Annotated in this window: 51 protein-coding genes and 1 pseudogene (1 of these 52 running past the window's edge); 34 read left to right on the forward strand and 18 right to left on the reverse strand. The window is 73.1% G+C overall.

The annotated features are described in order from the left end of the window. Nucleotides 1–86 precede the first annotated feature (86 nt). Both Voc01_RS35020 and Voc01_RS35025 read right to left on the reverse strand, forming a co-directional pair. Nucleotides 87–1,793 carry a cellulose binding domain-containing protein gene (locus Voc01_RS35020; RefSeq protein ID WP_203931946.1) on the reverse strand — a complete coding sequence of 569 codons (1,707 nt, stop codon included), beginning with the start codon at nt 1,791–1,793 and terminating at the stop codon, nt 87–89. A gap of 35 nt (nt 1,794–1,828) precedes the next feature. Continuing rightward, nucleotides 1,829–2,146 carry a hypothetical protein gene (locus Voc01_RS35025; protein WP_203931947.1) on the reverse strand — a complete coding sequence of 106 codons (318 nt, stop codon included), beginning with the start codon at nt 2,144–2,146 and terminating at the stop codon, nt 1,829–1,831. 393 nt (nt 2,147–2,539) lie between these two features. Here Voc01_RS35025 and Voc01_RS35030 point away from each other — a divergent pair, with 393 nt between their 5' ends. After that, nucleotides 2,540–3,526 carry a LacI family DNA-binding transcriptional regulator gene (locus Voc01_RS35030; RefSeq protein ID WP_239160693.1) on the forward strand — a complete coding sequence of 329 codons (987 nt, stop codon included), beginning with the start codon at nt 2,540–2,542 and terminating at the stop codon, nt 3,524–3,526. A gap of 26 nt (nt 3,527–3,552) precedes the next feature. On the opposite strand, the gene Voc01_RS35035 is transcribed toward Voc01_RS35030, so the two are convergent. From Voc01_RS35035 to Voc01_RS35045, 3 genes are read right to left on the reverse strand one after another with little or no spacing between them, the layout of a single operon-like run. Further along, nucleotides 3,553–4,236, reverse strand: a complete 684-nt coding sequence (locus tag Voc01_RS35035) for a potassium channel family protein (protein WP_239160694.1) — start codon at nt 4,234–4,236, stop codon at nt 3,553–3,555. Continuing rightward, the gene (locus Voc01_RS35040; protein ID WP_203931949.1) at nt 4,229–5,596 is read right to left on the reverse strand and encodes a TrkH family potassium uptake protein; all 1,368 of its coding nucleotides are present in this window, start codon (nt 5,594–5,596) and stop codon (nt 4,229–4,231) included. Before Voc01_RS35040 ends, Voc01_RS35035 begins: the two co-directional genes overlap by 8 nt. 43 nt (nt 5,597–5,639) lie before the next feature. Then, a complete protein-coding gene (locus Voc01_RS35045; protein ID WP_203931950.1) occupies nt 5,640–6,620 on the reverse strand; it encodes a zinc-binding dehydrogenase in 981 nt (326 codons plus the stop codon). A gap of 101 nt (nt 6,621–6,721) precedes the next feature. Between Voc01_RS35045 and Voc01_RS35050 the strand changes: the two genes are divergently transcribed. Continuing rightward, entirely contained in the window at nt 6,722–7,330 is a 609-nt protein-coding gene (locus Voc01_RS35050) for a TetR/AcrR family transcriptional regulator (RefSeq protein WP_203931951.1), read from the forward strand. Nucleotides 7,331–7,563: 233 nt separating this feature from the next. After that, the gene (locus tag Voc01_RS35055; protein ID WP_203931952.1) at nt 7,564–8,550 is read left to right on the forward strand and encodes a pectate lyase family protein; all 987 of its coding nucleotides are present in this window, start codon (nt 7,564–7,566) and stop codon (nt 8,548–8,550) included. Between the two features lie 243 nt (nt 8,551–8,793). On the opposite strand, the pseudogene Voc01_RS54790 reads toward Voc01_RS35055, so the two are convergent. Further along, nucleotides 8,794–9,582: pseudogene (locus Voc01_RS54790) on the reverse strand (methyltransferase); the annotation flags it as partial. A 79-nt stretch (nt 9,583–9,661) separates the two neighbouring features. Between Voc01_RS54790 and Voc01_RS35070 the strand changes: the two are divergent. The 8 genes from Voc01_RS35070 (at nt 9,662) to Voc01_RS35105 (ending at nt 15,599) form a co-directional block, all read left to right on the forward strand. Continuing rightward, complete coding sequence (locus Voc01_RS35070) at nt 9,662–10,372, forward strand: class I SAM-dependent methyltransferase (RefSeq protein WP_203931953.1); 711 nt, start codon at nt 9,662–9,664, stop codon at nt 10,370–10,372. A 39-nt stretch (nt 10,373–10,411) separates the two neighbouring features. Next, the gene (locus Voc01_RS35075) at nt 10,412–11,080 is read left to right on the forward strand and encodes an aldo/keto reductase (RefSeq protein ID WP_275423783.1); all 669 of its coding nucleotides are present in this window, start codon (nt 10,412–10,414) and stop codon (nt 11,078–11,080) included. Between the two features lie 104 nt (nt 11,081–11,184). Further along, complete coding sequence (locus Voc01_RS35080; protein WP_203931955.1) at nt 11,185–12,186, forward strand: tripartite tricarboxylate transporter substrate-binding protein; 1,002 nt, start codon at nt 11,185–11,187, stop codon at nt 12,184–12,186. Between the two features lies 1 nt (nt 12,187). Next, the gene (locus Voc01_RS35085; RefSeq protein ID WP_203931956.1) at nt 12,188–12,649 is read left to right on the forward strand and encodes a tripartite tricarboxylate transporter TctB family protein; all 462 of its coding nucleotides are present in this window, start codon (nt 12,188–12,190) and stop codon (nt 12,647–12,649) included. Between the two features lie 3 nt (nt 12,650–12,652). Next, the gene (locus tag Voc01_RS35090) at nt 12,653–14,221 is read left to right on the forward strand and encodes a tripartite tricarboxylate transporter permease (RefSeq protein ID WP_203931957.1); all 1,569 of its coding nucleotides are present in this window, start codon (nt 12,653–12,655) and stop codon (nt 14,219–14,221) included. 92 nt (nt 14,222–14,313) lie between these two features. After that, a complete protein-coding gene (locus tag Voc01_RS35095; RefSeq protein WP_275423784.1) occupies nt 14,314–14,598 on the forward strand; it encodes a DUF4193 family protein in 285 nt (94 codons plus the stop codon). Between the two features lie 28 nt (nt 14,599–14,626). After that, nucleotides 14,627–14,851: a hypothetical protein gene (locus Voc01_RS35100; protein WP_203931959.1), complete on the forward strand. Its 225-nt coding sequence runs from the start codon at nt 14,627–14,629 to the stop codon at nt 14,849–14,851. A gap of 13 nt (nt 14,852–14,864) precedes the next feature. Further along, entirely contained in the window at nt 14,865–15,599 is a 735-nt protein-coding gene (locus Voc01_RS35105; RefSeq protein WP_239160698.1) for a spermidine synthase family protein, read from the forward strand. Nucleotides 15,600–15,653: 54 nt separating this feature from the next. Here the strand turns inward: Voc01_RS35105 and Voc01_RS54225 are convergent, their stop codons facing one another. Continuing rightward, nucleotides 15,654–17,279 carry a M28 family peptidase gene (locus tag Voc01_RS54225; RefSeq protein WP_203931960.1) on the reverse strand — a complete coding sequence of 542 codons (1,626 nt, stop codon included), beginning with the start codon at nt 17,277–17,279 and terminating at the stop codon, nt 15,654–15,656. 510 nt (nt 17,280–17,789) lie between these two features. Between Voc01_RS54225 and Voc01_RS35115 the strand changes: the two genes are divergently transcribed. Genes Voc01_RS35115 through Voc01_RS53425 form a run of 8 tightly spaced genes read left to right on the forward strand, consistent with a single transcriptional unit; the run spans nt 17,790 to nt 28,587 of the window. Next, nucleotides 17,790–20,021 carry an Agd3-related carbohydrate-binding protein gene (locus Voc01_RS35115; protein ID WP_203931961.1) on the forward strand — a complete coding sequence of 744 codons (2,232 nt, stop codon included), beginning with the start codon at nt 17,790–17,792 and terminating at the stop codon, nt 20,019–20,021. After that, nucleotides 20,018–21,601: a GT4 family glycosyltransferase PelF gene (pelF, locus tag Voc01_RS35120; protein ID WP_203931962.1), complete on the forward strand. Its 1,584-nt coding sequence runs from the start codon at nt 20,018–20,020 to the stop codon at nt 21,599–21,601. Before Voc01_RS35115 ends, pelF begins: the two co-directional genes overlap by 4 nt. Continuing rightward, a complete protein-coding gene (locus Voc01_RS35125) occupies nt 21,598–23,052 on the forward strand; it encodes a hypothetical protein (protein WP_203931963.1) in 1,455 nt (484 codons plus the stop codon). The genes pelF and Voc01_RS35125 overlap by 4 nt, the downstream gene beginning before the upstream one ends. Nucleotides 23,053–23,063: 11 nt before the next feature. Continuing rightward, nucleotides 23,064–23,792 (forward strand): sugar phosphate nucleotidyltransferase, encoded by a 729-nt coding sequence (locus Voc01_RS35130; RefSeq protein ID WP_203931964.1) that lies wholly within the window; start codon nt 23,064–23,066, stop codon nt 23,790–23,792. After that, on the forward strand, nt 23,789–24,694 hold the full coding sequence (locus Voc01_RS35135; protein WP_203931965.1) for an NAD-dependent epimerase/dehydratase family protein: 906 nt from the start codon (nt 23,789–23,791) through the stop codon (nt 24,692–24,694). Before Voc01_RS35130 ends, Voc01_RS35135 begins: the two co-directional genes overlap by 4 nt. After that, on the forward strand, nt 24,691–25,593 hold the full coding sequence (locus tag Voc01_RS35140) for a glycoside hydrolase family 191 protein (RefSeq protein ID WP_203931966.1): 903 nt from the start codon (nt 24,691–24,693) through the stop codon (nt 25,591–25,593). The genes Voc01_RS35135 and Voc01_RS35140 overlap by 4 nt, the downstream gene beginning before the upstream one ends. A 19-nt stretch (nt 25,594–25,612) precedes the next feature. After that, on the forward strand, nt 25,613–26,917 hold the full coding sequence (locus Voc01_RS35145; RefSeq protein ID WP_203931967.1) for a nucleotide sugar dehydrogenase: 1,305 nt from the start codon (nt 25,613–25,615) through the stop codon (nt 26,915–26,917). Continuing rightward, complete coding sequence (locus tag Voc01_RS53425) at nt 26,914–28,587, forward strand: NAD-dependent epimerase/dehydratase family protein (RefSeq protein WP_239160699.1); 1,674 nt, start codon at nt 26,914–26,916, stop codon at nt 28,585–28,587. Before Voc01_RS35145 ends, Voc01_RS53425 begins: the two co-directional genes overlap by 4 nt. Here the strand turns inward: Voc01_RS53425 and Voc01_RS35160 are convergent. Both Voc01_RS35160 and Voc01_RS35165 read right to left on the reverse strand, forming a co-directional pair. Further along, nucleotides 28,559–29,362 carry a hypothetical protein gene (locus tag Voc01_RS35160; RefSeq protein ID WP_203931968.1) on the reverse strand — a complete coding sequence of 268 codons (804 nt, stop codon included), beginning with the start codon at nt 29,360–29,362 and terminating at the stop codon, nt 28,559–28,561. The two genes, Voc01_RS53425 and Voc01_RS35160, sit on opposite strands and share 29 nt — an antisense overlap. Nucleotides 29,363–29,400: 38 nt before the next feature. Continuing rightward, nucleotides 29,401–30,594: an MFS transporter gene (locus Voc01_RS35165; RefSeq protein ID WP_203931969.1), complete on the reverse strand. Its 1,194-nt coding sequence runs from the start codon at nt 30,592–30,594 to the stop codon at nt 29,401–29,403. 172 nt (nt 30,595–30,766) lie between these two features. Here Voc01_RS35165 and Voc01_RS35170 point away from each other — a divergent pair, with 172 nt between their 5' ends. The 8 genes from Voc01_RS35170 (at nt 30,767) to Voc01_RS35205 (ending at nt 40,334) form a co-directional block, all read left to right on the forward strand. Then, complete coding sequence (locus Voc01_RS35170) at nt 30,767–32,089, forward strand: alpha/beta fold hydrolase (RefSeq protein ID WP_203931970.1); 1,323 nt, start codon at nt 30,767–30,769, stop codon at nt 32,087–32,089. Between the two features lie 32 nt (nt 32,090–32,121). After that, complete coding sequence (locus tag Voc01_RS35175; protein WP_203931971.1) at nt 32,122–35,817, forward strand: SCO7613 C-terminal domain-containing membrane protein; 3,696 nt, start codon at nt 32,122–32,124, stop codon at nt 35,815–35,817. 77 nt (nt 35,818–35,894) lie between these two features. Beyond that, nucleotides 35,895–36,413 (forward strand): ribbon-helix-helix protein, CopG family, encoded by a 519-nt coding sequence (locus Voc01_RS35180; protein ID WP_203931972.1) that lies wholly within the window; start codon nt 35,895–35,897, stop codon nt 36,411–36,413. 109 nt (nt 36,414–36,522) lie between these two features. Further along, nucleotides 36,523–37,326: a DUF4097 family beta strand repeat-containing protein gene (locus Voc01_RS35185; RefSeq protein ID WP_239160700.1), complete on the forward strand. Its 804-nt coding sequence runs from the start codon at nt 36,523–36,525 to the stop codon at nt 37,324–37,326. Continuing rightward, the gene (locus tag Voc01_RS35190) at nt 37,323–38,075 is read left to right on the forward strand and encodes an ABC transporter ATP-binding protein (RefSeq protein ID WP_203931974.1); all 753 of its coding nucleotides are present in this window, start codon (nt 37,323–37,325) and stop codon (nt 38,073–38,075) included. Before Voc01_RS35185 ends, Voc01_RS35190 begins: the two co-directional genes overlap by 4 nt. Next, nucleotides 38,072–38,824 carry an ABC transporter permease gene (locus tag Voc01_RS35195; protein WP_203931975.1) on the forward strand — a complete coding sequence of 251 codons (753 nt, stop codon included), beginning with the start codon at nt 38,072–38,074 and terminating at the stop codon, nt 38,822–38,824. Before Voc01_RS35190 ends, Voc01_RS35195 begins: the two co-directional genes overlap by 4 nt. A gap of 17 nt (nt 38,825–38,841) precedes the next feature. Next, entirely contained in the window at nt 38,842–39,540 is a 699-nt protein-coding gene (locus Voc01_RS35200; RefSeq protein WP_203931976.1) for a haloacid dehalogenase type II, read from the forward strand. A 611-nt stretch (nt 39,541–40,151) separates the two neighbouring features. Continuing rightward, nucleotides 40,152–40,334, forward strand: a complete 183-nt coding sequence (locus Voc01_RS35205; protein WP_203931977.1) for a hypothetical protein — start codon at nt 40,152–40,154, stop codon at nt 40,332–40,334. Here Voc01_RS35205 and Voc01_RS35210 read toward each other — a convergent pair. Next, nucleotides 40,283–40,972, reverse strand: coding sequence for a TetR/AcrR family transcriptional regulator (locus Voc01_RS35210; protein WP_203931978.1), 690 nt, complete (start codon nt 40,970–40,972; stop codon nt 40,283–40,285). The genes Voc01_RS35205 and Voc01_RS35210 overlap by 52 nt on opposite strands. Nucleotides 40,973–41,039: 67 nt before the next feature. On the opposite strand from Voc01_RS35210, the gene Voc01_RS35215 reads away from it, so the two are divergent. Continuing rightward, nucleotides 41,040–42,887: an AMP-dependent synthetase/ligase gene (locus Voc01_RS35215; RefSeq protein WP_203931979.1), complete on the forward strand. Its 1,848-nt coding sequence runs from the start codon at nt 41,040–41,042 to the stop codon at nt 42,885–42,887. On the opposite strand, the gene Voc01_RS35220 is transcribed toward Voc01_RS35215, so the two are convergent. The 3 genes from Voc01_RS35220 to Voc01_RS35230 form a co-directional block, all read right to left on the reverse strand. Next, the gene (locus Voc01_RS35220; protein ID WP_203931980.1) at nt 42,875–43,633 is read right to left on the reverse strand and encodes an alpha/beta hydrolase; all 759 of its coding nucleotides are present in this window, start codon (nt 43,631–43,633) and stop codon (nt 42,875–42,877) included. The genes Voc01_RS35215 and Voc01_RS35220 overlap by 13 nt on opposite strands. Before the next feature lie 81 nt (nt 43,634–43,714). After that, nucleotides 43,715–47,149, reverse strand: coding sequence for an AMP-binding protein (locus Voc01_RS35225; protein ID WP_203931981.1), 3,435 nt, complete (start codon nt 47,147–47,149; stop codon nt 43,715–43,717). Nucleotides 47,150–47,159: 10 nt separating this feature from the next. After that, a complete protein-coding gene (locus tag Voc01_RS35230) occupies nt 47,160–48,593 on the reverse strand; it encodes an MFS transporter (protein ID WP_203931982.1) in 1,434 nt (477 codons plus the stop codon). Between Voc01_RS35230 and Voc01_RS35235 the strand changes: the two genes are divergently transcribed. After that, nucleotides 48,592–49,215 carry a hypothetical protein gene (locus Voc01_RS35235; protein WP_203931983.1) on the forward strand — a complete coding sequence of 208 codons (624 nt, stop codon included), beginning with the start codon at nt 48,592–48,594 and terminating at the stop codon, nt 49,213–49,215. The genes Voc01_RS35230 and Voc01_RS35235 overlap by 2 nt on opposite strands. Here Voc01_RS35235 and Voc01_RS35240 read toward each other — a convergent pair. Genes Voc01_RS35240 through Voc01_RS35250 form a run of 3 tightly spaced genes read right to left on the reverse strand, consistent with a single transcriptional unit; the run spans nt 49,210 to nt 52,789 of the window. Next, nucleotides 49,210–50,109, reverse strand: coding sequence for a S66 peptidase family protein (locus tag Voc01_RS35240; protein WP_203931984.1), 900 nt, complete (start codon nt 50,107–50,109; stop codon nt 49,210–49,212). The two genes, Voc01_RS35235 and Voc01_RS35240, sit on opposite strands and share 6 nt — an antisense overlap. 17 nt (nt 50,110–50,126) lie before the next feature. After that, nucleotides 50,127–50,894 carry a hypothetical protein gene (locus Voc01_RS35245; RefSeq protein ID WP_203931985.1) on the reverse strand — a complete coding sequence of 256 codons (768 nt, stop codon included), beginning with the start codon at nt 50,892–50,894 and terminating at the stop codon, nt 50,127–50,129. Continuing rightward, entirely contained in the window at nt 50,891–52,789 is a 1,899-nt protein-coding gene (locus Voc01_RS35250; protein ID WP_239160701.1) for a hypothetical protein, read from the reverse strand. Before Voc01_RS35250 ends, Voc01_RS35245 begins: the two co-directional genes overlap by 4 nt. Nucleotides 52,790–52,996: 207 nt before the next feature. On the opposite strand from Voc01_RS35250, the gene Voc01_RS35255 reads away from it, so the two are divergent. From Voc01_RS35255 to Voc01_RS35265, 3 genes are read left to right on the forward strand one after another with little or no spacing between them, the layout of a single operon-like run. Beyond that, a complete protein-coding gene (locus tag Voc01_RS35255; RefSeq protein ID WP_203931986.1) occupies nt 52,997–53,233 on the forward strand; it encodes a hypothetical protein in 237 nt (78 codons plus the stop codon). A 45-nt stretch (nt 53,234–53,278) separates the two neighbouring features. Beyond that, entirely contained in the window at nt 53,279–54,337 is a 1,059-nt protein-coding gene (locus tag Voc01_RS35260) for a LacI family DNA-binding transcriptional regulator (RefSeq protein ID WP_203931987.1), read from the forward strand. Between the two features lie 46 nt (nt 54,338–54,383). Beyond that, nucleotides 54,384–54,959, forward strand: a complete 576-nt coding sequence (locus Voc01_RS35265) for a dienelactone hydrolase family protein (RefSeq protein WP_203931988.1) — start codon at nt 54,384–54,386, stop codon at nt 54,957–54,959. Nucleotides 54,960–54,966: 7 nt separating this feature from the next. On the opposite strand, the gene Voc01_RS35270 is transcribed toward Voc01_RS35265, so the two are convergent. After that, on the reverse strand, nt 54,967–55,434 hold the full coding sequence (locus Voc01_RS35270) for a hypothetical protein (RefSeq protein ID WP_203931989.1): 468 nt from the start codon (nt 55,432–55,434) through the stop codon (nt 54,967–54,969). Nucleotides 55,435–55,436: 2 nt separating this feature from the next. Next, entirely contained in the window at nt 55,437–55,802 is a 366-nt protein-coding gene (locus tag Voc01_RS35275; RefSeq protein WP_203931990.1) for a cyclic-phosphate processing receiver domain-containing protein, read from the reverse strand. 135 nt (nt 55,803–55,937) lie between these two features. Between Voc01_RS35275 and Voc01_RS35280 the strand changes: the two genes are divergently transcribed. Both Voc01_RS35280 and Voc01_RS35285 read left to right on the forward strand, forming a co-directional pair. Next, nucleotides 55,938–56,633 (forward strand): hypothetical protein, encoded by a 696-nt coding sequence (locus Voc01_RS35280; RefSeq protein ID WP_203931991.1) that lies wholly within the window; start codon nt 55,938–55,940, stop codon nt 56,631–56,633. Further along, on the forward strand, nt 56,630–57,671 hold the 5' portion of the coding sequence (locus tag Voc01_RS35285) for an Rv1355c family protein (protein ID WP_203931992.1). 494 nt of this gene lie beyond the right edge of the window; the window shows 1,042 of its 1,536 coding nt (coding positions 1–1,042); its start codon is at nt 56,630–56,632; the stop codon falls past the right edge of the window. Before Voc01_RS35280 ends, Voc01_RS35285 begins: the two co-directional genes overlap by 4 nt.

Genomic DNA, 57,671 nt, shown 5'->3' on the forward strand with positions numbered 1-57,671 from the left:
CCCGGCGGCGACGGCACCCGCCGACGCCGCCAGCGCCACACCGGCCGACAGCAACAGGATTCGTGATCTGCGCATGGTTCCTCCTGTCAGAGGGTGACGACGACGGTGGAGATGCTGCGGGCGGGGACGTTGACGGTCACCTGTCCGCCGTTGACGCCGGTCGGCTGGCTGGCCGCGTTGGCGCTCTGCGAGGTGAGGTAGTGCTCGGCCCGCGTGATGTTCTGCGGCGCCTGGATCACGGCGTTGTTCACCGCGCTCGTCGACCGGTTGAGGATCACCAGCGTCACCTTCCCGTCGCCCTGGTACGCGGTCACCTCCAGCGGGTTGGCTTTCGTGCTCTTGGTCAGGGCGACCCGCTGGTAGCCGGGCCGGACGTACTTGGAGAACTGCGAGAACGCGTACCCGCGCTTGAGTGGCGCGCCGGCGGTGGTGCCGTAGGCGGCCTCGCCGTCACCGATGAAGGAGTAGTAGCGCTTGCCGTACCACCAGATGTAGGCGCTCCAGTTGGCCTCCATCGACCGGTGCACGGTGCGCATGATGGTGTCGAGGGTCTCGTTCCAGACCGTCTGGTTGCTCGGGTTGCCCCAGATGTTCGAGCCGCTGCCGTCGGCCTCGTGGAAGTTCCACTCGGTCATCCACACGGGCTTGTTGTGCTGGGCGGCCAGGGCGTACGGCGCGAGCCGCCCGGCGGCCTCGGTGCCGTAGAGGTGACCACCGATGTAGCCGATGTTGTTGCGGGCGCACGAGTCGTTGAGCGTCGGGTCGGTGTAGCCGTAGTTCAGGTTCACGGCCTCGGCGACCATCAGCCGGGTGTTCTGCACGGCCGCGCCGTTGTTGCAGGCGAAGGTGCGCAGTTCCGTGCCGCTCCAGTCCATCGAGTCGTAGTCGGGGTGCCAGTCGGGCTCGTTCTGCACCGAGGTGACGTCGATGGTCACGCCCTGGGCGCGCATCTGCTGGACGTAGCTGTTGAGGTGGTTGGCGTAGTCGTCGTAGTACTCGGCGCGCAGCTTGCCGCCGTTGGTCCGGCTGTTGTTCGTCTTCCACGCCGCCGGTCCGGTCCAGGGCGAGGCGAGGATCTTCACGTTGGACCCGTAGGTCTTCGCCGTCCTCAGCGAGTTCACGTGGGTCGACCATTCGCTGGACACCGGCGAGATACCGGTCCGCACGATCGACAGGCCGAGCTGGTTGGCGCCCGTCCCGACCAGCGTCTGGGTCTCGGCCGTCGACCAGGCGCTTCCCCAGATCGCGGTCGCGGCACCGAAACCGTCGACCGTCTGGTACCTGGTCGCGGCGTTGACCGTGATGTCCGCGGCGCCGGTGGGCGGCCGCGACGAGGAGGACGAGGAGGAGGGCGGGTTCGACGACGGCGGGGTCGACGGGGTCGTGTCGCCGTCGCAGGTGACCCCGTTGAGGGCGAAGGTGGTGGGTGTGGGGTTGCTGCCGGTCCAGGCGCCGTTGAAGCCGAAGGAGGCGGTGCCGCCGGTGGCGATCGTCGCGTTGTAGTCGACGTTTCTGGCGGTGACGGCGGCGCCGTTCTGGGTGACGGTGGCGCTCCAGGCCTGGGTGACGGTCTGGCCGGCGCCGTAGGACCAGGTGAGGGTCCAGCTGGTGACGGGGTCGCCGAGGTTGGTGATGGCGACGTTGGCGCCGAAGCCGCCCTGCCATTGTGAGGACACGGTGTAGGACACCGAGCAGCCGGCGGCCGCGGCACCGGCCGGTGCCACGACGGCCGAGGCCAGCACCATGGCTCCGGCCGACACCAGGGTGGCGCCGAGCAGTCTGACTCTTGTCATGGGAGGTTCTCCTGGAACGGTGGTGTCCGCCGCGGTCAGGCGGCGGAACAGGCGGCGCCGTCGACACCGAACGCGGTGGGTGTGGTGGTGTTGCCGGTGCGGGTGGCCCGCAACCCGACGCCGACCGGGGCGCCCGAAGCGATCGACGCGTCCCGCGGGGCGGCGATGTGCCCCTCGTCGAAGGCGGCCCACACGACCGGACGACCCGTCCGGCACGGCCGGTTCACGTCGCAGCGGGTGATGTGACCGGCGTCGCCGCGGCTGCCGTCCGCGACGACGCCGGTCACGGCCAGCACGAGCACGGGGGTCGCAGCCGGGACGCGGACAGCGCTCCAGGTTCCGACTTCCACCATGACGACCTCCGCGCTGTGTGCTGGCAGCTGTGAGCGTTAACAGCACGACGGAGGAGGCCGAGGGGGCATCGTGCTGTCCGATTGGTCACCCCGGCGGGTGGGGCAACCACTGCCATGGACTGTTGTCGATGGTGCCCATATCGTCAAGGTTCCGGGCCGAAGTTTCGCGAAAGTTTTGTCGCTCGGTAGGCGGGCGCCGTCGCAATCGCGTGAGATGTGCGGGGTTGAACGGGACCGGCGGAGCGGGCATCATCGCGGTAAGAAATGTGATCGATAACATTCGCGATGGCGGGTTGCGACACGTCAGTGCCCCTGTCCGTGGCGACCCGTAGACTCCGTGCCGTGATCGAGTCGGACCGACCGGCCCCACGTCGCAGGGCACGGCGTGGTGACGTGCCGATCACGACGATCGCCGAGCTCGCCGGCGTCTCTCCACCCACGGTGTCCAAGGTGCTCAACGGCCGGCGCGGCGTCGGCGCGACGACCCGTCAGCGGGTGGAGGTGCTGCTGCGCGACCACGGCTACCGCCGGCCGTTGGCGGCCACCACCACCCCGTGCCTGGAGGTCGTCTTCGACCGGATGCTCGCGTCGATCGCCGTCGGCATCCTGCGTGGTGTCGGCGAGGTCGCGGGCGGGCGGGACTGCACGGTCGGGTTCACCGACGTCCACCGGCAGGTCGACGCCGGCCTGCCGTGGATCGAGCCGTTGCTGCGACGGCGGCCCACCGCGGTCGTCACCGTCTGCTCGCTCGCCGACGCCCGGCACAGCGAACGGCTGTCGGCCAGCGGCATCCCGCTGGTCGCGGTCGACCCGGTCGGCGAGCTGGCGGGGATCCCGGCCGTCGGGTCGAACAACTGGAGCGGCGCCCTGACCGTCACCCGCCACCTGCTCGACCTGGGTCACCGGCGGATCGGGGTCGTCACCGGTCCGGTCCGCGACCTGTCCGCCCGCGCCCGGCTCGACGGGTTCCGGGCCGCGCTCGACCACGCCGGCGTCGCGTTCGACGCCGACCTCGAGCGGCGCGGCGTGTTCACGTTCGAGGACGGCCGTGACCTCGGCGCGGAGCTTCTCGCCCTTCCGCAGCGCCCGACCGCGGTCGTGTGCGGCGACGACCTGCAGGCGCTCGGCGTGTACGAGGCCGCCCGCCGGGCCGGTCTGCGGGTGCCGGAGGACCTCAGCGTCGTCGGCTTCGACGATGTCGACCAGGCCGCCTGGTCCGCGCCGCCACTGACCACCGTGCGGCAGCAGTTCACCGATATGGGCGCGACCGCCGCGCGGCTGGCGCTGGGAATGGCCGCCGGTGAGGAGCCGACCCAGGACCGGTACGAGCTCGACACCACCCTCGTCGTCCGGGGCAGCACCGCCGCGCCGCCGTCCTGACCCGTGGGCCTACGCGGGTGCTCCGGTCAGGTGGTGGCCGCGAAGCGCTCGACCTGGTCGGTGGTGCCGGCGACGATCAGGACGGCCTTGCCGGGGACGACCGTGTCGGGCGCGGCGAACACGAAGTCCGTCCCCGGGGCCTTGACCCCGACGACCGTGACGCCGTACCGCGACCGCAGGCCGACGTCGGCGAGGGTCCGGCCGACGGTGTCGCCGGGGGCGCGGGTCTTGGCGATCGCGAAGCCGTCGTCGAGTTCGATGAAGTCGAGCATCCGGCTGGTGATCAGGTGGGCGACGCGCTCGCCCATCGTCGCCTCGGGGTAGATGACGTGGTGCGCGCCGACCGACCGCAGGATCTTGCCGTGTTTGACCGAGATCGCCTTGGCCCAGATGTCGCGGATCCCGAGCTCGCTGAGCGCGAGCACGGTCAGCACGCTGGCCTCGATGTCGGTGCCGATGCCGACGACGGCCCGGGAGAACTCCCTGATTCCGACCTGCAGCAGGGCGTCCTCGTCGGTGGCGTCGGCCTGCACGACGTGGGTCAGGTCGTCGGACCACTGCTGCACCAGCTTCGGGTCCTCGTCGATGCCGAGCACCTCGTGCCCGAGCCGCAGCAGCGACGCGGCCACCTGACCGCCGAACCGGCCGAGGCCGATCACCACGACGTTCTCGTCCGCGGTCGGTGACTTCGCCTTCTCTTTGTCAGCCAACGAGGGGTCGCTCCTCCGGGTACCGGTACAGCCGTGGACGGGTGTTGAGCGCCAGCGCCGAGGCGACGGCGACGGTTCCGACGCGGCCGACGAACATCATCGCGATCAGCACCAGTCTGCCCGGGTCGGGCAGCTCGGCGGTCAGGCCCGTGCCGAGACCGGCCGTGCTGAACGCCGCCATCACCTCGAAGAGCGCCCGGTCGAACGGGACGCCGCGGGTGAGTCCGAGCAGCAGCAGCGTGCCGAGGGCGACGGTCGCGACGCCGAGCAGCGCGATGGTCGTCGCCTGGCGTTGCGTGGTCTCGGCGATGCGGCGGCGACCGATCACCACGTCCTGCTCGCCGCGCACCTCGGTCCAGATGACGTAGGCGAGCAGGAAGAACGTGGTCACCTTGATGCCCCCGGCGGTGCTGGCGCTGCCGCCGCCGACGAACATCAGCACCGTGACGATCGCGGTGGTGTCGGCGGACATCGCGCCGAAGTCGACCGTGTTGAAGCCACCCGAGCGGGGGATCGTTCCGTGGACGAACGCGGCGAGGATCTTCGCGCCCACGTCGAGCGGACCGAGCGTGGCGTCGTTGCCCCACTCCAGCGCCAGGACCGCGACGAACCCGACGACGAGCAGCACCAGCGTGCCCCAGACGGTGAGCCGGGTGTGGGTCGACCAGGCGGCGGGCCGGCGCAGCTCGCGGACGATCTCGTACAGCACCGGGACGCCGATGCCGCCGACGATCACCCCGAGGGTCAGCGGCACGCAGATCCACCAGTCGCCGACGAAGCCGAGCAGGCCGTCGCTGCGCAGCGAGAAGCCGGAGTTGTTGAACGCCTGCACCGCGTCGAACACACCCTCCCACGCGGCCGACCCGAACGGCACGTCGTAGGCCAGCCACAGCCGCAGCGTCACGACCGTGGCGATCACCGTCTCGCTGACGAGCATCACCGCCGCCGCGAGCACGAGCACCCGGCGGACGTCGCCGTGCGCGAGCCCGGTCGTCGCCTCGGCGCCGGCCATCATGCGTCCGCGCAGACCCAGGCGGCGCGACACGATCAGACCGAGCAGGGTCGCCAGCGTGGTGATCCCGAAGCCGCCGAGCTGGGTCAGCGCCGCGAGCAGCACGTGCCCGATGTCGGACCAGTAGGTGGCAGTGTCGACGATCGTCATGCCCGACGTGGTGATCGCGGACGTCGCGGTGAACAGCGCCGTCATGAACGGGGCCGAGCCCGGCCCGGACCGGAAGACGGGCAGCATGAGCAGCCCGGTTCCGGCGGCGATCGCGACCGCGAATGCCAGGGACACGGTGCGTGCTGGATGCGGACGGCCCCGGCGCACGAGGCAGGAGTCTACCGCCGGGCCGATCATGGAGCAGCGGAACGCGCCCGCGTCCCGTCCCGGGCGTGGTGGTTCAGGGCCGGAGCGCGAGCTTGCCCACGGTGGTCCGCGCCTCCAGGTCCGCGAGGACCCTCGGCCCGTCCGCCAGGTCGTGGACCGTGGGCCGGCCGGGACCGAGCACCCCGGCCGCGAGCAGCCCGGACAACTCACCCATGACCGCGCCGAACACCTGGGGCGCGGCCCGGATCAGGACGCCGATGTTCAACCCGATCACGTGGACCTGGTGCCGGTAGACCAGGTCCCGGTTGGTGACCGCGGCCGTCCCGGCGGCCAGGCCGTAGACCACGACGCGGCCGGTGACCCGCCTGGCCGCGGCCAGGCTGGCCTCGAACGTGGCGCCACCGACGGACTCGAGCACGAGGTCGGCGCCCACGCCGTCGGTCAGGCGGAGGACCTCGGCGGCGAGGTCGTCACGGCCGGAGTCGAGGAGGTGGTCGGCGCCCAGGGCCCGGACCACCTCGTGCTTGGCGGGCGCGGCCGTGGCGATCACGGTCGCGCCGTGGTGCCGGGCCACGGCGACCGCGGCCTGGCCGGTCGCGCCCGCGGCGGCGTGGACGAGCACGGTCCGGCCGGCGGTGAGCCCGCCCAGCGGCCTGAGGGCGGCCACCGCGGTCGGCCAGTTCACGACCAGTCCCATGGCCTGCTCGTCGGCCCAACCGGCCGGCACCGGAACGGCGGCGGCCGCGGGCAGCGTCAGGTACTCGGCGAACGCGCCGCCGCCGATGCTGACGCCGACGACGTGGGCGCCCGGTGCCCAGGTGGTCACGTCGTCGGCGACGGCCACGATCTCGCCGGCGGCCTCGATGCCCGCGAGGTAGGGCGGTTCGGGTCCGTCCGCGAACGTGCCCCGCGACTGCGAGAGGTCGACGAAGTTGACCCCGGCGGCGGTGACCCGCACCAGGACCTCACCCGGCCCCGGTGCCGGCACCGGTGCGTCGGTGACCAGGCGTAGGTCCCGGGGTCCGTCGAGGGACGTCTGTCGTAGTGCTCGCATGGGGTCTCCTGAATTGTTTATCGAACGACCAAGAAATGGTCCATGACCGGCGGGCGCGGGTCAAGATAAACTTGGTCGATCGACAAACAATTGGGGGACCGATGGCACACCGCGGCCGGCCGCGCACGTTCGACCCGGACGTCGCCCTGCGCCGGGCCCTGGACCTGTTCTGGGAACGCGGCTATGAGGGCACCTCGCTGAGCGACCTGGCCCAGGCGATGGGGATCGCCTCGGCCAGCATCTACGCCTGCTTCGGCAGCAAGGAGGACCTGTTCCGCCGGGTCATGGCGCTGTACGGCGCCACGTCGGGCGAGCCACCCCGGCGCGCGCTCCGCGACGGTGGGACCGCGCGGTCCGCGGTCCACGCGATGCTGCGGGCCACGGCCGACCAGGTCACCGGCCCGGAGACCCCGCACTACTGCATGCTCGTGCTGGCCGCGCCGGTCGGCGCGGTGGAGAACCACGCCGTCCGGGAGTTCCTGGCCGACCGCCGCCGCGACCAGTACGCCACCATCCGCGAGCGGCTCGCGCGCGGCGTCGCCGACGGCGACCTCACCGCGTCGCCCGCCGACCTCGACGCGCTGGCCCGCTACTACACGACCGTGGTGCAGGGCCTGTCCGTCCAGGCCCGCGACGGCGCCACCCGCGCCGACCTGGAGGCGGTCGTCACCTGCGCGATGGCCGCCTGGGACGCGCTCGCCGGTTGCTGACGGCCCGGACCTCGCGGGGTGCTCATTGACATGCATCGATGACGGGCCTAGCCTTGCGCAGGCAGAGGAAAGCGCTTTCCTGGCCGGATCCGTCGTCGGTCGCGCAGCCGGCGCCCGCCTCCCGGTCCGGTGCAGCAGGTGCCGCGCACCGCGGCCACCGCCCCCGGCGCCGGCCCGACCCATGCCACCTGCGGTCGGGCACCCCCCGGCGCCCCACGTAGGGAAGGACTCCCATGTCTGAACTGGACATCCCCGCCGCCGCCCTGTCGCGCCGTCGGCTGCTCGGCGGGGCCGCCGCCGGAGCGGTCGGCGTCGCCGGCGCGGTGCTGCTCGGCCACTCGCCCGCGGCCGCCGCGTTCGAGAGCAGCCCGGTCGGCTACGCCAGCCTGAACGGCGGCACCACCGGCGGCTCGGCCGGCACGGTGGTCACCGTGTCGTCGGCGTCGGCGCTTCAGTCGGCGCTGAGCTCCGGCACGTCGCAGACCGTGCGGGTCAACGGCCTGATCTCGATCTCGGGCATGTACAACGTCGCGTCGAACAAGACCATCATCGGCGTGGGCAGCGGCTCAGGGATCACCGGCGGCGGCCTGAACCTGTCGGGCGTGCGCAACATCATCATCCGCAACCTGGTGTTCCGCAACGCGAGCGACGACTCGATCAACGTGCAGACCAACACCACCAACGTCTGGATCGACCACAACGACCTGGCCAGCGGCTACGACGGGCTGATCGACATCAAACGCGGATCGGACTTCATCACGGTCTCGTGGAACCGGCTCCACAACCATGACAAGTCGATGCTGCTCGGCCACGACGACGGCAACGCGTCGCAGGACACCGGCAGGCTGCGCGTGACCTACGTGCACAACTGGTTCGAGGGGACCGGGCAGCGGCACCCGCGGGTGCGCTTCGCCAACCCGGTGCACGTGCTGAACAACTACTACAGCAACATCGGCTCGTACGGCGTGGCGTCCACGATGAACGCCGGCGTGTTCGTCGAGCGGAACTACTTCGAGAACGTGTCGAAGCCGACCGTCACCCAGACCGGCGACTCCGACCCGGGCAACATCAAGGTGCTCAACAACTACAAGGTGAACTCGGGCACCGAGCAGGTGCGCAACGGCGCGAGCGTGGCCGCGATCCCGTACTCCTACACGCCGCAGGCCAACAACACCGTCAAGGCGACGGTCACGGCCGGCGCCGGCACCGGCAAGATCTGAGGGGACCGTCGGCCGCCCGTCCCGGGACGGGCGACCGGCACCCGTCACCGGTCGGGAACGCGGTGCGCCTCGATCACGGCGAGCCCGACCGGTGACGCGGTCGGGTGGATCCGCCGCACGGCGAAGCCGGCCTCCGCGAGGAGCGCGCGGAAGTCGCGCTCGGTGCGTTCGCGCGAGCCGAAACAGGATCATCATGTGCAGGTCCATCCGGATCGCGGCGGGCTGCTCGGCCGCCCGCCGGGGCAGGATCGCCTCGACGACGAGCAGCCGGCCGCGGTCGGTCATGGCCGCGCGGCAGGTGGCGAGGATGCGACCGGCGTCCGCGTCGTTCCAGTCGTGGAGCACCCGCGACAGCAGGTAGGCGTCGGCACCGGCCGGCACCGCGGCGAAGAAGTCGCCGTCGACGAACCGGCACCGGTGGGCGAGCCCGGCGGCGGTCAGCCGCTCCCGTGCCCGGGCGAGCACCGCGGGCCGGTCCACGAGCGTCGCCGAAAGCTCGGCGGTGGCGCGGACGACCGCCTCCAGCAGCACGCCTTCGCCCCCGCCGACGTCGACGAGGCTGGCCAGCCCGCCGAAGTCGTAGGCGGCGACGACGTCGGCGGCCTCGCCCACCGCCCGGCCGGCCATCGAGCCCTGGAACGCCGCCTCGTGCGCGGAGTGGCGGTCGAGGTGCTCGAAGAAGCGTTCGCCGTAGACGTGCTCGAACGCCGTCCCGCCGGTGCGTACCGCGTCGAGCAGACCGGCCGAGGCCCGCTGGTACAGCTCGCCCCGGACGACGACCGGGCCGTGCAGCGACCCGGCGACCCCGGTGCGCATCGCCGCTCCGAGCGGGGTGAGCGCGAACCGGCCGTCGTCGTCCTCGGTGAGCACCTCCTCGACGACGAGCCCGCGCAGGATCCGCGTCACGGCGTCCCCGTCGGCACCCACCGCGCGCCCGACCTCCGCGCCCGAGAGGGGTCCGTCGGCCAGCGCGTCGGCGATGCCGAGCCTCGCCGCGACGTACAGCAGCTGCGTGGTCAGGTAGCCGTCCATGAGCCGGGCGAGCCGGGCACGCGCATCGTCGGTCACGTCGGTCCCCTTCCCGGTGGATCTTCTGTGCCAGGATGACCCGATGAGGGCCGACCACTACGACAGCTTCGCCCAGAGCTACTCGACGGACAACGAGTCGAGCATCTTCAACGCCTACTACGAACGGCCGGCGATGCTCACCCTGGCCGGCGACGTCGCCGGGCGCCGGATCCTCGACGCCGGGTGCGGCTCCGGCCCGCTGTCCGAGGCGCTCATCGCCAGGGGCGCCATCGTGACCGGCTTCGACGGCAGCCCGGCGATGGTCGAGCTGGCCCGCAAGCGGCTGGGTGACGCCGCCGACCTGCGCGTGGCCGATCTCGGCGCACCGCTCCCGTTCGCCGACGGCGCGTTCGACGACGTGGTCGTGTCGCTCGTCCTGCACTACCTGCGCGACTGGACGCAACCGCTGGCCGAGCTGAGGCGCGTTCTCCGGCCGGGCGGGCGCCTGCTGCTGTCGGTGAACCACCCCACCGTCTACAAGGTCTTCTACCCGGACGCGAACTACTTCGAGGTCACGCGGTTCTCGGAGGAGTACACCCTCGGCGACGGCACCAGCATGGAGCTGACGTACTGGCACCGGCCGCTGCACGCCATGTCCGACGCGTTCCGGGAGGCGGGCTTGCGCATCTCCGTCATCAGCGAACCGCCGTTCTCCCCGGACACCCCGCGTGAGCTTGTCCCGTCCCACCTCGGTGACCGCACGGCGTTCCTGAGCTTCCTGTTCTTCGTCCTCGAGGCCGAAGGCCCGGCGTGATCACCGTCCGCTCGGCGCACCGGGGTCCGCGTCGGCGCGCTGGCCCTCGGCTGCATGAACTTCGGCGGACGCACGGACCTCCGCACGTCGACGCGGATCATCCACCTGGCCCTCGACGCCGGTGTCACCCTCGTCGACACCGCCGACGTCTACAGCCACGACCCGGCCGACTTCTCCACCGGCCGCGGACGCAGTGAGGAGATCGTCGGCCGGGCGCTGCGCGGCCGCCGCGACCGGCGCGCCGAACGCGAGCTGCTGCCGATGGCCCGCACGTACGGGTTGGCGGTGCTGCCCTGGTCGCCGACCGCCGGTGGCTTCCTCACCGGCGGCTACCGTCGTGGTGAGGCGCCGCCGCCGGGGTCACGGTTCGCCGAGTTCTGGGACGGGGAGACGGCGCGGCGCCACCTCGCGGAGCCGGCCTTCACCGTGGCGGAGACGGTGGCGACCATCGCGGCGGCCCGGGGCGCCACCCCCGCGCAGATCGCCGTCGCCTGGTGCCTTCGCCAGCCGGGGGTCACCGCACCGATCGTCGGCCCGCGCACGGTCGAGCAGCTCACCGACGTCCTCGGCGCGCTCGACGTGGACCTCGGCCCGGAGGAGCTGGCCGCGCTGGACGCGGCCGCACCGCCGGGACGCGCGACCGTCCCCTACTACGGGTACGACGGCATGGCGTGGGTCCCGTGGGGTCCGCACGAACACCGCTGGTGACGACGATTCGATCTCGGACCGGCCTCCCGGTCCATCGATGGCGGTATGGTGGCGGTCCCCACGCGCATCGACGAACTTGCAATCGTTGATGAGGAGGTCGCGCCATGAGAACGACCAGGACCATCGTCGCGATCGCCGCCGTCTCGCTGCTCGCCGCCTGCTCCGGCACCACGGGCGGCTCCGACGACGGCGACGCCGGAAGCTACCCCGACGACACCATCACCGTCATCGTGCCGTTCAGTGCCGGCGGCCCGACCGACACCGTGACCCGCATGATCGCCGAACCGATGGCCAAGGAACTCGGCGGCAAGATCGTCGTGCAGAACAAGGAGGGCGCGGGCGGCACCGTCGGCGCCGGCGAGGTCGCGCGGGCGAAGCCCGACGGCTACACGATCCTCATGCACCACATCGGCATGTCCACGGCACCGGCCCTGTACAAGAACCTCAGCTACAAGCCGCTGGAGGACTTCGAGACGATCGGGCTCGTCACCGAGGTGCCGATGACGATCGTCGCCCGCAAGGACTTCCCGCCGGCGACGCTGCCCGACCTCGTGTCGTACGTGAAGGCCAACGCCGGCAAGGTGACGCTCGCCAACGCCGGCATCGGCGCCGCGTCGCACCTGTGCGGGCTGCTGTTCCAGGACGCCGCCGGCGTGAAGCTTCAGGAGGTGCCGTACCAGGGCACCGGCCCGGCGCTGACCGACCTCGTCGGCGGCCAGGTCGACTTCATGTGCGACCAGACCACCAACACCACCGGCCAGATCACCGCGGGCAAGGTGAAGGCGTACGCGGTCACCACCCCGGAACGCGTGAAGAGCCTGCCGGACCTGAAGACCACGACCGAACTCGGCATGCCCGACCTCAAGGTCAGCGTGTGGCACGGGCTCTACGCGCCGAAGGGCACGCCGCAGGCGATCGTCGAGAAGCTGTCGAACGCGTTGAAGAAGGCGCTGGCCGACAAGGCGGTCATCGACCAGATGGCCAAGCTCGGCACCGCGCCGGTGCCGGCCGACGACGCGACGCCGCAGGCGCACAGGGAGTACCTCGACGAGCAGCTGAAGACCTGGGCGAAGATCATCGCCGACGCGGGCGTCAAGGCGACCTGACGTGGAGCGTCGCCGGTCCTACCCCGACGTGCTCGCCGGGGGCCTCTTCGTCGTGATCGGTGGCGCGTTCGTGGTGGGGTCGCTCGGCTACGAGCTGGGCACCCCGCTGCGGATGGGCCCGGGCTACTTCCCGCTGCTCGTCGGTGTCATCGTGGTGGCGCTCGGGCTGGCGATCGTCGTCAAGGGACTGGTCGCCGGCGAGGTGATCACGTTCGGATCGGTGCCCTGGCGCGCGGTCGCCGCGATCGTGGCCGCGCTGCTGTTCTTCGGCCTCACCGTCGAGGGGCTCGGGTTCGTGCCGGCGTCGGCGGTCACCGCGTTGCTGACCGCACTCGCCAGCTCCCGCGTACGGCCGCTGCGGGCCGTCCTCATCGCCGGCGCGCTCACGGTGGCGGCCACGCTCATCTTCGTCGTCGGCCTGCAGCTGCGGATCCCGGTCCGGGGCCCGTGGCTCGGGGGTTGAGCGGTGGAGCTGCTCGACAACCTGGCGCTGGGCTTCTCGACCGCGCTGCTGGTCCAGAACGTCCTCTACTGCTTCATGGGCGTGCTGCTCGGCACGGCCGTCGGCGTGCTGCCGGGCATCGGTCCGACGGCGACGGTGGCGATGCTGCTGCCGATCACGTTCAACTTCGAACCGGTCACCGCGCTGATCATGCTGGCCGGCATCTACTACGGCGCGCAGTACGGCGGCTCGACCACGGCGATCCTCATCAACCTGCCGGGGGAGTCGTCGGCGGCGGTCACCGCGCTCGACGGGCACGAGAGGGCCCGCCAGGGAAGGGCGGGCCCGGCCCTGGCCGTGGCCGCGATCGGCTCGTTCGTCGCGGGCACGGTGGCCACGGTCGTGCTGGCCGTCGCGGCGCCGCCGCTGGCCGAGGTCGCGTTGGAGTTCGGACCGGCGGAGTACTTCGCGCTGGTGCTGTTCGGGCTCATCGTGTCGATCGCGTTGGCGCGCGGGTCGACGCTCAAGGCGCTGGCGATGATCGCCCTGGGTGTCCTGTTCGGCACGGTGGGCCAGGACATCTACACCGGTACGCCGCGGTTCGTGTTCGACCGGCGCGAGCTGTACGGCGGCATCGACTTCGTGTCGGTGGCCGTCGGCCTCTTCGGGGTGGCGGAGATCCTGCGCAACCTGGAGAACGAGCACACCCGCACCGCGATCGTCGGCACCGTGCGGCACCTGTGGCCGACGGCCGAGGACCGGCGGCGCATCGTCGGCCCGATCCTGCGCGGCACCGGCCTCGGATCCGCGCTCGGCGTGCTGCCCGGCGGCGGGCACGTGCTCGCATCGTTCACGTCGTACGCGGTCGAGAAGCGGGTCTCGAAGCGGCCCGACGAGTTCGGGCACGGAGCGATCGAGGGCGTCGCCGGACCGGAGTCGGCGAACAACGCCGCCGCGCAGACCTCGTTCATCCCGCTGCTCACGCTGGGCCTGCCCGCCCACCCGGTGATGGCGCTGATGGTCGGCGCGTTCATCGTCCACGGCATCACCCCGGGTCCGAACGTCATCAACGACGAGCCGGCGCTGTTCTGGGGCCTGATCGCGTCGATGTGGATCGGCAACGCGCTGCTCCTGCTGCTGAACCTGCCCCTGATCGGCATGTGGGTGCGGATGCTGCGCATCCCGTACGAGGTGCTGTTCCCGATGATCATCCTGTTCGCGGCGATCGGCACGTACTCGTTGGCGCTCAACCCGTTCGACGTCTACGCGATCGTGTTCTTCGGGATCCTCGGCTACGTCCTCATCAAGTGCGGCTGCGAGCCGGCCCCGTTCCTGCTCGGCTTCGTGCTCGGGCCGCTGCTCGAGGAGAACCTGCGGCGGGCGCTGATCATCTCCCGGGGCGACCCGACGGTGTTCGTGACCCGTCCGCTGTCCGCCGTGCTGCTGGCCCTGGCGGTGGCGGCGCTGATCGTCGCGGTCCTGCCGACGATCCGCAGACGTCGCGACGAGGTCTTCACCGACGAGGAGACCGGCAGCGCCCCGCCGACACCCCGGGGCGAGGCCGGAGCGGACCGGTCCGGACAACCGTCCTGAGGTACGCCTGGGCGAGGTTGGCGTCCCAACTCCCGGTTTTCAGATGGGGTTGGGTCTACGGTCGACTCACACACCAGCTCGAGGGGGCCGCCATCGACTACGACTCGCCACGCCGTCCACCGACCGGAGACGACGGCATGGACGAACTCCAGGCTCGCGACAGAACCGCCCGACCGCCGACGGCCGACCTGGACGAGGTCGACACCGCCGACGGGGTCGAGCCGCCCGACGCGGACATGTCGGGGGAGGAGCTGACCGTGCCGGTGTCACCGATGCGGTCGGACGAGTTGCAGTGCCCCCGGTGTTTCCTCGTGCACCACCGCAGTCAGTTCGTGCTCCGCGCCGACGGGCTGAACGTCTGCCGGGAGTGCTCGTGACGGTCACCGGTCGGACTAGGATGCGCCAATGGCCCGCATCGTGCTCCGCGTACGGCTCCTCACCGGCGACAGGCTCGACGTCACCTACGAGGAGGGCGAGACCAGCCAACAGACGGCCGTCGTCGAGAACGCGATCTCGGTGCTGTCGGACCCGTCGGGAGTGCTCCGGGCCCGGCACGGCGACCGCGAGGTCGTGATCTTCGGGCGGGGTGTCGCCGCGATCGAGATCGAACCACGCGGCGCGGTTCTGTAGCGGACAGGTGACGATGGACGCGCGACCGATGAAGGGTGCCCGCTTCGAGGAGCTCGCGTGGCGGTCGACGCCGCTGGGCGAGATCAGCCTGCGACGCCGCATCGATCCGGCCCTGAGGGCCGAGGTGTTCGAGGTGAAGCTCGGCGACGAGTACCTCATGTCGAGCCTGTTCACGGTCGCTGAGGTGGAACTGGCACGGTTGGCGTTGGCGGCCCGGCCGCACGGCGGCGTCGACATGGTCGTCGGCGGCCTGGGGCTGGGTTGCACCGCTGACGCCGCCCTGGCCGACGAGCGGGTCCGGTCGCTGATCGTGGTGGACGCGCTCGACGACGTGATCGGGTGGCACCGCGACGGGCTGCTGCCGCTGTCCGCGGCGATCGTCGCGGATCCGCGCTGCCGGCTGGTGCACGGCGACTTCTTCGCCCTGACGGCCGGGGCCGGGTTCGACCCGGACGCGCCAGCGCGGCGGTTCCACGTGATCGCCGTCGACATCGACCATTCTCCGCGGCACCTGCTGAGTCCGGGACACGCCGACTTCTACACCGAGGAAGGCCTACGGCGCCTCCGCCGGCACCTGCACCCGGGCGGGGTGTTCGCGTTGTGGTCGGACGACCCGCCCGACGCCGCGTTCACCACCGTTCTCGAGGCGGTGTTCGCCACGAGCACCGCGCACGTGGTGACGTTCGCCAACCCGGTCCGCGGTGGCGAGTCGTCGAACACCGTCTACGTCGCCGTCGCCGCGTCCTGAGTGGTCCGGCCGGACCCGGTGGGAGACCTCGGGGCCTCCCACCGGGCAGGAGGGTCAGCCGGTGTACCGGCCCTTGCTCGTGGCCGCCACGGTCGCCGACGGGGCCGACCGGGCGGACGCCGCCACGGCCGGACGGGTCGGGATGGACGACGTGTCGAAGGCGTAGGTGATGACGGCGGTCGCGATCGCGTCGGCGTTGACGTCGAGCGCCCGCAGGTTGATGTTGCCGATCAGCGGGTACAGCCGGTCGAGCTGCCGGTAGACCTCCGGGTCACCGCCGTCCTTGACCGGGGTGAAGCTGTCGCACGGGTCGTGGTAGCAGGGGTCCTTCTGGATGCCGGCGATCCCGCCCCACTTGGCGACGTCCTCGGCAGTCTTGATGTCCTCGGCGCCGGTGAACAGACCACCGGCGGGGATTCCGACGCCGGCCGCGATGAACGGGCCGTAGTCGGACCGGCCGCTGAAGTCGGCCGGCGCGGTGGGCAGGCGGCGGGAGGCGAAGAAGCGCTCGAACAGGGCCTCGATCTCCGCCGAGCCGACCGGACCGGGGCCGGAGCCCTCGGCCGCCGAGTCGTCGCCGTCGTACACGCCGAGCGTGTAGTTCGCCGACGCGATCATGTCGAAGTTCAGGTACAGCTTGATGCGCGCGAGGTCCTCCGGCGTGGAGTTGCCGACGTAGAACGTCGACCCGACGAGGTTGGACTCCTCGGCGCCCCACCACGCGAAGCGGACCTTGTTGGTGGGCTTGACCTTGCGCATCTGCCAGGCGATCTCCAGCAGCGCGGCGCTACCGGACCCGTTGTCGTTGAGACCGGTCGTGTCGGGCTCGGAGTCGAGGTGACCGCCGGCCATCACGACGTTGTCCGGGTTGCCGCCCGGGGTCTCGGCGATGACGTTCTCGGTGTGCCGGATCTCGGAGGTGGTCGTCGCGGTGATGCGCACGGTCTCCGTGGCTCCGGTGGCGAAGCCCTCGCCGGTGGCGTACGAGACGCCGACGGTCGGGATGTTCACCGGCGTGCCGAGCGTGGCGAGCAGGAGGTTGTACCGGGACGGGTCGTCACCGTTGCCCTGGTTCATGAGGATCGCGCCGATCGCGCCGGCGTTCTGCGCGTTGGTGACCTTCTGCCCGAAGGGGCACGTTCCGCGTTGCAGGAGCGCGATCTTCCCGACGACCGCGGCGGTGAAGTCCGCCGGCTCGCAGCCCGAGGTGCTCGCCCGCGGCGGCGTGAGGTTGACGTCGACCGGCACGACCTCGGCGGTGACGTCACCGGGTCCCGAGCACTCGGACAGGTCGTAGTCGGTGCCGTCGACGTACGTCGTCGGCGTCGGCGCGGTCTGCGCGAACGACGAGCTCGTCTCGTCGCAGTAGACGAAGTCGAACGGCTGCCGGGTGACCTGGTAGCCCGCGAGGCGCATGGTCCAGGCGACGTAGTCGGCGCTGCGGTCGTACCCGGGCAGACCGGAGCCGCGGTTGTTGCCGTTGGTGTCGGAGATGAACTGGAACGCGCCGAGGTGACGCAGCAGTCCCGGGAGCGTCACCGCGCGGGTGAGCTTCTGCGGGGTGTTGTTTCCCGGGTCCGGCTTCGACCGTCCGGCCGAGGCGGGGCTTCCGGTGAGGGAACCGACGAGGACCATGACTGCTGCGGCGGCGAGTAATCGGCTCTTTGCGCCAAACGCCATGTTCTGCTCCTTCCGCGTCTGCGGGCCGCGGAGTTGAGAAAGTGCTCCAGCGGTGTGACAGCAATCTATTCACCGGTGGGGACATACGGAAGCCCGATGAGGCAACCCGATCGACGACGCCGAGTCGTTGATCCGTCGCTACCTCGACCGAACGGCCGGCTGACGACGAGCACGCGGTCGACTACCGTCGGTCGCGGCAAAAGCAACCGGCCGGCCTTCGGGTGGGGTCGACGCCGGTGGAGCACGGCACGTACATGCACGGGGCCTTCGGGCCAGCGCAGCTTCCCGACGCAACACACGACAGTTGGGTGCGACATGTGCCGCTATGGAAAACGCCAGACCCGTCATTGACCGGGGCCGTCGGTGGAAGCGTCAGCTGAACCGATGGCCGGTCCTTGTGGAGTCCCCGCCGGCCCGGTGAACGAACCGCGCCGGTCGTAGAACGCTGCCCGCCGCCGTTCGAGGTGGCCGGGTGATGGCCGCTGCGCCAGTTCCACCAGATCCTTGACCGTGTCGGCATCGCCGGAGGCCGCCGAGATGCTCACCTCACGTTGGTTCAACCGCCCGACCACCCGACGCCGCACCGTCGCACACCGGCGTCGCGGTCCGATCGCCGCCATTCTCCTGCTGCTGGTGAGCCAGGCCGCCGTGACGGCGCCCGCCGCCGCGGCGCCCGGGCTCCCGCTCGACGGCGTCGCGTCGGCCCGCCGGCCGGCACCGGCCGTGCCCGGGTACGGCGCGGTGGCGCCACCGGCCGCGGCGCCGCCGCGAAAGCTGCCCCGCAAACCCGGCACGGTCGCGGTGCGGCCGGGGCAGCACGTCCGGCCACCGGGCCGCGGTCCGGCCGGGGCGAGAACCGCGACGGTGACCGGCACCGACCGCGCCGCGGTGCGCGCGCTCGTGGTCGCGGTGGACGCCGGCGACTTCGGCGTCGCCACGTGGCGGTCCACATTGGACCGCGTGGGCGCCGCCTACGACGTGCTGTACGCGCGCACCGCGCCGCTGGTCGCCGACACCCTCGTGCGTGCCGACGGAACCGGGCGGTACAACGCGATCCTGCTGACCGACAGCATGCTGCTGCACGCCGACGGGTCCGGCGGATACGTCAGCGCGCTGTCCGGCGACGAGTGGAACCTGTTGTGGGCCTACGAGCGCGACTACGGCGTGCGGCAGGCGACGCTCTACAGCAGCTACGGCACCTTCCCCGAGGACTACTGCCTGCGCGGCGGCAGCGAGGGCGGCGTGGGGGAGACCCCGATGCTCGCCTCGCTGACCACCGCCGGCGCCGGCGTGTTCGACTACCTCGATCCGGGCGCGCAGATCCCGATCTCGCTGTCCTACGTCTACCTCGACGCCCTGCAGTCGGGGTGCGGCGCGCAGCCGGTGCTCACCGGCGGCGGCGCGGTGCTCGGCGTGGCCACCACGTCGGCCGACGGACGTGAACGCCTCGCGTTGACGTTCACGTCGAACCAGTACCTGTTGCAGGCGCACCTGCTGGTGTACGGGCTGTTCCGGTGGGCCAGTCGCGGGCTGTTCCTCGGCGAGCACCGGCACTACCTCAGCGTCGACGTCGACGACTGGTTCAACTCCACCGACCACCAGTTGGCCGACGGCACGGTCGGCACCGACCCCGGCTTCCGGATGAGCGGCCACGACGCGTACAACGCGCACGTCCAGCAGAACGCGTTGCGGGCCGCCTATCCGCTCGCCAACGGGTTCACCATGCACCTGGCCTACAACGGTGGGGATGCGAACCTCCAGGCCGGCAATACGTGCGCGCCCAACGGCGGGATCAACCAGCTGACCGCGACCAGCCGGTGCCTGGCCGGCGAGTTCCGGTGGGTCAACCACACCCACAGCCACCCGAAGCTGAACTTCACCGACTATCCGACCAGCCTGGCCGAGATCACGCAGAACGTGACGGTCGCCAACCAACTCGGGCTGCCGGTCGACGCGACGGTGCTCAAGACCGGCGAGTACTCCGGCCTGGGCGTGTACCACCCGGACCCGGACAACGACCTCGACCCGCCGACCGACCACGGCCTCGGCGCGTCGAACCCGAACCTGCTCACGGCCGCGAACGACGCCGGCGTGGACTACCTCCACGGCAACATGTCGTTCCCCAGCCACGTGCCCGCCTGCTTCAACTGCAACATCGTCCACCCGATGCAGCCGGCCCTGTCGGTGGTGCCGGACTGGCCGACGAACGTGGCGTACTTCAGCACCACCCCGGCCGAGGAGACGTACTTCTACAACTCCTTCTACGGGCCGAACGGCAGGTTCCCGTACTGGCCGACCGACCGCACCTACGAGCAGATCGTCGGGTACGAGAGCGACCAGGCGATGACCCACGTCGCCACCGGTTCGATCTACACGCACACGTTCCACATCGGGAACCTGCGCGACTACGGTGCCGGCCGCACGCTGACCACCGACTGGGTCGAGGCGGTGCTCGCCAGGTACACCGGCTACTACTCCGTGCCGCTGCTCAGCCCGACGTGGCCGGCGCTCGCCGCCCACACGGCCGGACGCAACGCCCACTTCGCCGCGCTGTCGGCGGGCGTCGACGCCGTCTACGACCGGGGCGCCGGCACGGTGACCGTCACCTCGCCGGCCGCGGCGGGCGTCACCATCACCGGTGCGCGGACGAGCGGCTACACCACCTACGGCAGCGAGTCGACGGCGACGCTGGCGCTCGCGGCCGGCACCCCGGTCGTCTTCACCCCGAGCCTGCTGCCGTGAAGATCCTGCTGATCTCCGAAGGCACCTACCCGTACGCGACGGGCGGGGTGAGCGTCTGGTGCGACCAGCTCATCCGCGGCATGCCGGAGTGCCGGTGGGAGGTCGTGGCCCTGTGCGTCGACGGCCGGGAACGGGAGGTCTGGGCGCCGCCGGGAAACCTGGAGTGGGTGAACCCGCTCCCGCTGTGGGGGCCGCAACCGCACCGGAGCGTGCAGGCGCCGGGCGCGGCGTTCCTCTCCTCCTACGAGGCGTTCCTCACCGCGCTGCTGCAGCCCCAGGACCCGCGCTCCGACGAGGCGGCGGTGAACCGCAGCCGGTTCCTGCTGTCGCTGCGCGGCCTGTACGAGTACGCCGCCAGCGGCGGCGACCTCGCCGGCGCGGTCACCGCCAACGCCACGCTCGGCCTGATGATGGACGCCTGGCACGGCATCCACGGCGACGGGCTCACCCTCGCCGACGCCGTCGAGGCGGCCTGGCTGCTGCAGCACATGCTGCGGCCGCTGGCCGTGCGGCCCGTCGACGCCGACATCGTGCACTCGTCGATGAACGGGCTGAGCATGCTCGTCGCGATGGCCACGAAGTGGCGCTACGGCGTGCCGGTCATCATGTCCGAGCACGGCATCTACCTCCGCGAGCGGTACCTGTCCTACCTGCAGACGACGGTGCCGCACGCGGTGAAGGTGCTGGTTCTCAGCTTCTTCCGGGCGCTGGCCGGCGGCGGGTACCTCATCGCCGACGCGCTGGCGCCGCACTCGGCGTACAACCGGCGCTGGCAGCTGCAGAACGGCGCCGACCCGGCGCGCATGTGGACGATGTACAACGGCGTCTCGCTCGACGAGTTCCCGGTGGCCGAGTCCGAACCCGCCGAGCCGACGGTGGTGTTCATGGGACGCATCGACCCGTTGAAGGATCTGCACACGCTGATCCGCGCGTTCCAGGTGGTGCGCGGCAAGGTACCCGACGCGCGGCTGCGGATCTACGGCGGCACGCCGCCGGGCAACGAGTCCTATGAGGACAGTTGCCGCCACCTCATCGACGAGCTCGGCCTCACCGGCGCGGCCGTGCTCGAAGGCCGGGTGGACAAGCCGATCAGTGCCTACCACGCCGGGAACGTCGTCGCCCTCACCAGCATCTCCGAGGGCTTCCCGTACACCGTCGTCGAGGCGATGGCCTGCGGGCGCGCCGTCGTGTGCACCAACGTCGGCGGGGTGGCGGAGGCGGTCGGCGACGCGGGCCTGGTGGTGCCGCCGCGCGACCACGTGGCCGTCGCCGAGGCGTGCGTGCGGATCCTCACCGAGGACGCGACCCGCCGGCGGATGGCCGCCACCGCGCGCGAACGGGTCACCGAGCTGTTCACGCTGCAGAACTCGCTCGACGCCTACCGCCGCGTGTACCGCAACGTGACGGCCGGCCTGCCGGCCTCGGCGCCGGAACAGGTCACCGAGGTCCGGCCCAAGGTGCGGGGACGGGCGACGGTCAACGGCCGCGGGCACGCGGCGTTCACCGCGATCGGGCGGGCCACGGTGCGCGTCCGGGGCCGCGCGGCGGTTCCGGCCCTCACCCTCGGGGAGACCTCATGACGATGGGCGCGGCCCGTGACCTGGCCGAGGACGCGACCCGCGACATCTCGGCGCTGGTCCAGAAGGCGATGCGTCGCGACCCGCTCGACGACCTGGTCGAGCGGGTCCGTCCGGTGGTCACCGGTGCCATCGACGCGCTGCAGGTGGCGGCCTCGCTCGAGGCCGACGGCCTCACCGACCGCGCCGCCCAGGTCGAGTACGGCTACCCCGACGTGTTCACCCTCGCCGAGGAGGTCTACCGCCGCACGGCCGCGGACCGCTCCGGTGGCCCGCCGATCCCGCGGATCACCCGCGGCCTGCGCAACGGGCTGCACGACATCGCCCACGGCGTGCTGTACATGTTGCCGGCCGCGATCTTCCCGGCGCTGCTGGCCGCCGTCGGGCCGCGGTCGCTGGTGCTCGGGCTCGTCCTCGCCGGCGGGCTCGGCTGGGTGTGGGCCGGCTGCGCGTCGTGGCTGGCGTACCGGTTGCTGGGCCGGGGCCACCCCGCGGGGGCGGGCCGCATGCTGCGCTGGTGGTCGATCGCCGGGCTGCCGGCGGCCGCCGTGGTCGGCTTCGCGGTGACGGGCCTGACCGGTGCCGGGCGCGGACTGGTCGTCCTGGCGGTGGGGCAGATGGCCTACCAGATGGCCGCCAACACGTTGATGTTCTACCACCGCGAGTACCGGCTGCTCCTCGTGATGGGTCCGGCGGTGCTCGTCGGCGGCGCCTACCTGTACTACGGCGGGGCCGCGGTGCGGGGCGTGGCGGTCGGCGTCTCGGCCGTCTCGGTCGCGGTGGCGTACGCGCTGGCGATGCGGCAGACCGTGCGGCCACGCGGCGACCGCGAGGCGGGCATCGCCTCGGGGCTGCGCGGGGAGTGGTGGCAGTTCCCGTCGGTGCTGCTGTACACCGCGTTGACGGCGGCGTTCCTGCTGCACGCGCAGGCGCCGTACATGTCCGGCCGGCTCGACATCGTGGTCGCGGCGCTGCCGCTCGTCGTGGGCATGGGCGTGGTGGAGTGGCGGGCCCGCCGCTTCGGCGAGCAGGCGCGGGCGCTGCTGGGCCGGGTGCGCCACCCGCGCCGGTTCGTGGTGCGCGTGTGGCTGCTGCTGGTCGGCAGCCTGGCGGCGTGCCTGGTGACGATCGCGGCCGTCGCCGCCGTGGTGCTCGTGGCGCTGCGGGCCGCGGGTCTGCTCAGCGCCGCGGCGGCGGTGATGGCGGCCGCGGGGGTGGTGCTCGGTGGGGCGTACTTCCTGGGGTTCCTGCTGGCGAACCTGTCCGAGTACCGGTGGTTGTGCGGCTCGCTCGCGGTGTGCCTGGGCGCGCACGTCGCGGTGACGCTGCTCGCGCCGCGGACGCTGAGCCCGCTGGCCGACACCACCGTGTTCCTGGCCACGACCGTGCTGCTGCTGGTGCTGTTCGTCGCGGCGCTGGCCGGCCGGCTCGGGCACGCACGAGACTACAGATGACGGAGATGACGATGCATGCAGTGATCATGGCCGGGGGGAAGGGCACGCGGCTGCGTCCGTACACGACCGCGCTGCCCAAGCCGTTGGTACCGATCGGTGACAGCCACGCGATCCTGGAGGTGGTGCTGCACCAGCTCTCGGCGTACGGCTTCACGTCGGCGACGCTGGCGATCAACCATCTAGGCCAGCTCATCCGCGCCTTCGTCGGCGACGGGTCGCGGTGGGGGATCGAGATCGACTACGTCGAGGAGTGCGTGCCGCTGTCGACCATCGGCCCGCTGTTCGGCATGCGGGACCGGTTGCCCGAGCACTTCCTGGTGATGAACGGCGACGTCCTGACCGACCTGGACTACTCCGACCTGCTGCACACCCACGCGATGTCCAAGGCCCCGCTGACGGTCGCCACCGCGCGCCGCACGGTCCACATCGACTTCGGTGTGCTCGACGTCGACGACGAGTCCATCGTCGGCTTCCGCGAGAAGCCCAACCTCGACTACCGGGTCAGCATGGGCGTGTACGGCCTGTCCCGGTCGACGATCGAGCCGTACCCGGAAGGCCTGGCGTTCGGGTTCGACCAGCTCGTGCTGGAACTGCTCGAGCAGGGCCGGTGCCCGGCGAGCTACCGGTTCGAGGGCTACTGGCTCGACATCGGCCGCCCCGACGACTACGACGAGGCCAACCAGAGCTTCGAGTCGCTGCGGCCGCTGCTGCTGCCGGCGTTGCGGCGGGCACGGGTATGAGACCGGTCCTGCTGTTCGGCGCGTCCGGGTTCCTCGGCGCGCACGTCCGCGCGGCGCTGCAGCCGCACGCCCCGCTGCTGTGCCCCGGCCGCGACCGGTGCGACCTGCTGACCGCCGGGGCGGTCGAGCTCGCGGCGCGGTTGCGGGCCACCGGTGCGGGCACGGTCGTCAACTGCACCGGGCGCCTCGACGGGTCGGTCGCCGACCTGGTGTCGGCCAACACGATGGTCACCGCGAAGCTCATCGACGCGGTGGAGCGGGTCGACCCGACCATCAGGCTGGTCCGCCTCGGCTCGGCCGGCGAGTACGGACCGGTGCCGCACGGCGAGGCGGCGACGGAGGACGGCCCGGCGACCCCGGTCAGCGAGTACGGCGTCAGCCACCTCGCCGCCACGACCCTGCTCGCGGTGGCCAGCCGCCGCCACCGCGTCGACGGGGTGACGCTGCGCGTGTTCAACCCGGTCGGCACCGGCCAGCGCGGCGCGAACCTGCTCGGGCGCGCGGCGGAGCGGATGGCGATGGCCCTGGCCACCGGAGCCGGCTCGATCACGCTGGGCCCGCTGACGAGCCACCGCGACTTCGTCGACGCCCGCGACGTGGCGAGCGCCGTCCTCGCCGTCGTCACCGCCCCGTACCTGCCGGCGCGGGTGGTGAACATCGGCAGTGGGCGGGCCGTCGCCACCCGCGACGCCGTGGAGCTGCTGGCGCGCGTCGCCGGGTTCCGCGGCGAGGTGCGCGAGGAGTACGTGGGCTCGACGCGGTCGGCCGGCGTCGACTGGATGCTCGCCGACATCGAGCGGGCCCGCGACACGATCGGCTGGCAGCCGGTGTGGCGCCTCGCCGACACCGTCGAGACGATCTGGGCCGAACAGCGTCCGGTCGCGCAGGGGTCGCGACGATGACGCGACGGCGTCGTCGGGCGCCGGCAGCGCTGATGGCGCTGGCGGTCTGCGCCGGCTGCTCGGCGCCGGCGCCGGTCCCCGGCCGCGACGCCGCGCCGGGCTGGATCTACCAGCTCCAGGGCTACCCGGACGGGCGCCTCGATTCGCTCGCCCGTGCCCCCCAGCAGCTCGTCGTCGTCGACCTGGCCCGCGACGCCGGCGCCGGCTACTTCGACCGAGCCGAGATCGCCGCGGTGCGCGCCTCGGGCAAGACCGTGCTGGCGTACTTCGAGATCGGCAGCATCGAGGACTTCCGGCCCGAGTACCCGCCGCTGCGCCGCGACGCCGCGGACCTGATCGGGAACCGCTGGGAGGACTGGCCGGACGAGTACTTCGTGCGGTACTGGGACGAGCGGTGGTGGCAGCGGGTCGTCGCGCCGCGCGTCGACCGGGCCCTGGCGGCCGGCTTCGACGGCGTCTACCTCGACACGCCGCTCGCCTACGAGGAGCTGGACCCCGCCCACGCCGACGGGCGCGACCGGCGGGACCTGGCGCGGGCGATGGCCGACCTCGTCGTCCGGATCAGCCGTCGGGCGAAGCAGCGGGAGCCGGGATTCCTTGTGGTGCCCCAGAACTCGCCCGAGCTGCGCACCCAACCCGGCTACACCGAAGCGATCGACGGCATCGGTGTCGAGGAGCTGTTCTTCGAGGCCACCGACCGGCGGTGCGCCGCCGACTACTGCGCCGAGAACCTCGGGCACACCCGCGCCCTGCGCGACGCCGGAAAGTTCGTGCTCGCCGTCGACTACGCCGCGCGCCCGGGCAACGTGCGCGCGGCGTGCCAGCACTACCGGTCCGAACGGTTCGTGGGCTACGTCGGCCCGCGCGACCTCGACCGCATCGGAACGACCTGCCCCTGACCCGGAAGGAGCCGCCCGCATGGCGCTGACCATCGGCATCGTCGGCCTCGGCTACGTCGGCCTGACCCTCACCGCGGCGCTCGCCCGCGCCGGACACACCGTGCACGGCGTCGACAGCCAACCGGCCGTGCTCGACACCCTCGCGCGGGGCCGGCCGCACATCTTCGAGCCCGGCGTCGGTGAGGTGTTCGCCGAGCTGGTCGGCCGCCGCATCTTCGTGGGCCCGGCGCTGCCCACCGTCCCGCTCGACGCCGTCGTCATCAGCGTGTCGACGCCGATCGATCCCGTCAGCCGCCGGCCGGAGCTGGGCAACCTCGCCGCCGCGGCCCGTGACATCGCGCGGTGCTGCCCGGAGGGAACGCCGGTCGTCGTGCGCAGCACCGTACCGGTCGGCACCACACGCAGGGTCGTCCTGCCTGTATTGCAAGAGCGATGGGACCGCGTGCGCCTGGCCATGGCACCCGAGCGCACCATCCAGGGCCAGGCGCTGCGCGAGCTCGTGGAGCTGCCGCAGGTCGTCGGCGGCATCGACGCGGAGAGCACGGCCGTGGTGGCGCGCGTGTTCGGGGAGCTGGCCCGCCGGGTCGTGCCGGTCTCCAATCCCGAGGCGGCCGAACTGGTGAAGCTCGCGAACAACTGCCACACCGACCTGATCTACGCCTACGGCAACGAGATCGCGCTCATCGCCGACCAGCACGGCCTCGACCCGCTGGAGGTCATCCGCGCGGCCAACCTCGACTATCCCCGCCCCGATCTCGCGAAGCCCGGCTTCGTCGGCGGCGGCTGCCTGTCCAAGGACCCGTTCCTCATGCTCGACAGCGCGCCGGACAACCCGCCGTTCCTCGTGGGACGCGCGCGCGAGCTGAACGAGTACCTGCCGGTGCACGTCGCCGAGACGGTCGTGCGCCTGCTGCGGCAGGGCGGCGGGACCCGGCTGTCGGTGCTCGGCTGGGCGTACAAGGGCTGGCCACCCACCGACGACATGCGTGGCTCGCCGGTCACACCGATGATGCCGGTGTTCGCCGCCGCCGGCATCACCGTGCGGGGCCACGACCCCATGGTGACCGACGAGGTGATCCGCCGGCACGGCGGCGAACCGGTCGACCTCGCGAAGGCGTTCCGGGACGCCGACGGCGTCCTGCTGCTCAACGACCACCCGAACTACCGCGCGATGAACGTCGCCGACCTCGTCGGTGACTGCTCTGTCGACGCAAGACCGCTGTTCGTCTACGACTCCTGGCGGATCCTCGACGAGGCGGCCGTGACAGCGGCCGGCGTGCGGTACGTCGGCCTCGGCTACCGACCGGACGGAGAACCACGGTGAAGGCACTCATCCTCGGCGGCGGCGGGTTCATCGGCCTGCACCTGGCCCGCCGGCTCGTCGGCGACGGGCACGACGTGACGATCGTCGACGACTTCTCCCGTGGCAAGCGCGACCGCGACCTGGCCAAGGTCCGCCGCCATCCGCAGGTCACGGTCGTGTCCGGTGACCTGACCACCGCCGAGACGTGGGCCGGCCTGCCGCGCGGGTTCGACCGCGTCTTCCACCTCGCGGCGGTCGTGGGGGTGCGCAACGTCGAACAGGACCCGCTGCGCACCATGCGGGTCAACAGCCTCACGACCCTGCACCTCGTCGACTGGGTGACGTCCGACGACACTGTCTTCTTCGCCTCGACCAGCGAGGTGTACGCGGGCAGCGTCGAGGCCGGGCTGGCACCGGTCCCGACGGCGGAGGACGCGCAGCTCCTCGTCCCCGACCCCGGTGCGCCGCGGTCGGCGTACGGGGTGAGCAAGCTGTTCGGCGAGGCCGCGCTGCTGCACGCGGCCCGGGCCAAGGGTTTCGCGGTCGTCATCGGCCGCTACCACAACGTGTACGGGCCGCGGATGGGCACCGACCACGTCATCCCGGAGATGCTGCTGCGCGGCATGCGCGGCGAGGACCCGTTCCGGGTGCCGGGCGCCGACCAGACCCGGGCGTTCTGCTACGTCGACGACGCCGTCGAGGCGACCGTGCGGCTCGTCGCCACGCCCGCCGCGTTCGGCCGGGTGGTGCACATCGGCGACGACACGTCCGAGATCGCCATCCGGGACCTGGCCCACGTGGTCCTGTCGGCGTGCGGACGGACGGCGCAGCTGCGTCCCGAGGCGCCCGCCGCGCACTCGGTCACCCGCCGGTGCCCCGACATCGGCCTGCTGCGCAAGCTCGTCGACTTCGAGCCGGCGGTGTCCCTTGTGGACGGTGTGCGGCGGACCTACGCGTGGTACCGCGAGTTCGCCGAGTCCGGGTCCGGCCCGGCGGCGGGCACGAGCCGGCTGCCGATCGCGTTCTACTACGGCGCCGGCAACCTCGACCGGCTCGCCGCCTACCGCCGGGTGGTCCTGCAGCCGGACTACTACACGCCCGAGGAGCTGGCGTACCTGCGCGACCGCGGCGTGCATCCGCTGGCGTACCTGTCCCTGTCGGAGGATCAGGGTCCGCCGGCACCGTGGCAGCGGCCCGACCGCAACCCCGACTGGGGCGGCGCGATGGTCCACGTCGACCACCCCGGCTGGGTGGCCCATGTGACGCGGCAGGCCCGCACCGCGCTCGACGCCGGCTTCTCCGGTCTGTTCCTCGACACCCTCAACGTCGAGCTGACCCACCCCGAGGACGTGCCGCACCTGACCGCGCTCGTCGCCGCCCTGCGCGACGAGGCCGACACCGCCTACATCCTCGCCAACCGCGGCTTCGGGATGCTGCCGCAGCTCGCCGAGCTCGTCGACGGGATCCTGTTCGAGTCGTTCTCGGTTCGCTGGACCGAGGACGGGTACGCGCCGTGGCCGCCCGACGTGCTGGAGCACCACGCCCAGATCGCCGAGCGCCTGCTGGAGTTCGACCTGGACCTGTACTCCCTCGACTACGCCGACGGCGGGCTGGTCGAGTTCGCCGTGCGCCGGGCCCGCCAGTTCGGGCTGCACAGCTTCATCAGCGACCGCGCGCTGTCGCGCCTGTAGTCCGGTGGAGCACGACGGCGCTGGCGTCGTCGTGCACCTTGAACCGTGGCCAGACCCGGCCGTGCGGGTCGCGGGCCTCGACCTCACGGGTCGCCGCGATCAGCTCGGCCGGGCCCCGCGTCACGGCCAGGTCGACCAGCTCGCGCCAGCTGAGCGCGCCGAGAGACGTCGCGAGCGCGGCGGCGCCGTCGGACAGCAGCACGACCGACGTGGCGTCCGCGACGACGCCGGTGAGCGCCTGCGTCGCGGCCGACGGGTCGCTCTGCGCCACCCAGTACCCGCCCGGCCGGTTGCGCAGCCGCTGCCGTTCGCGGATCACCGCGGCGAAGCCGTCCGTGTCGTGCGGCGCCGCGCCGTCCACCCGGTCGGGCATGCTGGCGTCGGTGAGCACCGCCGGCTCCGTACCCGCGTCGACGACCACGTACGCGTCGGACAGCACGAGGTACTCGACCGCCGCGTCCCGCCACCGGGCCACCGCCGCCGTCGCACCCGGTGACCCGGCGTGGGTGAGGTCGCAGCCCGGACCGTGGCTGTCGCGGACGAGCGCGATCGCCCCGCCGAGCGCCTCGGTCAGCGACCCGTCCGGACGGGCGGCCAGCCGCATGAGCTGCCCGCCGAGCTCCCGGACGTACCAGGGGGTGCCGTGCTCGCAGCCGGTGCCGTCCGCCTCGGTCAACCCGTCGAGCACCACCGCCACCCCCCACGCCGACGCCCCGGCCCAGTCCTCGTTCGGCGTCGCCGCGCTTCCCGGTGTACTGGCGAGTGCGATCCGCATGGGTCCCATTGTCGCGTCCCGGCCGGCGATGGCGCCGTTCATCCCGCGGGTGTACGGGACCGGTGGGCGGCGGGCAGCAGAAGCTGGCCGACCGTGCCCAGGGTGGCGACGACGACCGTGGCGACGGTCGGGAGCAGGTATCCGCCGGACGCGCCGATGAGCAGGCCGGCCAGCGGCGCGCCCAGCAACGCGCCGACGCTCGCGCTGGTGAACATCACGCCGGTGACCGTGCCGAGGCTGGCCACGCCGTAGTAGTGGCCGAGCATCGCCGGCATGAGCGCGATGTTGCCGCCGTAACCCGCCCCGAAGACCAGAGCGAACACCAGAAGCACCGCATATGACCGCGAAGGAAGCCAGATCAGGAACGACGCCCAGATCGTCACCACCGTCGCTTTGTAGGCGACCACCACCCCGACCCGACCGGCGACGAGACCGAACAGGATCCGGGCCGCGGTGCTCGCGAACCCGATGACGCTGATGAGCGCCGCGGCGCGGATGGCGCTGGCGCCGCCCTGCTCGGCCATCGGGGCGACGAACACGAACGGCACGTACAGCACCAGTCCCATTGCGAACCCGGAGACGTACAGCATGCGGAACATGGGGTCACCGGTGAGGCGACGCGGCGTCCAGGTCGCCTCGACGTGCCCACCACGCGTCGCGACGGGCACCGTCGCCGCGCACACCAGCAGCACCATCACCGCGGCCACACCCAGCCACACCTCGGTGCGACGCCAGCCGATCGCGTCCACGAGCGCGGCCGTGAAGATGGGCCCGAGCACGGTGCCGGCGCCGATGCCCGTCACCGCGATCCCGATCGCCTGCACCCGGTGCCGCACGAACCAGGCGCCGACGTTCGCGACGGAGGGCACGTAGACACAGCTGACGCCGACGCCCACCACCAGGTAACCGACCACCGCCGTCGCGACGTGCCGGGCGGCCGCGGTCAGCACGAGCCCGGCCGCGAGTACCGAGCCACCGACGGCGAACATGGGCCGCGGGCCGTACCTGTCGGCGAGCCGGCCGGTCACGCCGCTGAGGGCCAGGAACGTGAACGGGAACACCGAGAACACCCAGCCGGCCTGGGCCGCGCTGATCCCGAGGGACGCGCGCATCGGCGCCACCACGCTGCCGAAGTTGTACGAGAACCCGAACGCCACCCCGAGCGCGACGAACGTGATGCCCACGGCCCGCCACCCCGCCGGGGAGTCGGGCACGGTGGGCGTCGCGGTCACGGTTGGACGCTACACAGGGGACACCCGCACCGTCTCCGACGCAGGGATCCGCCGGTGTGAGACGGCGTGCTCACATCACGCGCCGTGGGGCGCGGACCGGTGGTTCTGCCGATGCCCGCCCCCGCCGCGGTCCGCGACCCTGACAGACCACCCCACCCCCCGGGAGGTCATCGTGGTTGCTCTTCTCCGCCGGACGGCGGCGGTCGTTCCGGCCCTGCTGGCGGTCGTCCTGGCCGCCGTCGTGGTGACGGTGTTCGACGTGGGTCGGCCGGCTTCCGCGGCGGTACCGCGTCCCATCGTGTTCGTGCACGGTGCGGCGGGATCGGCCGCGCAGTTCCAGACGCAGGCGAAGCGGTTCGCCAGCAACGGGTACGCGGCCGCGGTCATCGACGGCATCGACTACGACTTCAGCTTCGGCGCCGAGTCGAGCTCCGCCGTGCTCGCCCGGCTCGACCGGAAGATCACGGCGCTGCTGCAGCAGACCGGCGCCGACAAGGTCGACCTGGTCGCGCACTCCCTCGGTACCTTCCTCAGCCACAGCTACCTCGACACCCCGTCGCGGGCGGCGCGCGTGGCGCACTACGTGAACCTCGACGGCGCGACCGCACTGCGCCAGCCCGGTGGCGTGCCGACGTTGGCGATCTGGGGCGAGGGCTCGGTGCTGCGGCGCATCGGCGGCGCCGAGAACGTGTACCAGCGCGACCAGTCGCACACCCAGACCGTCACGTCAGCGCAGTCCTTCTCCCGGATGTACCGGTTCTTCACGGGATCGGCACCGCAGACCACGGCCGTGGTGGCGCAGACCGGCCCGGTGCAGGTGTCGGGCCAGGCGGTGCTGTTCCCCTCCAACGTCGGCGCCGCCGGCATGGGGCTGACCGTCTACGAGGTCTCGGCCACGACGGGCCGGCGCACCGGTGGACCGGTCGCGTCGTTCACGATCGGCGCCGACGGGTCGTTCGGGCCGTTCACCGCGAGCCCGTCCGCCCGGTACGAGTTCGCGCTCGCGCAGGGCTCGGGGCAGGTGCAGCACCACTATCTGGCGCCGCTGCAGCGCACCGACCGGCTGGTGCGACTGCTGACCAACCGTCCCGGCGAGGGCATCGGCGCCCGCGTACCCGTCGGCCCGGCGCACAGCGCGCTGTCGATCACGCGGTACAAGGAGTGGTGGGGCGACCAGGGCTCGTCCGGCGACACGCTGAGCGTCAACGGCACCAACATCGTCAACGCGGTCACCGCGCCACGCGACAAGCGGGCGATCGGCGTCTTCGCCCACGACCAGAACTCCGACCGGCGCACCGACCTGACCACGTCGATCCCCGACTTCGACGAGACCTTCATCACCGCCGCGGACATCTACGTCCCGGCGGCCGCCGGCGGCAGCGGCACCGTGACGGTCAGCGTCCGGTCGCGGGCGTCGGGCGGCGTCCACGAGTTCGTCGTGCCGAACTGGCCGTCGGACACCGACCGCATCTCGCTCACCGTCCCGGACCTGTGAGCCCGCGGGTACGGATCTGAGTATCCGTACCGATGTCCGCCGGCACCGCACCGTCGATGCTGTACGCCATGGTGGAGGGGTTTCCCGGTGACGGCTCGACGGCGTACGCGTGCCCGCGGTGCGGTGCCACGGCCGACGCGGTCCGGGGGTGCGGCACCTGTGGTGGTCCGCCCGAGCCGGAGGGCAGGGAACTGGCCGACCTGGCGGTCCAGATCCGGAACCTGACCGCGGCGGCGGAGGCGGCCCGCCGCCACCACCTGCAGCTGATGGAGCAGGTGCGGCTCGCGTGGACGCGCTACCACGTGCTGGTGGGCGCGGTCCGATCCCGCGGCGTCCGGGCTCCGGGCGGCGGCGCGGCGTCGTCGGCCGGTGGCGCGGCGCCGGTCGGTGCGGCACCGCCGGTCGGTGCGGAGCCCTGGCCGGGACGGCATGAGGTCGGACCGGCGCCGGAGGCGTCGCCGCGGACGGTGCAGAACCTGCTCTTCATCCTCGGCGGCCTGCTCCTGGGCAGCGCGGCCGTCGTCTTCACGGCGGTGGCCTGGGCCAGTTTCGGCGTGGGTGGGCGGGCGGCGATCCTGGCGGCCGTCACCGTTCTGACGATGCTCGTGCCCCCGCTGGTCCTGCGCCGGCGCCTGACCGCGACGGCCGAGACGTTCGCCGCACTCGGGCTCCTGCTCGTGGTCCTCGACGGCTACGCCGCGCACCGCGTGAACCTGTTCGGGCTGGCGGACGCCGTCGACCCCACCACGTACGCGGGGCTGGTCGCCGCCGTCACGGTGGTCGTCGCGGCCGGATACGCGGCGGTGACCGGGCTCGCCGGTCCGCGGTTCGTGGCGCTGGTGGTCGCTCAGCCGGTGGTTCCGTTGCTGGTGGCCGCGTACGGGCTGGGTCCCGCGGCGTGGGCGGCGGTGTTCGCGGCGGTGGCGGGCCCCGACGTGATGGCCGCGAGCGTCGGCGTGCGTGGCCGCGGCGAGCCCGGGCGATCGGACACAGCGGCCGAAGCGCCGCCGGCCGATGCCGCGCCGGCCGCCGGGGACGGCGTCGCTCTGGCGTGGCGGGTTCTCGCGTGGGTGCTCGCCGCCGTCGCGGGGGCCGTGGCAGCCGGGTCGACGCTGCTCGCACTCGCCGTCGCCGGCTCGGTGCCGGAGGCGCTGTGGGCCGCGGGCGCCGCGACCGTCGTCGCCGGTGTGCTCATGCTCGCGGCCACCCGGGTCCCGGCGTCCGCCGTGGCGGCCCTGCTGGCGTCGCTCGCGGTGGTCGGGTGGGCCGGTGCCGCGGTGTGGGCGGCGGCGGTCGCCTGGCCGGACCACGCCCTCGTGGCCGCGGCGGTGGTGACGCTCACGGTCGCCGCCGCCACGGCCAACCCCCTCGTCGCCCGGCGACGGGGCTGGACCGGCACCGGGCCCGCGGCGGGGGCACTCGTCGTGACCGGGTGGGTCGGTCTCGTGGTCGCCGGGCTCGTCGTCCACGCCGCGGGGTCCACGGCCGTGCGCGGGTTCCCCGCCTGGCACGCCTCCCTCCGGACCTCGACCGTCCTCGACTGGCAGCTTCCGGCCGCGGTCGTGATGGTCGCCGCCGCGGCGGCGGTCCTCGTCCACCGGTACGCGGCGGCCGGGCGACCCGCGGTCGTCGGCGTCGGGGCGGCCGTCCTCGTGGCGTTGGCCGCGCCGGCCGTGTTCCCGGTGCCGTGGTGGACCCCGGCCCTCGTCGACTGCGCGCTCACCGCGGCGTTCGCGGTCGTCGTCGCCCGGGCGTCGGGGACGCGGGCGGCGGCGGTGTTCGGCGTGGGCGCTGGTGTCCTGGTGGCGCACGCGGTCCCGGCCGGACTCGGGCGCCCGGGTGGCACCGCGGCGGTGACGGGCCTGGTGGTGGTCGGCGGCGCGGTCGTCGCGGTGCTGGCGCGGGTGCCGGTGGTGCGCACCGTCGCGGTGACGCTCGTCGTCCTGGCGGTGCCGGCGTGTGCCGCGGCGGTCGGGGAGGTCGTCGCCGGGCCCGTGCGGATCGCGCATACCCCGGTCGCGTTGGGGTGTGCCGTGGTGGGCCTGCTCGCGGGTGCGGGCTGGCTGGTGGTGCCCCGGGTGGCGGGTTCGGCGTCCGCGTTCGCCGCCGCCCGGGCGTCGGTGGCGGCCGGGCTCGGGGTGACGGCCGCCGCGGTCGCCGTCGCGGACGTGCCGTTCGGCGTGGTGGCGGCGTTGGCCGTGCTGTGCACGGTCGTGGTGGCCGGCGCGGTCGCAGGCGTGGCTGACCAGCGGCCGGCCGCCGGCGCGGTGGGGACCGGGGCCCGGCGGTTGCTCGTCGGGGCGGTGCCGGTCGGGGTGGTGGCGGCCGTTGCGGTGACCCCCACAGCGGCGCTCGTGTGGGCGGCGCCCTACCTGTGGCTCGCGGCGGTGTGGGAGGGCACCGTCACCGACAGCGGGTTGGCTCCCGGGCAGCCCGACCTCATGTTCGACACCGGTGTGGCGTTCGACGCGGGACCGGCGGCGGTCGCGCTCGGCATTCTCACCCTCGCGGCCGGCCTGCTCGGATGGGGGTACGCGGCCGGCCGGGCGACGCCGACCCACCCCGATGTGCGTCCACTATGGACCGTGGTGACGGCGGCCCTGCCGCCGGCCACACTCACCGCGCTCGCGACGGCGACCGCGCTCGACGCTCCCTGGCCGACCGTTCCCGCCATCAGCCTCGCGGCCGGCCTCGGAACGTTGCTGTTGCTCGCGTTGGTGCCGCGGGCCCGCCAGCCGCGGCTGCCGTTCGCCGGGGTGATGGCCGTGTGCAGCGTCGGCGCCGGCCTCGCCGGGTCGCTCGCCGCGCGGGCGACGACCCTCGCGGCGCTGGGCGCGGTGGTCGTGGTCGCCGCCGTGTGCGGCGCCGCCGGGCGGACCCACGCGGCACGTGTCGCCGGGTGGCTGACCGCGGCGGCGGGCGGGACGGCCTTCGCCTACGCCTCCGGCGCGGCCGTCGACCTCCCGACCCACCTGACCGCGTACCGGGTGCTGCTCGCCGCGGCGGTGGCGCTCGCGGTCGCGGGCATGTGGGAGGCGTGGCGGCAACCGGCGGCGGCGACCCGCGTCGTGGAGGCGCGCGCCCTGGAGGTGGCCGCCCACGCGGCCGCGGCGCTCGCGTTCGTGCTGGCCACCGGCCACAGTGGACACACGGCCGGCATCTGCACGGTGTGGGGCCTCGCGATCGGGCTGCGGGCACTGCTCCCCGGACAGGGCACCGACGCGCGCCGCTACCGCGTCGTCGCCGCGACCACGGTGGAACTGGTGGCGTACTGGCTGCTGCTGGCCGAGAACGGGGTGTCGGTCGTCGAGGCGTACACAGTGCCGGCGGCGGCCGTGGCGACCCTGGCCGGCTGGCTCGCCGCGCGGCGCAGGCCCGGCCTGTCCAGCTGGGCGGCGTACGGACCGGCGCTGATCGCGGCGTTCGCGCCGAGCCTCGCCGTGGTCATGCCCGAGGAGGGTGCGCCGGTGCGCCGGCTCGCGCTCGGGGTGGCCGCGGTGGCGGTGGTGCTGGTCGGTGCCCGGTGGCGGCTGCGGGCGCCGTTCGTGGTCGGCGGCGCCGTGCTGGCACTGCTGGCCGTGCACGAGGTCGCGCTCGTGTGGGACCTGATCCCGCGCTGGGCGCCGCTCGCCGCCGCCGGCCTGGTCCTCGTCGCCGTGGCGACGACGTACGAGCGCCGGCGCCGCGACCTGGCCCGGCTGGTTGGCGTCGTGGGCCGCATGCACTGACCAGCCTGTGCCAAGGTGGCACCATCGTGTGCCATACCCCCTTGTCGGTGTGCCATGAGTGTGCCACTATGGCACGCATGGATCTGACCACGTACGTGAACAACCTCGGCCGCGAGTTCGCCGCGCTGGCCGAGGCGGGCGGCGAGGACGCGCGTGCGCTGGTCGAGCGCCTCACCGGTCCGCTGGAGTCGGCGATCCGGATGACGCTGCTGGAGGCGCTGTCGGCCGCCGCCGACGAGATCACCCGCGACCTGGCACCCGGGTCGGTCGAGATGCGGCTGCGGGGCCGCGACCCGAACTTCGTCGTGACGCCACCGGCCACCGAACCGGCCGGGTCCACCGCCGGCGACACCGCCCCGGCGGCGGACGGCGCCGAGCCGCTCCTCGGCGAGGACGGCCCGGCCGCGCGGATCAACGTCCGCATGCCCGAGCAGCTCAAGGCCGCGATCGAGGAGGCCGCGGCCAGGGAGGGCCGCTCGGTCAACGCGTGGCTCGCCCGGGCGGCGGCCACCGCCCTGCAGCGGTCCGAGCCCACGCCGCGCACCGAGCCGGTCGGCGCGAAGGGTGCCCGGCGCCTGACCGGCTGGGTCCGCTAGCGCTCCGACCGGCACAAACAGCTCACCGACCCGTGAAGTGGGGACAACCATGCCAACTTTCGACACACCGAAATCGATATCCGTCACTGTCGAGCTGAGCGTCGGAGCCGTGCGGATCGCCGCCAGCGACCGCACCGACACCGTCGTCGAGGTCCGGCCGAGCGACGAGACCGACGAGTCCGACGTGCAGGCCGCCCGCCAGGTCCGCGTCGACTACGCCAACGGCACGCTGCGGATCACCGGCCCCAAGGGACGGATGTTCGACTTCTCCCGCAAGACGCGGTCGGTCGTGGTCTCGGTCGACGTGCCCACCGGGTCGGAGGTGTCGGCCGAGACCCAGATGGGCGACTTCCGCTGCACCGGTCGGCTGGGCGCGTCCCGGTTCCGGAGCTCGGCCGGCAACGTGTGGCTCGACCGCACCGGCCCGCTGCGACTGAGCACGTCCGCCGGTCACGTCACCGTCGACGCCGTCGACGGCGACGCCGAGATCAGCACCGGCAGCGGCAAGGTCCAGGTGGGACGCGTCGACGGCGCGGCCGTGGTCAAGAACTCCAACGGCGAGACCGTCATCGACGCGGTGACCGGCGACGCGCGGGTCCGCAGCGCCAACGGCGACATCACCGTCGGGCGGGCCGGTGCCGGTGTCGACGCCAAGACGTCCATGGGCCGCATCCGTCTCGGCGAGATCGCCCGCGGCGAGGTCGTGCTCGCGTCGTCGATGGGCGAGCTGGAGATCGGCATCGCCGCCGGCACCGCCGCGTGGCTCGACCTCGACACCGGCTTCGGACACGTGCGCAACCTGCTCGACCCCGCCGACCGCCCCGCCGAGACCGACGAGACCGTCGAGGTACGCGGCCGCACCACCTACGGCGACATCACCATCCAGCGCTCCCGGAAGGACCCATCACCATGACCGACCTCGCTATCCGGGTGGAGGGACTGCGCAGGTCCTTCGGCGACCTGGACGTCCTGAAGGGCGTCGACTTCGGTGTGCGACGCGGCGAGATCTTCGCGTTGCTCGGCTCGAACGGCGCCGGCAAGACCACCGTCGTCAGGATCTGCGCGACGCTGCTGCGACCCGACGGCGGCACCGTGCGGGTGGGCGGGTTCGACCCGGTCACCCAGGCCGGCAGGGTCCGCGAGTCGATCAGCCTCACCGGCCAGTTCGCCGCCGTCGACGCGATGCTGACGGGACGCGAGAACCTGGTGCTGATCGCCCGGCTCCGCGGGGTCGCCGACCCCGGGAAGGCGGCGGCCGACCTGCTCGACCGGTTCCGGCTCACCGACGCCGCCGACCGCCGCGCCGGCACCTACTCCGGCGGCATGACCCGTCGCCTCGACATCGCGATGAGCCTCGTCGGCTCACCCGCCGTGATCTTCCTGGACGAGCCGACCACCGGCCTGGACCCGGAGGCGCGCATCGAGGTCTGGCGGACGGTGAAGGAGCTCGCCGACGGCGGCACCACCATCCTGCTGACCACCCAGTACCTGGACGAGGCCGAGCAGCTCGCCGACCGGATCGCGATCCTCCACGGTGGACGGATCATCGCCGACGGCACGCTCGCCGACCTCAAGAGGCTGTTCCCGCCCGCGAAGGTCGAGTACGTCGAGAAGCAGCCGTCCCTGGAAGAGATCTTTCTAGCCATCGTGGGGAAGTCATGACAACGTTGCGCCACACCGGCATCCTGTTCGGGCGCTCGATGCGTCACATCCTGCGCAGCCCCGACACCATCATCACCGTGACGATCACGCCGCTCGTGCTGATGCTGCTGTTCGTCTACGTCTTCGGCGGCGCGATCCGCACCGGCACCGACAACTACGTGCAGTACCTGCTGCCGGGCATCCTCCTGATCGCGATCGCCAGCGGCATCTCCTACACGGCGTTCCGGCTGTTCACCGACGTGCAGCAGGGGCTGTTCACCCGGTTCCACTCGATGCCCATCGGTCGATCGGCGATCCTGTGGGCGCACGTGCTGACCTCGTTGGTGTCCAACGCGGTCTCCGTGGTCATCCTGATCCTCGTGGCGGTCGCGATGGGCTTCCGGTCGAGCGTCGGCGTGCTGCCCTGGCTCGCCGTGACGGGCATCCTGGCCCTGTTCACCCTGGCGCTGACCTGGCTCGCGGTCATCCCCGGGCTGACCGCGAAGTCCATCGACGGCGCCAGTGCGTTCGCCTACCCGCTGATCTTCCTGCCGTTCATCAGCTCCGCGTTCGTCCCGACCGACACCATGCCGACGCCGGTGCGGGTCTTCGCGGAGAACCAGCCGGTCACCTCGCTCGTGGAGACCCTGCAGTCGCTGCTGAACGACCGGCCCGTGGGCTCCGACATCTGGGTGGCGCTGGGGTGGTGCGTCGGCATCGCGGTGGTCGCGTACCTGTTCGCCATGCGGGCCTACCGCCGGGCCACCTGACCGCTAGCGTGACGACGATGAGCGCGGTACAGGCCGTCCTGTTCGACACCTTCGGCACCGTCGTCGACTGGCGGACCGGGATCAGCACGGCCGTCCGCGCCCATCACACCGGGATCGACGCCGACGCCTTCGCCGACGCCTGGCGGGCGCGGTACCAGACGTCCATGGAGCCCGTCCGGCGCGGCGACCGGCCGTTCACCACGCTCACCCGGCTCCACCGGGAGAACCTCACCGCGACGCTCGACGAGTTCGGGCTGCGCCTCACCCCGGCGGAGACCGACCGGCTCAACCGGGCGTGGGAACGGCTGCCGCCGTGGCCGGACAGCGTCGAGGGGCTCACCCTGGTCCGGCGGCACCGCATCATCGGACCGCTGTCCAACGGCAACGTCGGCCTCCTCGCCCGGATGGCGCGCCACGCCGGACTGCCCTGGGACGTCGTCATCGGCTCCGACGTCACCCGCCGGTACAAGCCGCAACCCGAGGCCTACCTCCGCGCCGTCACCCTGCTCGAGCTCGAACCCGCACAGGTGATGCTGGTCGCCGCGCACAACGACGACCTCGCCGCCGCCCGCGCCGTCGGGCTCGCCACCGCGTTCGTCCCCCGCCCCACCGAGCACGGACCGGCGCAGACCACCGACCTGGCCCCCGGGTCCGACTGGGATGTCGTCGCCGCGGACCTGGTCGACCTCGCCCACCGGCTCACGCCGCGGTCGTGATGCCGACACCGTTTTCCCCGATGGTGGGTCATCCGGCCACCATGAGCGGATGCCTCTCTTCGACCGGCTCCGCCGCGATCCTGCGGTGCGCCAGCTCCGCCGCAACCCCGTGCTGGCGCTCCGGACGGCGTCGGTCCCGACGCGGTCGAGCGGAGTGCGCGGGAGTGGTCGCCGCGGCCCGTCCGCGATCCGGACGGTCTGCTGCTGGGCCCGAACACGCGGCTGTGCGGGCCGATCGGGCGCACCGACGAGCGCTGGCGGGCGGCCTCCATCCCGACGGACGCCGCGGCCTGCTACGTCGCCGTCGTTCCACCGGAGCTGCCGACGCGCCTGTACTGCCGGGGTGACCTGATCGTCGGGCTGCGCCGCCGGCTCGGCGGCTGGTGCCGCTTCGAGGACGGGGAGGAGTGGCGCGACCGGACCTACCAGGAGGCGCGGCACCTGTGCGTCCACGCCCCGGTGACGCTGTCGCCCGACGACGCCGTCCGGGTGCTCTCCGACGACCTTCCCGGGCTGCGCCACACCGACTCCGAGTGGGACACGTACGAGCTGAGCTCCGAGCGGGTGCGGATCGACGTGGCCCCGGAGGAGGAGCTGTACCCGGCGACCTCGTGCTCTTCTACACCTACGGGCTCGTCGAGCACCGGCCGGGCAGCACGGTCGACCCGTCCGAGGCGATCGGCCGGACCCTGTCGGCCATGTCGACGGCGGGACAGATGTCCCGGCTGCGCGACCTGGCGCCCTACGCGAGCCCCGACGACGACGCCTGCACGTTGGCCGTCCGGGTCTGCTGACGCAGGGCCTGGAAGCTCGCCCACACGTTGTCGACGAAGTAGCGCGCCACCTGCTCCCGGCTGATGTCCGGGTGGGCGAGCCACCAGTGGCCGAGCTGCTCGGCGCTGCCGGACGAGGCGTGGGCGAACGCGTCGACCTGCTGCTGGTCGTGCCCGGGCAGGTGCGCCTCGAACAGGTCGGCGAGCAGGTTGACGGTGCGGAACCGCTCGCGGGTCAGCTCCTCGCCCAGGGCGCTGCTGACGACGCCGCCGGGACCGAACAGCAGCTGCCACCGGCGGGGGTCGCGCTCCAGCAGCCGGTAGTACGCGTCGGCGCCGCGGCGTAGCTGTTCGAGCGGGTCGTCGGTGCCGGCGACCGCCTTCATCAGGTCGCTGTCGAACTGGCGCCGCGCGCGGCGCACACAGGCGAGGAGGATGCCCTCCTTGCTGCCGTAGTGCTCGTAGACGACGGGTCGGGTCACGCCGGCCGCGCGGGCGATGTCCTCGATGGTGGTGCGCTCGTACCCGTTGGCCAGGAACAGCTCCTCGGCGAGGTCGAGCAGTTGCTGCTCCCGCGCCGCCCGGGTCATCCGGCGCCGTCCGGTGCGCAGCGCGTCGGCGGTGACCGGTGGCTCGTCCGGTCCTGTGACGGTCTTCACAACGGCAGTGTAGGACCGCTAACCTACGGGTCGTAAGTTACAACTCGTAGGTACCGCGGAGGTAGCGATGACGACCGCCTGCACCGCTCCCGCCGACGAACTCGCCCGGTTCCCCGACCTCGAGCGCCGGTCGCCCGCCTCGCTCGGCGCGCTGTTCGCCGACCGCGTCGCCACCACGCCGGACACCGAGGCGTACCGGCGGCCCGACGGCGCGGGCGGGTGGCGTTCGCAGACGTGGGCCGAGACCGGCCGCGTCGCCGGGGAGATCGCCGCCGGCCTGCTCGCCCTCGGCGTCGCCCGCGAGGACCGGGTCGCGATCATGGCATCGACCCGGGTCGAATGGATCGAGGTCGACCTCGGGATCATGTGCGCCGGCGCCGCCACCACGACGGTCTACCCGACGTCCACAGTGGACGAGGTCGTGCACATTCTCGCCGACTCCGGCAGCCGCGTCGCCGTCGTGGAGAACACCGGTCACCTCGACGCGGTGCTGGCCGCCGGTTCGCCGGTCGACCGGGTCGTTCTCGTCGACGGGCCCGCACCGTCCACTATGGACCGTGTGACGACGCTGGCCGCCCTGCGCGAGCGCGGCCGCGACCTGCTCGCCGCCGCGCCGACCGCGGTCACCGACGCCACCGCCGCCGTGCGCCCCGACGACCTCGCGACGCTCATCTACACCTCCGGGACCACCGGCCGGTCCAAAGGGGTCCGGCTGCCGCACCGCAGCTGGCTCTACCAGGCCCTGGCGACGCAGGCGACCGGCCTCGCCGGCCCCGACGACGTCGGCTACCTGTGGCTGCCGATGGCGCACTCGTTCGGCAAAGGGCTGCTCGCCGCCCAGATCGCCGTCGGCCACGCCGCCGTCGTCGACGGCGACGTCTCGCGCATCATCACCAACCTGCCGGTCGTGCGGCCGACGCTGATGCCGTCGGTGCCGCGCGTCTTCGAGAAGGTGCACGCGGGTGTGGTCGCGGCCGCCCACCGCGACGGCGGGGTGAAGGCCCGGCTGTTCGACTGGGCCGTCGGGGTCGGGCTCGAGGCGGCCCGCCGCCGGGCCGCCGGTGCCGCGCCGGGACCGTGGTTGGCCGCGCGGCACGCGGTCGCCGACCGGCTCGTGTTCGCGAAGATCCGGGACCGCTTCGGCGGCCGGATGCGCTACATGGTCTCCGGCGCCGCGAAGCTGTCCGCCGACATCAGCGAATGGTTCGACGCCATCGGCCTTCCCGTCCTGGAGGGGTACGGCCTCACCGAGACCTCCGCCGGCATCCTCGTCAACCGGCTCGACCGGCCGGAGCACGGCACCGTCGGCCGACCGCTACCCGGCTCGGAGGTCACCCTCGCCGCGGACGGCGAGATCCTCGTGCGCGGACCCGGGGTGATGCAGGGCTACCACAACCTGCCGGAGGCGACCGCCGGGACGCTCGTCGACGGGTGGCTGCGCACCGGCGACATCGGCGAGGTGACCGCACGCGGCGCGCTGCGGGTCACCGACCGCAAGAAGGACCTCATCAAGACGGCCGGCGGCAAGTACGTGGCGCCGCAGCACGTCGAGTCGCGGTTCAAGGCGATCTGCCCGCTCGTGAGCACCGTCGTGGTGCACGGCGAGGGCCGGCCGTACATCACCGCGCTGGTCGACCTCGACGCCGACGCCGCGCGGGCGTGGGCGGCGGACAACGGCCTCGCCGGCGCGACACACGCCGAGATCGCCCGGTCGCCCCGGCTGGTCCGGGCCATCGGGGAGCGCGTCGAGGAGCTCAACGCGGGGCTCGGACGGTGGGAGAGCGTCAAGCGGTTCCGGGTGCTGGAGAGCACCCTGACCGTCGAGGGCGGCGACCTGACGCCGTCGATGAAGCTCAGGCGCCGGGCGGTGGAGCAGCGCCACGCGGCGCTCCTGGACGCGCTCTACGACGCCTGAAACAGGTCGGCCCGGTCGGCGACCGCGCGCGGGTCGCCGTCGGGGTCGTGGCCGCATTCGTACTCGCGCCACTCCTTGGGACCGGCGGCCGCCTCGTACAGTGCCCGCGACTCGTCCAGGGTCACCACCGGGTCGCGGCGGCCGTGCTGGAACAGCAGCCGCCGCGGTCCGGGTACCGCGACCCCGACCGCCGGGTCGAACTGCTCCAGGACCCGCAGGTACCGGTCGGTCGCAGCGGAACCCGGCGGCAGCTCGGCGGCCGCGAGCCGCACGACGGTGCCCGAGCCGATCGACGTGAGGGAGAACGCGGCGATGCGCGGCTCGACGGCGCTGAGCAGCGCGCCCTGGGCGGCGCCGGCGCTGTGGCCGTAGAAGTACAGCGGCCCCCGGCCCGCGGTGACCGTCTCGAGGACGTCGACACCGCGGCGGTGGGTCAGCACGTGCCGGCGGATCGCCCGGCTGGTCGCCTCGATGTCACCGTGGTCGGGCAGCTCGGTGACCGGCAGCAGCACGGTCATGCCGAGACCGGCGAGCGCCAGCGCCTCGGTCATGAAGAACCGCCGGCCGTCGGCCTGCCCACCGTGCGCGATGATGACGCCGGTGCCGGTGGGCTCGGGCGGGGTGACCAGCGTGCCGACGCTCCGGCCGCCGTCACCGTCGTCGAACGAGATCTCCTCCACCGACAGGCCGCGGACGGCGTCGTGCGTCACCATGCCCAACGGCACGCCGGCCGGGTAGTCGAACACGGTCCCACCCTGACCGGCCCGCCCGACGCGCCGCAACCGGATTGCCCACCGACCGACGCGGCGGCGACGATCCGCCGACCGTCAGCGCCGGGCGTCCGCGTCGGGGACCAGGGCGGCGAGCTCGGCGCGGAACGCGGTCGTCCACTCCTCGATCTCCGGGCCCGACCAACCCAGGTACCGCGGCAGGTACTCCCAGTCGAGGCGGGTGGCTCCGCCGACGACGGAGCATTCGAGGTACAGCGGTGGTTGCCGTACGCCGCCCTCCGGGTCCCACAGGCCGCCCAGAGGGGAGTCGCGCAGCGAGAACAGGCCGCCGGCGCTGCGCGTCGGCGCCTCGCCCTGGAAGTTGAACCCCACCGTCGGTGCCGGCTCCCGCAGGATGCGGTTCCGCACGGCCGGATCGGTGTTCAGGAACTTGAGCGCGTCGAACGAGAGGCCCGCCGACGGCACCCCGGCGAGCCGCCGCGCCACCGCGGCCACCGTCTCCTCCGGAGCCTGGGTGGCGGTGCCGTCGAACGCGAGCGGGAACGTGCAGTGCGTGTCACCGACCGTGCGGGACAGGTCGAGGCCGTGCACCGCCGGCTGCCGTCCCGTACTGAACAGCTCGATGACGAGCCGGTCGCATCCCCACCGGCGGTGCGCGGTGCGCAGCAGCGCGGCGAGCAGCGTCGTCGCGATCGGCACGTGGACGCCGTCGGCGCGCACGGCGCGCAGCGCGCGCGTCTCGTCGGGACCCAGGTGCTGGCGGGTCGACGCCAGATCCCTGAGCCTGACGTCCGGATGCGTCCTCGAGTCGTAGGCGGTGGGTGGCGGCACGGCGAGCTGCCCGGCCCAGAAGTCCAGATCGGCGGTGGCGCCGGCGTGGGCGAACCCGTGCATCCAGCGGGAGAACACCTCGAACCGCGCCGACGCCGGTGGCAGCTGGAGGCGCTCGCCGCGCAGCCCCAGCTGGCAGAGGCGGTCGAGGTCGTCGACCAGGATGCCGAGGGTGACGCCGTCCATCACCAGGTGGTTCACGGTGACGAAGACGCGCTGCTCCGGTCCGTCCTCCAGCAGCAGGAGCCGCATCACCGGGCCGTGCTCCACGCTGAGCCGGCGGTTCGCGTCGTCGAGCAGGGGCACGAGCGCGTCGGACCCGCGCAGCGTGACCGACCCGACGGCGACGCTGCCCTCGACGTCGCCGTACCGCTGGACGACGCCGGGGGCAGCGCCGCCGTCGACCCGCCGGAACCGCAGGCGTAGCGCCTCGTGCCGGTCGACCAGAGCGGACGCGGCGCGGCGGAGCTGGTCCGCGGTGAGCCGGCGACGCACGTCGAGCACGACCGCGCGGTTCCACCAGTCCCACTGCCCCCGCTCCAGGGCGACCACCTGCGCGGCGCTGAGGGGGACGTCGCCGCCCGCCTCGCGGCCGCCCGGCTCGTCGGACGGCGCGGACGGCGCGGACGGTACGGCCGGTTCGCGGGCGAACCGCTCCACGACCGACGTCGCCAGGTCCCGCAGGGTCGCGCCGGCACCGACGTCCGCCGGCGGCACATGCGCCCCGGTGCGGTTCCCGATGCGCCGGGCCAGATCCATCAGGCCGAGGGAGTCCAGGCCGAGATCGCGCAGCGGCACGTCCACCGGTACGTCGTCCGGACCGCTCGCCTGCAGCACGTCGGCGATCTCGGTCTGCAGCAGGCGCAGGACGTACCCGCCCTCCGCGGCGCCGGCCGCCGGCGTCTGCTGCCCGGCCGCCGGCGTCTGCTGCCCGGTCAGCGCCGACGCGCGCAATGTTCCGTCCGTCCAGCGTCGCCGGCACTCGCCGCGCCGCGGCTTTCCGCTCGTCGTCTTCGGAAGGCTGTCCGGCCTCAGCAGCAGGACCTCGTGGCACTGCACGCCGCAGTGCGCCGCCACCGCGGCCCGGATCGCCGACGCCGCACGGTCGAGCGGGCCGTCGAGGTGCCGGCGCCGCACCTCCGCGGCCACGACGACGCGCTCGACGCCGTCGACCGGCACCCCGAAGGCGACCGCGTTGCCGGGCCGGAGAACCGGGTCCGCCGCGACGACCGCCGCCTCCAGGTCCTGCGGATGGATGTTGCGACCGCCGACGATGACGAGGTCCTTGAGCCGGCCGCAGACGAACACCTCGCCGTCGTCACCGACCACCCCGAGGTCGCCGGTGCGCAGGAACCGTCGCCCGTCATCGTCGTCGGTCGCCGGGCGCGCGGCGAACACCGACGCGTTCTCCTCGTCGGTCCATCCCCAGTAGCCGGTGGACACGCTCGGGCTGCAGACCCACAGCTCGCCGACGGCACCGGGTGGGCGGGGCCGCCGCGTGTCCGGGTCGACGGCGATCACCGACACGCCCAGTCCGGCGTCGGGGACGCCGCTTCCCACGAGCGTCGCCACGGGCGCGTCCGGTGCGGGCGGCACGACCACGCCGTCGCGGTCGAGCACGGCCCGGTCCGCGCGCAGCCGCGTCGGCCCGGTGCCGACCTGACCGCTGACGAACAGCACGGCCTCCGCCATGCCGTAGACGTTGCAGAACGACGCGGGATCGAAGCGCATGCCCGCCAGCCCGGCACCGACGCGGTCCATCGTCGCCGTAAGCATCGGTTCGCCGCCCTGCAGCGTGGCGCGCAGCGACGACAGGTCGAGCGCCGCCCCGTCCGGCAGCCCGCGCAGCATGTAGTCGTAGCCGAAGTTCGGCCCGGCGACGTGCGTCCCGCGGTACCGGTCGACCGCCCGCAGCCACAGGTCGGGCACCGCGAGGAATGTCAGGGGGGAGAAGGCGACGCAGCGCGCGCCGGTGTACATCGCCGTCAGGATCCCGCCCGCGAGCCCCATGTCGTGGAACAACGGCACCCAGCCGACGAGCACCGACCCGTCGTCCACCCGGGTGTTGCGCGCGATCAGTTCCAGGTTGTGCGCGAGGTTCCGGTGCCGCACGACCACGCCCTTGGGCGCCGATGTCGAACCGGAGGTGTACTGCAGGTACACGACGTCGTCCGGTCCGAACGTGTCCGCCGCGCGGGTGAGCGCGGCCGCGGCCGCCGCCGGCTCCGCGCGCCTGACGCGGTTGGACAGCAGCCAGGTGAGCTCGGGCCAGCCCGGGTTCGCGCGCCGGCGCACGCGGTCGGTCACCGACGCGAGCCTCGTCAGCGCGCGGTACCTCGCGTGCGTCAGCGCGACGCGCGCGCCGCAGTCCCCGGCGACGTGGCGCAGCTTCGGCAGCTCCCGGCCGAGGTACCGGGGGTCGGGGCTCGCCACCGGCACCGCGACGGCGCCGAGCAGCACGCAGCCGAAGAAGCCCGCGACGAACTCGAGGCCGTCCGGGGGAAAGACGAGGAGGACGCGGTCGCCGGGACCGACCCCCGCGCGCCGCAGCAGGTCGGCGGTTCCCGCCGCGCGCCTGACGATCTCCTCGCGGTCGGCCGAGTCGACCTCCCTGCCGTGCCGGTCGAGGAACGTGTAGAGCGGCGCCCGGGGAGCGGCGTCGAGGCGCTCGACCATCGTGGCGAGGAGGGTCGCGTTCATCGATGCGAACCTACTCGCCGGTCCGGGACCGGGGAAGGAACGCGGCCAGTCCCAGACCGACGGACACGACCGCGGCCGCGGTCAGCAGCGCCGGGACGAGACCGTCGACGAACGCGGCCCGCGTGTAGTCGCCGTAGGAGGCGAACACCGAGACGAGCACCGCCACGCCGACGGCCACCCCCAGCTCCCGCACCGTGCTGTTGGTGCCGATCGCCATGCCCTCCGCGTCGGGTGGCGCGGCGTCGATCGCGACCGTGCTGATCGGCGGGTAGCTCACGCCCAGCCCGACGCCGGCCAGCAGGAACGGGACGGCGAGCGCCGGGTACGCGACGTCGGTGGAGAAGACCGCGGCCATCCAGCAGCACGCGACGGTCACCATCGCCTGTCCGGCGAGGATCAGCGGGACCGCGCCGAACCGGCCGGCGAGCCACCCCGCCGCGGGACCGGCGACCAGGGGAGCCAGCGAGCAGGGGAGGGTGCGCAGGCCCGCCTCCAGCGGGTCGTGGCCCTGCACGACCTGGAAGAACTGGGCGAGCACGAAGATGCCGCCGAACACGCCGACGTTCAACGTGAACGCGAGCGAGTTGACCAGGCTGAACGCCCGCGACCGGAACAGCCGCACCGACAGCATCGGTGCCGGTGCGCGCAGCTCCCATCCGACGAACCCGACGGCCAGCACCGCACCGGCACCGACCGCGGCCAGCACCCGGCCGGAGGTCCAGCCGTGGACCGGTGCCTGCACCACACCCCACACCAGCGCGAAGATCGCGGCGGCGAGCAGGAGCATGCCGCCCGGGTCCAACCGGACCGGCGGCCCGTACGACTCCGCCAGCAGCGCACCGGCGACGACGACCGCGACGACCCCCACCGGTACGTTGAGCCAGAAGATCCAGGTCCAGTCCAGACCCTGCACGACCGCGCCGCCGAGCACCGGCCCGATCGCGATGCCCAGCCCGTGGAACGCGCTCAGGACGCCGATCGCCACCGCGCGTTGCCGGGGTTGCACCGACGCGACGACCAGCATCAGCGACAACGTCACCACGACGGCGCCGCCGGCACCCTGAACGGCCCGTGCCGCCATCAACGCGCCGGCGGTCGTCGCCAGCGCGCAGGCGGCGGACGCGGCGACGAACGTCGCGACGCCGGCGAGGAACACCGCACGCCGGCCGAACCGGTCGCCGAGGGCCGCCGCCGGCAGCAGCAGGGCCGCGAACGGGAGCGTGTAGGCGTCGGCGATCCACTGCAGGTCGCCGATCGAGGCGTCGAGCGCGGACCGGATCGCCGGCATCGCCGTCGTGACGACGAGGTTGTCCAGCTGCACCATGAACGCCGGCAGCCCGACCGCGGCGATCAACGTCGCCGCCCGTTGCCGCTCAGCGCGCACGCCGGCCGGTCCCGAATCGCGTTGCCCGCCGGGGCCGGCGGGTGCCAGCCTGACCGTCATGCTCACCCGTTCCGACGTGGCGTCGCTGCTCGAGCGGCAGTCCCGGGCGTACGGGCTGCTGCTGTGGCTCGGCCGGGCGTGCGCGGAGGACCCCGCGCTGCTCGACCCCGACGCGGTGGCGCAGCTGGGTCACGCGCGGTCCGTCCCCGCCTGGATCGCCCGGCACCGGCACCGGATTCCGACGGACCTGCTTCCGCCGACCGTCGACGGCGCGTTCGCGGCGCTGCTCGCGTCGTTCCTGGAGACCTCGTTCCGCATCGACCACGTCCACTTCGACGGCCGGCTCGTCGCCACCCATCTGGTGCGCGGCGTCCGTCCCGGCCGGCTGCCGCGGGAGGGCGTCGCGACCGCGCGGACCCTCGCGGTGAAGCACCTGCTGTCCGCGGAAAGCGTTGTGGTGACCGGGGAAGCGCTGCGCCGGATCACCCGGCGGGCCGATCTCGCGGAGCCGCTGGCCGTGTGGACGTACGCGTGGGAGCTCGACCGGCGGGCCCGCGGCAAGGGCAAGGGACCGGTCGTCCACGCGCTGTGGCGCGGCCTGCCGCCGGCCGTCCGCGCGGACCTGACCGCCGACCGGGTGTGGGCCGCACGCGGCCGGCTGCTCGCCGCCGGCCTCTCATAGCACCGCCGAGCCCACGACGAGCTCACCCGCGTCGGCGTCCAGCGTGGCGTGTGTGCCCACGGGAACCGTCACCGGTCGGGTGCCGTGCCCGATCGGAAGGCCGCCGAGGATCGGCACGCCGAGCCGGCCGAGCCGGTCGCGGAGCACGTCGACCGCGGTCCAGCCGCCCTGTGCCGGTCCGCAGTCGGTGTACTGGCCGACGGCCACCGCCCGGACGCCGTCGAGCCGTCCGGCGTTGGTGAGCATGGTGAGCTGACGGTCGATCTGTCCGAGCCCCATGCCGTGGCCCTCCAGGAGCAGGATCGCCCCGTCGAGGCGCGGCAGCGCCCAGCCGGCCGCGGTGGCCACCATGTCCTGGTTACCGCCGAGCAGGACGCCCGACGCCCGGCCCGTCGTCGTCAGCGCCCCGGTCGGCTCGTCCGCGCGGCGGCGCACCGTGACACCGTCGGTGGTGAACAGGGCGCTGAGGAACGACGAGGTGTCCGCGGCCGGGACCGCCCCGTGGATCCCCGGTATCCCGCACCGGTTCCACAGCGCGAGCAGCAGGATGGTGATCTCGCTGAATCCGACGACGAGCTTCGGATGACGGGCCGCGGCGGCGAAGTCCAGGCCGTCGGCGATGCGGTACGCGCCGCGGCCGCCGCGGGTCGCGACGACCGCCGTGACGTCGGGGTCCCGGAGCGCGTCGTTGAGGTCGGCGAGCCTGTGCCCGTCGGTGCCGGCCAGGTAGCCGTGCGCGTCGAGGGCGTGTTCCCCGACCGTCGCCCGCAGGCCGAGACCCTCGAGGAACCGCACGCAGTCCGCGACGCCCTCGGGTGTCGGCGTGCTCGCCGGCGACACCAGCCGGACGTGGTCGCCCGCCGTGAGCCGGAACGGTCGCACGGTGGAGGGCATCCACAAGCATTACCACGTCAGGCCGAGCGGTCGGTCCGCGGGACGACGGGGTCGATCGGTTGGCTCGGGCCGTTCTCGGCCTCGAACCAGTCGGAGACCGGGAACACGCTGCCGCACGCGCCGCAGCCGGCACGGCCGAACAGGTACGTGAGGCCGTCGGCGATGACGGGCTCACCCGCGGCGACGGCGGCCGCGTGCATCCACCGGCCGATCCCGGTGAGGTCCCGCGGGTCGGCGGGCAGCAGCGGCACCCGGTGGATGTCGCCGTCGTGGAAGTCGCGGACCGCCGAGTAGTGGCCGTAGTCGCCGATGACGACGGCCAGGCGGGTGGCGCAGTGCGGGCAGCCGACGTGGTAGTGCTCGTCGGTGAAGTCCATGTCGATCGCGGCCCAGAACGTGTACCCGGCGAGGGCGACCGCGTCCCGCAACCGTTCGAGGAAGTCCGGTCCGGCGGCCAGCCCGGCCCGGGCGGTCCCGCGCAGCGCGGCCACGTGGTCCGAGGCGGCGCGTGCGAGGTCGTCGAACTCGTCGCACCGGTGCAGCGAGCGGACGATCGTCGCGGCCAGCCGCAGGGCGCGGTCGCGGTGGTCGTCGCGGCGGGCGAGCGCGGCCAGTTCCGGCAGGACGGCGTATCCGGCCGGGCACCAGCACTCGTCCTCGACGACGAGCCGGGACTCGATCTCGTCCCAGGCCGCCGGCCGGGCGTCGACGCTGTCGAGCAGGCGGCCGACCGTCACCCCGGACCCGCCCCCGAGATCCCACCACTCCGCGTCCGGCCCGGTCACGGCCAGGCCACGGCCTCGCCGATGGTGATGTCGTTGGTGCACACCCACACGTCGGGGTCCATGAGGGTCAGCTCGACCTCGCCGCCGCTACCGTCCAGGGTGAAGAAGAGCTGGTGCAGACCCGGTTGGACGGTGAACCACCGGGTGCCGTCACCGAGGCGCAGCATCGCCGCCGTCTCGCCGCCACCGCCGCTGAGGTAGCCGATCCGCACGATCCACCGCCGGTCACCGACGGCGCTGGCGAGCGGGATCCGGACCCCGCCGCCACCGGCGACCTTGTGCGTCCTGCACCACGGGTCGGCGCCGGGCCTGATGTCGACGCCCCGCACCCACGCGGGCCGGATCCGGCCGGAGTTGTCGAACACCGACGGCTTCTCGGCCATGTCGACGATCGTGGGCCGCCGCTTCGCCGGCAGGAAGAACCGCGAGTACATGTGGTACGGGTAGAACAACGGCGCCTGCACGGTCTCGGGCACCGGAGCGTCGAGGAAGACCGTTCCCGCGGGCGCCTTCGCCAGCTCGGCCTGCGCGGTCCGCAGGAAGTCCCGGCCGTTCTTCAGCGCCCACAGGTCGCCGAAGCCGACGGTGCTCCCCGCCGCGCTGACCACGAGACCGACGAGCACGACCGCGACGGCCGGCCGCGCCTGACGCCGGAGGAGCGCCGGGAGCCGGAGGAGCGCCGGGAGCCGGAGGAAGGCCGGGAGTCGCCGCGGCTCGGCGGGTGGCGCGTCGACCGTGTCACGCAGTCCCATGAGCGCGACGCCGAGACAGAACGCCGCGACCACCAGGACGTCGCAGACGTAGCGCGGCGCGAGGCCGACCCACGCGGCGAAGTCGGTGCTCAGCCGCGTCAGCGTGAACAGCGCGCAGACGAGCAGCACGTAGGCCAGGAGCAGCAACCACGCCCGGACCGCGGTCGAACGCCGCGCGCGGACCGTCACCGCGATCACCGCCGCGAGCGCGACCCACGCCAGGACGCGGGGGAGCACGCCGGTCGCCACGAGCGGTGCGACATCGGCGGACGGCAGCCACTGCCACGGGCCGCCGAACAGCCCCGGCACCAGCGTGTAGCCGATGAGCTGGTGCCAGAACGTGAACACGGTCCCGGCCGACGTGGGCTCCTTGGCCGAGGAGCTGATGATGCTCGTGTACAGCGCCAGATAGCCGAGACAGACGGCGGTCAGCGTCAGCCAGGCCGGCAGGAACCGGCGTACCGCGTCGCGCGTGGCCCGCACCGGTCCGCCGGTGGTGAACAGCAGCACCGTGAGCAGGAAGACCAGCGGCGCGATCAGCAGCGCCTTCTCGAAGAAGAGCAGGCCGAGGACCATCGACGCCGCCAGCGTCACCAGGTGGCGCCGGCGACGCGTGCGCACGTAGCGGATCTGCGCACCCATCGCCAGGACGACCGCCAGCATCATCGGCAGCACCGTCAGGCCGGTGAGGGCCATCGAGGTGGCCTCGAGCGACAGCGGGCTGAACAGCAGGAGCCCGAGCGGAACCAGCTGACCCCATCCCGGTCTCAACGCGGTCCGCAGCAGCCGGTGGAACGCGATCCCGATGGCGGCGTAGCCGACCGCGAGCAGCACGACGTACGGCCAGTGCGCGAGCCCGACGGCGTGCGTGACGAGCCAGATGACCAGCAGCCCGGCCGGCATCACGTGCGAGTCGTTGACCGACGTGAAGAGATGGCCGGGCGACAGGTCCGACTCCATCGCCCGCGAGGCGAGCATGAAGTCGTCGAGGATCAGGAACCCCCGCGAGGCGGTCCACGCCCGTACGGCGACCGCGACCGCGATCATCCCGAACGCCACCACGGTGACCGGGGCGGGGCGCAACCGACGCGGGGGACGTTCACCCCCGTCGATGGTCGAGGCGGTAGCCGCCGGCGCCGTCACGCCGTTCAGGGTGCCATACGGCGGACGTCTCCCGGACCCGGTATCCGAGCGGTCTTCGCGTCCGGGTGGAAGCCCGGGCGGTCTCAGGGGCGGCTCGGGGAAGATCCCGGGGGACGGCTCGGGGCGTGCTCCGGATGTGCCGCGGACGTCCATTCAGGACCCTTGATGGCACACGGAAAGCCAATCCTCATCGGGGCGGTGAGCACAATGACCGGGACCATCCAGGCCGAGGCCCTGTTCGCCAGCGACCTTCAGCCGTCGGAGCTGCCGACGGCCGTGCAGGTGGCACTCGCCATCGACGTCAGTCTCCGTACGCGGGGTGGCGCGGAGGGCTGCGCCGCCCTCGTGGCCGCCGAGTACGGCGACCACCCCGAGACGGCGGCGCTGCGCATGCGCTGGGCCCTCGGCCTCGCCGCCACGTGCGCCGTCCTGGCCGCGGCCTGACGAAACCGTTTCCGGTCGTGGGGCGGCGCGCGCTAGGCTTCCGGCGTGCCGAACCATGATCATCTGGCGCGACGGCCGACGATCGCCGACGTCGCCCGGCACGCGGGGGTGTCGACCGCCGCGGTCTCCTACACGCTGAACGACCGTCCCGGGGTCTCGCCCGGGGTGCGCCGACGCATCCGCGCCGCGGTCGAGACGGTCGGCTGGGTACCGCGACCCGCGGCCCGGGCGGTGCGCGGCCGGGGCGCCGGCGCGATCGGCTTCGCGATGGCGGGTCCCACCCGGCTCTTCGGCATCGAACCGTTCAACCTGACCCTGGCCAGCGGCCTGGCCGGGGAGCTGTCGGGCAGCTCCTACGAGCTGTTCCTGCGCGAGGTCGCCGACGTCGAGCAGGAGGCCGCCCTGTACCGGCGGTGGTGGGCCGAGGGACGCGTCGACGCCGTGTTCCTGAGCAACCTCCGCGACGACGACCCGCGCATCGACGTCCTGACCGAGATCGGCATGCCGGCGGTCGTCTACGGCGACCCGGCCGTGGTCGGCGACCTGACGCCGTTCGGCGACGGGCAGCTGCCCGCGATGGCCGACGCCATCGGCTACCTGGCCACGATCGGGCACGGCACGGTCGCGTTCGTCACCGGACCGCCGCAGTTGCGGCACACCGCCCACCGCACCCAGGCGTTCCTGCGCGCCTGCCGCGCCAACGGGATCGAGCGGTCGACGGTCGTGGCCGGCCACTACCGCGGACCCTACGCCGCGCGGATCACCGAACGGCTGCTCACCGCCCGGTCACGGCCGACGGCGGTGATCTACGACAACGACGTGATGGCGCTGGCCGGGATGGCGGCCACGCGGGCGCTCGGGCTCCGGGTGCCCGCCGACGTGTCGCTGATCTCGTGGGAGGACTCGCTCCTGGTCCGCAACAGCCACCCGTCGATGGCGACGGTCAGCCGCGGCGTCGCCGACCGCGGCCGCCGGATCGCGCAGATGCTCGTCGCGTTGCTGGCCGGCGAGGCGGTGACCGGCGGACCGCTGGAACCGTCGTGGCTGGAGCCGGCCGGCAGCGTCGCGTCGCCGGGCGGCAGGTCCCGGAACCGGAACCGGTGACCCGTTCCGGACGCGGACCGTCCGGAACCGGTCGTACGGTGAGGCCATGGTTCACGTGCTGCTCTTCCACCACTCGCAGGGCCTGACCGCGGGCGTCCGCGCGTTCGCCGACCGGATCCGCGCCGACGGTCACGAGGTCCACACACCGGACCTGTTCGACGGCCGCACGTTCGACAGCATCGACGAGGGGATGGCCCACATCCGCGGCGTCGGCTTCGACGACCTGATCGACCGGGGCGTGGCCGCCGCCGACCACCTGCCGACCGACCTCGTCCACGCGGGCATGTCGTTCGGCGCGATGGTGGCGCAGAAGCTCGCACAGACCCGGCCGGGCGCGCGCGGCGCGCTGCTGTTCGAGTCCGCGGCGCCGCCCGACTACTTCGGCACGCCGTGGCCCGTCGAGGTGCCCGTGCAGGTGCACGCCAAGGACGCCGACCCCTTCTTCGTCGGCGAGGGCGACATCGCGTACGCCCGCGCCATCGTTTCCACCTCGACCCGCGGCGAGCTGTTCCTCTACCCGGGCGACGGCCACCTCTTCCTGGACAGCAGCGTGCCGGCCTACGACGCCGACGCGGCCGCAATGGTGCACGAGCGGGTACGGGCGTTCCTCGCCGGCCTGTGACGCCCGTCTACGGAAGGGCGCCGGACCGCCACTGGACCATGTCGCCGCACTCCCACTCCTCGCGGGAGTGCGCCGGAGCGAGTTCCGTGCCGGCGCACCCCGCGGGTGCGTCGAACTCGTCGCGGAGCCGGTCGAGCAGCGCGCGGGCCCGTGCCGCCACGAGCGGGGACGCGTCCGGATCGTCGAGGCTGAGGCCGAGCACCACGGCCCGCTCGTCGGTCACCGTGATGATCGCGCCGTCGTAGCCGCGGGCCCGCAGGTAGAGGGAGAAGCCGGGATCGTCGTCGGACCGGCGCAGGTCGGCGAGCGCGGCCCGGTCGGCCGCGTCGGCGGTGCCGTCGACGTAGGCGCGGACGAACGCGTCCAGCCGGTCGTCACCGGGCCGCGCGGTGTCGACGTACCGGTCGATGAACGCGGTGAGCACGTCGGCCCCGGCCGTCGGGACCCACACGTAGACGTCGATGACCGGCGGCACGTTCAGTACGCCAGGTCGGGGGAGCCCGGCGTGAGGCGCACGCGGTAACCCCAGCGGCGGAGCACCTGGGCCACCTTCGCGGCGCCGGCCGGGTTGGCGGAGTGGACGTGAACGGCACCGATGTCGAACGGCCGGCCGTCGAAGGCCGCCCGTTCCAGCACCTCCACCACCGGCCAGACCGTGTCGTCACCGCCCAGGTCGTGGTCGAGCCAGAGCTGCTCCACCCGCCCGTCGCGGCAGCGCTCGAGAAGCTCGACGGCGGCGGCGCTCGTGCGGACCACCTCGGCCGCGCGCCCGTCGACGAACGACCGGAGGTCGTCGACCAGGATGATCCTGGGCGCGTCCGGACCCGGGGGCGGTACCGACATCCGGTCAGGATGATCGACCCCGGCCGGGCCGGCAACCGGGTTGGCGGGTGCGGGCCCCACGACAGGAGCGTCGGCGGGCCCCACCCAGGCGGCTACGGCCGCCCGACCGCGGCGGTCGCGGCTAGCATGTTGACGATGTTCTCTGTGCTGTCGGAGCGCGTCCTCGCCGGGACGGCCCGGCTGCTGGACCCGTGGGGTCTGCGCCTGGAGACACACGACGACCTGTCGGGCTGGGCCACGCTGCTGGCCGGGTGCGGCTCCGCCGACGGGGTGAACCCCTCGTTCGATCCGCGGCACAGCCCGGTGGGTCCGGGCTCCGGCTTCTGGCTCGCCGTCGTCGACGACGGGGGAGACACGGTGGCCTGCTGCGCGTACCGGGTGCTGCGCGCCGGTCCGCTCGCGGAGCTGATCCGCACCGGCCGGCTGTGGTTCGACCCGGTGCCGCCGGCGCTGCGGACGCCGGTCCCGTGCGTGCTGCCGGCGGACGCGCCCGACTTCACCGGCACGGTCGGCCACATCGGTGGGCTCTGGGTGCGTCCGGACCACCGGGGTCTGGGCCTGCCCGGACCGCTGGCGCAGGTGACCCGGGCGGTCGCGGTCCGGCGCTACCCGGTCGACTGGGACACCGCCGTCTACCGGCGCGCGATCGCCGAGAACCCGCGGCTGGTCGCCGCGTACCAGTTCTTGCGGACCGTGCCGTGCGTGGCCGGTCTCTTCCCGCCGACCGGCCGCGTCGAGCAGTTCCACCTCGGCTACAGCCCCCGGCACCACCTGCTCGGCCGGCTGCGCGCCACCGCCGCGCGGATGCCCGCCGCCGTGGTCGCGCGATGACCGCGCCCTGGCGGCCGGTGCTGGCGGACGCGGACGGCCTGCCCGCCCTGCGTCGGGGCCACGCGGTGACCGGCACACACGACACCATCACCGACCAGCTCGCCGAACTGGTGACCGGCCGCAGCCCGCAGCTGTCGGCGCGGCCCGACCTGGTGACCTCGGCGGTGGCCGACCACCTGGCGGGCGTCCCGGCCGCTGAGTACGGCACGTGGGTGCTGTACCCGTGGATCGGGCGCCTCGTGCACGTGCTGCCCGAGGCGGAGTTCCGCGAGGTCCGCCATGACCGCAACCGGTACAAGATCACCGCGGCGGAGCAGGAGGCGCTGGCGGCCCGGCGGATCGGCGTCATCGGGCTGTCGGTCGGCGCGGCCGTCGCCGTGACCCTGGCCCAGGAGGGCGTGGGCCGCCAGTTCCGGCTCGCCGACCCCGACCACGTGAGCCTGTCGAACACCAACCGCCTGCGCGCGAGCGTCGCCGACCTCGGGGTCGCCAAGGTGGTGCTCGCGGCACGCCAGATGTACGAGATCGACCCGTACCTCGACATCCGGATCTGGCCCGCCGGGCTGGACGCCGACACCGCCGACGGGTTCCTGACCGGCCTCGACCTCGTACTGGAGGAGTGCGACGACGTCGTCCTGAAGGTGCTCGCCCGCGAACGCGCCCGCGCACACCGGATCCCCGTGATCATGGAGACCAACGAGCGGGGCATGCTCGACATCGAGCGCTACGACCTCGAACCCGACCGGCCGGTCCTGCACGGGCTGCTCGGCGGGCTCGCCGCGGCCGACCTCGCCGGGCTCACCCCGCGCGAGCGGATCCCGGTTGTGCTGGCCATCCTCGGCGGCTCGGACCACTCGCCCCGCTTCGGGCCGTCGCTGCTGGAGATCGGCGAGACCATCGGCTCGTGGCCCCAGCTCGCGTCCGGCGTGGCCCTGGGCGCCGCCACGGCCACCGACGCGGCCCGGCGGCTCCTGCTCGGCGACCTGCCCGTGTCCGGCCGCTTCTACGTCGACCTCGACCGGCTGGTGGCGGCCGGCG

The organism is Virgisporangium ochraceum (genome assembly GCF_016863655.1).
GTDB classification, from domain to species: Bacteria; Actinomycetota; Actinomycetes; order Mycobacteriales; family Micromonosporaceae; genus Virgisporangium; species Virgisporangium ochraceum.

Coding starts and splice junctions, on each gene's coding strand:
- Voc01_RS35225 (WP_203931981.1), bottom strand. CDS start 47,149: ATGAACGCGACCCTCCTCGCCACGATGGTCGAGCGCCTCGACGCCGCT.
- Voc01_RS35135 (WP_203931965.1), top strand. CDS start 23,789: ATGAGACCGGTCCTGCTGTTCGGCGCGTCCGGGTTCCTCGGCGCGCAC.
- Voc01_RS35235 (WP_203931983.1), top strand. CDS start 48,592: ATGCTCACCCGTTCCGACGTGGCGTCGCTGCTCGAGCGGCAGTCCCGG.
- Voc01_RS54225 (WP_203931960.1), bottom strand. CDS start 17,279: ATGGCGTTTGGCGCAAAGAGCCGATTACTCGCCGCCGCAGCAGTCATG.
- Voc01_RS35130 (WP_203931964.1), top strand. CDS start 23,064: ATGCATGCAGTGATCATGGCCGGGGGGAAGGGCACGCGGCTGCGTCCG.
- Voc01_RS35045 (WP_203931950.1), bottom strand. CDS start 6,620: ATGCGAGCACTACGACAGACGTCCCTCGACGGACCCCGGGACCTACGC.
- Voc01_RS35275 (WP_203931990.1), bottom strand. CDS start 55,802: ATGTCGGTACCGCCCCCGGGTCCGGACGCGCCCAGGATCATCCTGGTC.
- Voc01_RS35265 (WP_203931988.1), top strand. CDS start 54,384: ATGGTTCACGTGCTGCTCTTCCACCACTCGCAGGGCCTGACCGCGGGC.
- Voc01_RS35280 (WP_203931991.1), top strand. CDS start 55,938: ATGTTCTCTGTGCTGTCGGAGCGCGTCCTCGCCGGGACGGCCCGGCTG.
- Voc01_RS35020 (WP_203931946.1), bottom strand. CDS start 1,793: ATGACAAGAGTCAGACTGCTCGGCGCCACCCTGGTGTCGGCCGGAGCC.
- Voc01_RS35255 (WP_203931986.1), top strand. CDS start 52,997: ATGACCGGGACCATCCAGGCCGAGGCCCTGTTCGCCAGCGACCTTCAG.
- Voc01_RS35050 (WP_203931951.1), top strand. CDS start 6,722: ATGGCACACCGCGGCCGGCCGCGCACGTTCGACCCGGACGTCGCCCTG.
- Voc01_RS35145 (WP_203931967.1), top strand. CDS start 25,613: ATGGCGCTGACCATCGGCATCGTCGGCCTCGGCTACGTCGGCCTGACC.
- Voc01_RS35140 (WP_203931966.1), top strand. CDS start 24,691: ATGACGCGACGGCGTCGTCGGGCGCCGGCAGCGCTGATGGCGCTGGCG.
- Voc01_RS35040 (WP_203931949.1), bottom strand. CDS start 5,596: ATGATCGGCCCGGCGGTAGACTCCTGCCTCGTGCGCCGGGGCCGTCCG.
- Voc01_RS35180 (WP_203931972.1), top strand. CDS start 35,895: ATGGATCTGACCACGTACGTGAACAACCTCGGCCGCGAGTTCGCCGCG.
- Voc01_RS35105 (WP_239160698.1), top strand. CDS start 14,865: ATGGACGCGCGACCGATGAAGGGTGCCCGCTTCGAGGAGCTCGCGTGG.
- Voc01_RS35055 (WP_203931952.1), top strand. CDS start 7,564: ATGTCTGAACTGGACATCCCCGCCGCCGCCCTGTCGCGCCGTCGGCTG.
- Voc01_RS35240 (WP_203931984.1), bottom strand. CDS start 50,109: ATGCCCTCCACCGTGCGACCGTTCCGGCTCACGGCGGGCGACCACGTC.
- Voc01_RS35160 (WP_203931968.1), bottom strand. CDS start 29,362: ATGCGGATCGCACTCGCCAGTACACCGGGAAGCGCGGCGACGCCGAAC.
- Voc01_RS35080 (WP_203931955.1), top strand. CDS start 11,185: ATGAGAACGACCAGGACCATCGTCGCGATCGCCGCCGTCTCGCTGCTC.
- Voc01_RS35125 (WP_203931963.1), top strand. CDS start 21,598: ATGACGATGGGCGCGGCCCGTGACCTGGCCGAGGACGCGACCCGCGAC.
- Voc01_RS35195 (WP_203931975.1), top strand. CDS start 38,072: ATGACAACGTTGCGCCACACCGGCATCCTGTTCGGGCGCTCGATGCGT.
- Voc01_RS35175 (WP_203931971.1), top strand. CDS start 32,122: ATGTCCGCCGGCACCGCACCGTCGATGCTGTACGCCATGGTGGAGGGG.
- Voc01_RS35025 (WP_203931947.1), bottom strand. CDS start 2,146: ATGGTGGAAGTCGGAACCTGGAGCGCTGTCCGCGTCCCGGCTGCGACC.
- Voc01_RS35215 (WP_203931979.1), top strand. CDS start 41,040: ATGACGACCGCCTGCACCGCTCCCGCCGACGAACTCGCCCGGTTCCCC.
- Voc01_RS35070 (WP_203931953.1), top strand. CDS start 9,662: ATGAGGGCCGACCACTACGACAGCTTCGCCCAGAGCTACTCGACGGAC.
- Voc01_RS35100 (WP_203931959.1), top strand. CDS start 14,627: ATGGCCCGCATCGTGCTCCGCGTACGGCTCCTCACCGGCGACAGGCTC.
- Voc01_RS35230 (WP_203931982.1), bottom strand. CDS start 48,593: ATGACGGTCAGGCTGGCACCCGCCGGCCCCGGCGGGCAACGCGATTCG.
- Voc01_RS35190 (WP_203931974.1), top strand. CDS start 37,323: ATGACCGACCTCGCTATCCGGGTGGAGGGACTGCGCAGGTCCTTCGGC.
- Voc01_RS35200 (WP_203931976.1), top strand. CDS start 38,842: ATGAGCGCGGTACAGGCCGTCCTGTTCGACACCTTCGGCACCGTCGTC.